The sequence below is a fragment of the Pseudomonas sp. SJZ079 genome (assembly GCF_007993865.1).
Taxonomy (GTDB): domain Bacteria; phylum Pseudomonadota; class Gammaproteobacteria; order Pseudomonadales; family Pseudomonadaceae; genus Aquipseudomonas.
The window spans coordinates 57,672-115,342 of sequence record NZ_VIUH01000014.1 but is presented as its reverse complement, the minus strand read 5'-3'; the positions used below and the strand labels follow the sequence as shown (position 1 = coordinate 115,342).

46 protein-coding genes and 1 tRNA gene (1 of these 47 only partly in view) are annotated in these 57,671 nt (G+C 60.9%); 20 read left to right on the top strand and 27 right to left on the bottom strand.

The window, feature by feature from the left end; all coding sequences use genetic code 11:
- Positions 1-227 precede the first annotated feature (227 nt).
- Positions 228-2,183 (bottom strand): acetate--CoA ligase, encoded by a 1,956-nt coding sequence (acs, locus tag FBY03_RS14180; protein ID WP_147173016.1) that lies wholly within the window; start codon positions 2,181-2,183, stop codon positions 228-230.
- Between the two features lie 799 nt (positions 2,184-2,982).
- On the opposite strand from acs, the gene FBY03_RS14175 reads away from it, so the two are divergent.
- Positions 2,983-4,641, top strand: coding sequence for a nitrite/sulfite reductase (locus tag FBY03_RS14175; protein ID WP_147173015.1), 1,659 nt, complete (start codon positions 2,983-2,985; stop codon positions 4,639-4,641).
- Positions 4,625-5,125, top strand: coding sequence for a DUF934 domain-containing protein (locus FBY03_RS14170; protein ID WP_147173014.1), 501 nt, complete (start codon positions 4,625-4,627; stop codon positions 5,123-5,125). The genes FBY03_RS14175 and FBY03_RS14170 overlap by 17 nt, the downstream gene beginning before the upstream one ends.
- 86 nt (positions 5,126-5,211) lie before the next feature.
- Here FBY03_RS14170 and FBY03_RS14165 read toward each other — a convergent pair whose 3' ends face one another.
- On the bottom strand, positions 5,212-6,204 hold the full coding sequence (locus FBY03_RS14165) for a YhdH/YhfP family quinone oxidoreductase (protein ID WP_147173013.1): 993 nt from the start codon (positions 6,202-6,204) through the stop codon (positions 5,212-5,214).
- 26 nt (positions 6,205-6,230) lie between these two features.
- Entirely contained in the window at positions 6,231-7,250 is a 1,020-nt protein-coding gene (sohB, locus tag FBY03_RS14160) for a protease SohB (RefSeq protein ID WP_147173012.1), read from the bottom strand.
- A 209-nt stretch (positions 7,251-7,459) separates the two neighbouring features.
- On the opposite strand from sohB, the gene FBY03_RS14155 reads away from it, so the two are divergent.
- The 4 genes from FBY03_RS14155 (at position 7,460) to FBY03_RS14140 (ending at position 10,812) form a co-directional block, all read left to right on the top strand.
- On the top strand, positions 7,460-8,170 hold the full coding sequence (locus FBY03_RS14155; RefSeq protein ID WP_147173011.1) for a histidine phosphatase family protein: 711 nt from the start codon (positions 7,460-7,462) through the stop codon (positions 8,168-8,170).
- 59 nt (positions 8,171-8,229) lie between these two features.
- Positions 8,230-8,541 (top strand): SCP2 sterol-binding domain-containing protein, encoded by a 312-nt coding sequence (locus tag FBY03_RS14150; RefSeq protein WP_147173010.1) that lies wholly within the window; start codon positions 8,230-8,232, stop codon positions 8,539-8,541.
- 354 nt (positions 8,542-8,895) lie between these two features.
- Entirely contained in the window at positions 8,896-9,963 is a 1,068-nt protein-coding gene (locus FBY03_RS14145) for a phosphotransferase family protein (protein WP_147173009.1), read from the top strand.
- A gap of 81 nt (positions 9,964-10,044) precedes the next feature.
- Entirely contained in the window at positions 10,045-10,812 is a 768-nt protein-coding gene (locus tag FBY03_RS14140; protein WP_147173008.1) for an SDR family oxidoreductase, read from the top strand.
- A gap of 260 nt (positions 10,813-11,072) precedes the next feature.
- Here the strand turns inward: FBY03_RS14140 and FBY03_RS14135 are convergent, their stop codons facing one another.
- The gene (locus FBY03_RS14135) at positions 11,073-11,720 is read right to left on the bottom strand and encodes a hypothetical protein (RefSeq protein WP_147173007.1); all 648 of its coding nucleotides are present in this window, start codon (positions 11,718-11,720) and stop codon (positions 11,073-11,075) included.
- Positions 11,721-11,819: 99 nt separating this feature from the next.
- Here FBY03_RS14135 and FBY03_RS14130 point away from each other — a divergent pair, with 99 nt between their 5' ends.
- Positions 11,820-12,605 (top strand): TSUP family transporter, encoded by a 786-nt coding sequence (locus FBY03_RS14130; protein ID WP_147173006.1) that lies wholly within the window; start codon positions 11,820-11,822, stop codon positions 12,603-12,605.
- A gap of 31 nt (positions 12,606-12,636) precedes the next feature.
- Here FBY03_RS14130 and nudC read toward each other — a convergent pair whose 3' ends face one another.
- The 4 genes from nudC to FBY03_RS14110 form a co-directional block, all read right to left on the bottom strand.
- The gene (gene nudC / locus FBY03_RS14125) at positions 12,637-13,467 is read right to left on the bottom strand and encodes an NAD(+) diphosphatase (RefSeq protein WP_147173005.1); all 831 of its coding nucleotides are present in this window, start codon (positions 13,465-13,467) and stop codon (positions 12,637-12,639) included.
- Positions 13,468-15,147 carry a ferrous iron transporter B gene (locus tag FBY03_RS14120; protein WP_147173004.1) on the bottom strand — a complete coding sequence of 560 codons (1,680 nt, stop codon included), beginning with the start codon at positions 15,145-15,147 and terminating at the stop codon, positions 13,468-13,470.
- A gap of 50 nt (positions 15,148-15,197) precedes the next feature.
- Positions 15,198-16,010 (bottom strand): crotonase/enoyl-CoA hydratase family protein, encoded by an 813-nt coding sequence (locus FBY03_RS14115; RefSeq protein ID WP_147173003.1) that lies wholly within the window; start codon positions 16,008-16,010, stop codon positions 15,198-15,200.
- Between the two features lie 180 nt (positions 16,011-16,190).
- A complete protein-coding gene (locus FBY03_RS14110) occupies positions 16,191-18,446 on the bottom strand; it encodes an Orn/Lys/Arg decarboxylase N-terminal domain-containing protein (RefSeq protein WP_147173002.1) in 2,256 nt (751 codons plus the stop codon).
- A gap of 252 nt (positions 18,447-18,698) precedes the next feature.
- On the opposite strand from FBY03_RS14110, the gene FBY03_RS14105 reads away from it, so the two are divergent.
- Together FBY03_RS14105 and FBY03_RS14100 are read left to right on the top strand one after the other, a co-directional pair.
- Positions 18,699-19,796: a saccharopine dehydrogenase family protein gene (locus FBY03_RS14105; protein ID WP_147173001.1), complete on the top strand. Its 1,098-nt coding sequence runs from the start codon at positions 18,699-18,701 to the stop codon at positions 19,794-19,796.
- A gap of 344 nt (positions 19,797-20,140) precedes the next feature.
- Positions 20,141-21,823 carry a thiamine pyrophosphate-binding protein gene (locus FBY03_RS14100; protein ID WP_147173000.1) on the top strand — a complete coding sequence of 561 codons (1,683 nt, stop codon included), beginning with the start codon at positions 20,141-20,143 and terminating at the stop codon, positions 21,821-21,823.
- Positions 21,824-21,922: 99 nt separating this feature from the next.
- On the opposite strand, the gene FBY03_RS14095 is transcribed toward FBY03_RS14100, so the two are convergent.
- From FBY03_RS14095 to FBY03_RS14070, 6 genes are all read right to left on the bottom strand, one after another.
- Positions 21,923-22,384 carry an Lrp/AsnC family transcriptional regulator gene (locus tag FBY03_RS14095; protein ID WP_147172999.1) on the bottom strand — a complete coding sequence of 154 codons (462 nt, stop codon included), beginning with the start codon at positions 22,382-22,384 and terminating at the stop codon, positions 21,923-21,925.
- A 236-nt stretch (positions 22,385-22,620) separates the two neighbouring features.
- A complete protein-coding gene (locus FBY03_RS14090; protein ID WP_147172998.1) occupies positions 22,621-23,310 on the bottom strand; it encodes an ABC transporter permease in 690 nt (229 codons plus the stop codon).
- Positions 23,307-24,002: an ABC transporter permease gene (locus tag FBY03_RS14085; RefSeq protein ID WP_147172997.1), complete on the bottom strand. Its 696-nt coding sequence runs from the start codon at positions 24,000-24,002 to the stop codon at positions 23,307-23,309. The genes FBY03_RS14090 and FBY03_RS14085 overlap by 4 nt, the downstream gene beginning before the upstream one ends.
- A gap of 102 nt (positions 24,003-24,104) precedes the next feature.
- The gene (locus FBY03_RS14080; RefSeq protein WP_147172996.1) at positions 24,105-24,857 is read right to left on the bottom strand and encodes an ABC transporter substrate-binding protein; all 753 of its coding nucleotides are present in this window, start codon (positions 24,855-24,857) and stop codon (positions 24,105-24,107) included.
- Positions 24,858-24,871: 14 nt separating this feature from the next.
- Positions 24,872-25,645 (bottom strand): ABC transporter ATP-binding protein, encoded by a 774-nt coding sequence (locus FBY03_RS14075; protein WP_147172995.1) that lies wholly within the window; start codon positions 25,643-25,645, stop codon positions 24,872-24,874.
- 434 nt (positions 25,646-26,079) lie between these two features.
- A complete protein-coding gene (locus tag FBY03_RS14070) occupies positions 26,080-26,505 on the bottom strand; it encodes a potassium channel family protein (protein WP_147172994.1) in 426 nt (141 codons plus the stop codon).
- 677 nt (positions 26,506-27,182) lie between these two features.
- Between FBY03_RS14070 and ccoG the strand changes: the two genes are divergently transcribed.
- Positions 27,183-28,598 (top strand): cytochrome c oxidase accessory protein CcoG, encoded by a 1,416-nt coding sequence (gene ccoG, locus FBY03_RS14065; protein ID WP_147172993.1) that lies wholly within the window; start codon positions 27,183-27,185, stop codon positions 28,596-28,598.
- A gap of 73 nt (positions 28,599-28,671) precedes the next feature.
- Positions 28,672-30,081, top strand: coding sequence for a GntR family transcriptional regulator MpaR (gene mapR, locus FBY03_RS14060; protein WP_147173031.1), 1,410 nt, complete (start codon positions 28,672-28,674; stop codon positions 30,079-30,081).
- A gap of 112 nt (positions 30,082-30,193) precedes the next feature.
- Here mapR and FBY03_RS14055 read toward each other — a convergent pair whose 3' ends face one another.
- The 5 genes from FBY03_RS14055 to FBY03_RS14035 all read right to left on the bottom strand — a co-directional run bounded on the left by FBY03_RS14055 (position 30,194) and on the right by FBY03_RS14035 (position 36,549).
- The gene (locus tag FBY03_RS14055; protein ID WP_147172992.1) at positions 30,194-30,811 is read right to left on the bottom strand and encodes a hemolysin III family protein; all 618 of its coding nucleotides are present in this window, start codon (positions 30,809-30,811) and stop codon (positions 30,194-30,196) included.
- A 223-nt stretch (positions 30,812-31,034) separates the two neighbouring features.
- Positions 31,035-32,456 carry a VOC family protein gene (locus FBY03_RS14050; RefSeq protein ID WP_147172991.1) on the bottom strand — a complete coding sequence of 474 codons (1,422 nt, stop codon included), beginning with the start codon at positions 32,454-32,456 and terminating at the stop codon, positions 31,035-31,037.
- Positions 32,457-32,673: 217 nt separating this feature from the next.
- Positions 32,674-33,906 carry a DUF3422 domain-containing protein gene (locus FBY03_RS14045; RefSeq protein WP_147172990.1) on the bottom strand — a complete coding sequence of 411 codons (1,233 nt, stop codon included), beginning with the start codon at positions 33,904-33,906 and terminating at the stop codon, positions 32,674-32,676.
- Positions 33,907-34,135: 229 nt separating this feature from the next.
- Positions 34,136-35,386 (bottom strand): aspartate aminotransferase family protein, encoded by a 1,251-nt coding sequence (locus FBY03_RS14040; protein WP_147172989.1) that lies wholly within the window; start codon positions 35,384-35,386, stop codon positions 34,136-34,138.
- 257 nt (positions 35,387-35,643) lie between these two features.
- Entirely contained in the window at positions 35,644-36,549 is a 906-nt protein-coding gene (locus tag FBY03_RS14035) for a LysR family transcriptional regulator (protein ID WP_147172988.1), read from the bottom strand.
- A 210-nt stretch (positions 36,550-36,759) separates the two neighbouring features.
- Between FBY03_RS14035 and FBY03_RS14030 the strand changes: the two genes are divergently transcribed.
- The gene (locus tag FBY03_RS14030; RefSeq protein WP_147172987.1) at positions 36,760-38,250 is read left to right on the top strand and encodes an aldehyde dehydrogenase family protein; all 1,491 of its coding nucleotides are present in this window, start codon (positions 36,760-36,762) and stop codon (positions 38,248-38,250) included.
- 157 nt (positions 38,251-38,407) lie between these two features.
- Here the strand turns inward: FBY03_RS14030 and dnaQ are convergent, their stop codons facing one another.
- The 3 genes from dnaQ to FBY03_RS14015 are packed head-to-tail and all read right to left on the bottom strand — an operon-like array spanning position 38,408 to position 40,393.
- Positions 38,408-39,148: a DNA polymerase III subunit epsilon gene (gene dnaQ, locus FBY03_RS14025; protein WP_147172986.1), complete on the bottom strand. Its 741-nt coding sequence runs from the start codon at positions 39,146-39,148 to the stop codon at positions 38,408-38,410.
- On the bottom strand, positions 39,141-39,593 hold the full coding sequence (rnhA, locus tag FBY03_RS14020; protein ID WP_147172985.1) for a ribonuclease HI: 453 nt from the start codon (positions 39,591-39,593) through the stop codon (positions 39,141-39,143). The genes dnaQ and rnhA overlap by 8 nt, the downstream gene beginning before the upstream one ends.
- Positions 39,594-39,634: 41 nt before the next feature.
- Complete coding sequence (locus FBY03_RS14015) at positions 39,635-40,393, bottom strand: class I SAM-dependent methyltransferase (RefSeq protein ID WP_147172984.1); 759 nt, start codon at positions 40,391-40,393, stop codon at positions 39,635-39,637.
- 75 nt (positions 40,394-40,468) lie between these two features.
- Between FBY03_RS14015 and gloB the strand changes: the two genes are divergently transcribed.
- Both gloB and FBY03_RS14005 read left to right on the top strand, forming a co-directional pair.
- Complete coding sequence (gene gloB, locus FBY03_RS14010) at positions 40,469-41,242, top strand: hydroxyacylglutathione hydrolase (RefSeq protein ID WP_147173030.1); 774 nt, start codon at positions 40,469-40,471, stop codon at positions 41,240-41,242.
- 100 nt (positions 41,243-41,342) lie between these two features.
- The gene (locus FBY03_RS14005) at positions 41,343-42,878 is read left to right on the top strand and encodes a lytic transglycosylase domain-containing protein (protein ID WP_147172983.1); all 1,536 of its coding nucleotides are present in this window, start codon (positions 41,343-41,345) and stop codon (positions 42,876-42,878) included.
- Here FBY03_RS14005 and FBY03_RS14000 read toward each other — a convergent pair whose 3' ends face one another.
- Entirely contained in the window at positions 42,879-44,330 is a 1,452-nt protein-coding gene (locus FBY03_RS14000) for an HDOD domain-containing protein (RefSeq protein ID WP_371920780.1), read from the bottom strand.
- A gap of 140 nt (positions 44,331-44,470) precedes the next feature.
- Between FBY03_RS14000 and FBY03_RS13995 the strand changes: the two genes are divergently transcribed.
- From FBY03_RS13995 to fabI, 6 genes are read left to right on the top strand one after another with little or no spacing between them, the layout of a single operon-like run.
- Entirely contained in the window at positions 44,471-46,300 is a 1,830-nt protein-coding gene (locus FBY03_RS13995) for an extracellular solute-binding protein (RefSeq protein ID WP_178090663.1), read from the top strand.
- On the top strand, positions 46,297-48,129 hold the full coding sequence (locus tag FBY03_RS13990; RefSeq protein WP_147172981.1) for an extracellular solute-binding protein: 1,833 nt from the start codon (positions 46,297-46,299) through the stop codon (positions 48,127-48,129). Before FBY03_RS13995 ends, FBY03_RS13990 begins: the two co-directional genes overlap by 4 nt.
- Position 48,130: 1 nt before the next feature.
- Complete coding sequence (locus FBY03_RS13985; protein ID WP_147172980.1) at positions 48,131-49,204, top strand: microcin C ABC transporter permease YejB; 1,074 nt, start codon at positions 48,131-48,133, stop codon at positions 49,202-49,204.
- Between the two features lies 1 nt (position 49,205).
- Entirely contained in the window at positions 49,206-50,225 is a 1,020-nt protein-coding gene (locus FBY03_RS13980) for an ABC transporter permease (RefSeq protein ID WP_147172979.1), read from the top strand.
- Position 50,226: 1 nt separating this feature from the next.
- Positions 50,227-51,840, top strand: coding sequence for an ABC transporter ATP-binding protein (locus tag FBY03_RS13975; RefSeq protein WP_147172978.1), 1,614 nt, complete (start codon positions 50,227-50,229; stop codon positions 51,838-51,840).
- A gap of 29 nt (positions 51,841-51,869) precedes the next feature.
- On the top strand, positions 51,870-52,667 hold the full coding sequence (gene fabI, locus FBY03_RS13970) for an enoyl-ACP reductase FabI (RefSeq protein WP_147172977.1): 798 nt from the start codon (positions 51,870-51,872) through the stop codon (positions 52,665-52,667).
- A gap of 596 nt (positions 52,668-53,263) precedes the next feature.
- Here the strand turns inward: fabI and FBY03_RS13965 are convergent.
- The 4 genes from FBY03_RS13965 to lon form a co-directional block, all read right to left on the bottom strand.
- The gene (locus FBY03_RS13965; RefSeq protein WP_147172976.1) at positions 53,264-55,138 is read right to left on the bottom strand and encodes a SurA N-terminal domain-containing protein; all 1,875 of its coding nucleotides are present in this window, start codon (positions 55,136-55,138) and stop codon (positions 53,264-53,266) included.
- Positions 55,139-55,236: 98 nt separating this feature from the next.
- A tRNA-Asp gene (locus FBY03_RS13960) sits at positions 55,237-55,313 on the bottom strand.
- Positions 55,314-55,364: 51 nt separating this feature from the next.
- The gene (gene hupB, locus FBY03_RS13955; protein WP_025165694.1) at positions 55,365-55,637 is read right to left on the bottom strand and encodes a nucleoid-associated protein HU-beta; all 273 of its coding nucleotides are present in this window, start codon (positions 55,635-55,637) and stop codon (positions 55,365-55,367) included.
- A 136-nt stretch (positions 55,638-55,773) separates the two neighbouring features.
- A protein-coding gene (gene lon, locus FBY03_RS13950; RefSeq protein ID WP_147172975.1) for an endopeptidase La crosses the window boundary here: on the bottom strand, positions 55,774-57,671 show its 3' portion. It continues 499 nt past the right edge of the window; the window shows 1,898 of its 2,397 coding nt (coding positions 500-2,397); the start codon falls outside the window, past its right edge — the gene reads right to left on this strand; the stop codon is at positions 55,774-55,776.

The window sequence follows — 57,671 nt, the reverse complement described above, 5'->3', positions numbered from 1 at the left end:
GGCTGTTACCTGCCTCGGTGACAACTCTTGCGGATGACCAAACACCATATTCATCGATAATTAGCCAATTCCAGGATATCTGCCGCCAACCCATCGCTTGAGCATGAGCGATCGCTACGCCAGCTCAGATGCCCGTCAGATGGTTTCGGCAAATTAACGCCCCGTAAAACACAACGCCCCGCCTCGGCTGTATACCGAAGCAGGGCGCTTATTAAGGGAGATGTAGCTTAGGCAGCCTGCATAGCCCGGTGTGCATCGATCAAGTGTTGCACTACACCCGGATCGGCCAGGGTGGAAATATCGCCCAAGGCATCGTATTCGGCGCTGGCAATCTTACGCAGTATCCGCCGCATGATCTTGCCCGAGCGGGTCTTAGGCAGTCCCGGCGCCCACTGAATCGCATCTGGCGAAGCGATCGGACCGATCTCCTTGCGCACCCAGTTCCTCAGCTCCTGGCGCAGTTGTTCGCTGGGCTCCTCACCACTGTTGAGGGTGATGTAGACATAAATACCCTGCCCCTTGATGTCATGGGGTACTCCCACCACCGCGGCTTCCGCGACTTTCGGGTGAGCCACCATGGCACTCTCGATCTCGGCGGTACCCATGCGGTGACCGGACACGTTGAGCACGTCGTCGACCCGACCGGTGATCCAGTAGTAACCATCCTCGTCGCGACGCGCACCGTCGCCGGTGAAGTACATGCCCTTGAAGGTCTTGAAGTAGGTGTCGACGAAGCGATCATGGTCGCGGTACAGGGTACGCGCCTGGCCCGGCCAGGTATCTATAATCACCAGATTGCCCTCGGTGGCCCCCTCGAGCAGGTTGCCCAGGTTATCCACCAATGCCGGCTGCACGCCAAAGAACGGACGGGTCGCCGAGCCTGGCTTGAGCGCAGTAGCGCCCGGCAGCGGACTGATCAGGATGCCGCCGGTTTCGGTCTGCCACCAGGTATCGACAATCGGACAACGCTCCTGGCCAATGGTCTTGTAGTACCAGTTCCAGGCTTCCGGGTTGATCGGCTCGCCGACCGAACCGAGCAAGCGCAGGCTCTTGCCGTCGGCCCCCTGCACCGCAGCATCGCCCTGGGCCATCATCGCGCGGATTGCGGTCGGCGCGGTGTAGAGGATATTCACCTGATGCTTGTCGATGATTTTCGACATCCGGGTGATGTCCGGATAATTCGGCACCCCCTCGAACAGCAGAGTGGTCGCCCCATTGGCCAGTGGCCCGTAGACAATGTAGCTATGACCGGTGACCCAGCCGACGTCGGCGGTGCACCAGTAGATATCGCCAGGCTTGTAGTCGAAGACTCGCTCATGGGTCAGTGCGGCATACAACAGGTAACCGCCGGTGGTGTGCTGCACGCCCTTCGGCTTGCCGGTGGAACCGGACGTATAGAGGATGAACAGCGGCTCTTCGGCGCCCATCTCCTTCGGCGCACACACGCTGCCGGCGACCTTCATCAGCTCCTCGTACCAAATATCGCGGTGCGGATTCCACTTGATCTCGCCAGCGGTGCGCTTGCACACGATGACCTTCTGCACGCTGGCCGTTTCCGGGTTGGTCAGGGCGTCATCGACGTTAGCCTTGAGTGGCGTCGCCTTGCCGGCCCGCAGGCCTTCGTCGGCGGTAATCACCACCTTGGACCTGCAGTCGATGATGCGCCCCGCCAACGCCTCGGGAGAAAAACCGCCAAACACCACCGAGTGAATGGCGCCGATGCGGGTACAGGCGAGCATGGCCACCACCGCCTCCGGGATCATCGGCATATAGATGGTCACTACATCGCCACGATGCACGTCCTGACCGCGTAGCGCGTTGGCGAACTTGCACACCTGTTCATGCAATTCACGGTAGGTGATGTTGCGTTGCTCTGACGGATCGTCGCCTTCCCAGATGATTGCCAGTTGGTCGCCGCGCTCTTCCAGGTGACGGTCCAGGCAGTTGTAGGAAACGTTGAGGGTGCCGTCGGCGAACCACTTGATGTCGACGTGATGATCGTCGAAGGAGGTCTGCTTGACCTTGCTGAACGGCTTGATCCAGTCGAGACGCTGGGCCTGCTCACGCCAGAAACCATCGGGATTGATCACCGACTGCTGGTACATGGCTTTGTAGGTAGCCTCATCGGTCAACGACTGAGCCGCCACCTCGGGGCGCACGGGATACAGGAACGCAGCACTCATCAGAAATACCTCGATGGATAGTTGTTTTTCTATGGGTGCATTTTGTAGCTGCAGCGCCCTATTTGAGCCATACGACCATCGTATTACCGCTCTACGACAAGAGTCTTGGGCAGCCTGACGGCAGGTTAGTGCGCTCTAAGCGAACACACGTCGGGCCAGATCCGGAACACCGTCAATGCTCCAGGGACGTTCGCAAGGATCGGGATAGGACTTATCGAAGAAGTGAAACCTGGAGTTGTTTCGAAATCATCGCAGCAGCTCCGGGCAAGCGGCGCGGGCCATCCACAACGACGCACATCGGCACACCGACAGGCAGCGAAGCGCATCAGCAGCAACAATAAAATAAGGTTCCAGGCAAAGGACCTGTGCGTCAGCCCCCCACTGCCCAACAGACAAATAAATAGCTGGCACCAGTCACCTCGCACCAGCTTGAAACGGCACACGCTAATTAATGCTGACTGACCCAAAATACCGCCGTGGCTACGGCAATCAGGATCAGCGCAAAGATCGCGCGGGCATCGACAACACTGTCGCGCTTGTCGGATTCGGAAAGATCGGTCATTGGCTGGCCCTTTATTTATGCTTATGGTTGGTTCGCCTGTGCAGTTAAGACCAGGTCGGCAACTAGCTCAAGCACTGCGGTTATGCCTTTAACCCCACTTAGAACTAAACGATCTGCACATATGCGAAAGCTTCACTTTTGCGCATAACACTGAGCTGGTATCGTGCCCACGCTCCGCGAGGAGTGCGCGGCCGTGCGCGCTGAGAGACAGTAAGCAGCCTGACTACAGGACAGTTCATGTACGTATATGACCAGTACGATCAACATATCATCGAGAGCCGCGTTAAGCAGTTCCGTGATCAAACCCGCCGCTACCTGGCTGGCGAGCTGAGTGGCGAAGAATTCCGCCCGCTGCGCCTGCAGAATGGCCTGTACATTCAGCGCTACGCGCCGATGCTGCGCATCGCCGTGCCCTATGGCCTGCTGTCGTCGACTCAGGTGCGCAAACTGGCGCAGATTGCCCGCGACTACGACAAGGGTTACGCGCATATCAGCACCCGGCAGAACGTCCAGTTCAACTGGCCGGAGCTGGAAGCCATTCCCGATATCCTCGGCGAACTGGCGACCGTGCAGATGCATGCGATCCAGACCAGCGGCAACTGTATCCGCAACACCACCACCGACCAGTTCGCCGGCGTCGCCGCCGATGAGTTGATCGATCCGCGCCCCTGGTGCGAGATCATCCGTCAGTGGTCGACCTTCCACCCGGAATTCGCCTACCTGCCGCGTAAATTCAAGATTGCCGTGAATGGCGCGGTCAGCGACCGTGCGGCCATCGAAGTGCATGACGTGGGCCTCGAGGCGGTACGCAACGACGCCGGCGAACTGGGCTTTCGCGTCTCCGTCGGTGGCGGCCTGGGTCGTACGCCGATCGTCGGCAGCTTCATCAACGAGTTCCTGCCGTGGCAGCACCTGCTGAGCTATCTCGACGCCATCCTGCGTGTGTACAACCGCTACGGTCGTCGCGATAACAAGTTCAAGGCGCGCATCAAGATCCTGGTCAAAGCCTTGACCCCTGAGGTCTTTGCGGAAAAAGTCGCGGCGGAATGGGCTCACCTGAAAGATGGCCCCACCACCCTCACCGACGCCGAAGTGCAGCGGGTTTCGCAGTTCTTCGTCGACCCCAGCTACAAGGCCCTGGAAGACCAGAGTGCAGCGCTCGCCGCACTGGACGCCGAACACCCGGGCTTCGCTCGCTGGCGTGCACGCAACACCGCGGCCCACAAGAAGCCGGGTTATGTCGCCGTGACCCTGTCGCTCAAGCCTACTGGCGTAGCGCCGGGCGACGTCACCGACAAGCAGCTGGACGCGATTGCCGATCTGGCCGATCGTTACTGCTTCGGTGAAGTACGCAACTCCCACGAACAGAACATCATTTTCGCCGACGTCGAGCAGAGCCAGCTGTTCCAGCTGTGGGGCGAGCTGCGCGACAACGGCTTCGCCACACCGAACATCGGTTTGCTGACCGACATCATCTGCTGCCCGGGCGGTGACTTCTGCTCCTTGGCCAACGCCAAGTCGATCCCGATTGCCGAAGCCATTCAACGCCGTTTCGAAGATCTCGACTATCTGTTCGATATCGGCGAGGTCGACCTGAACATCTCCGGCTGCATGAACGCCTGCGGCCATCACCATGTCGGCCATATCGGCATCCTCGGCGTGGACAAGAAAGGCGAGGAGTTCTACCAGGTCTCCCTCGGTGGCAGTGCCAGCCGTGATGCCAGCCTGGGCAAGATCCTCGGCCCCTCGTTCGCCCAGGACGACATGGCAGACGTGATCGAGAAAGTCATCAAGGTCTACGTTGAACAGCGCACCGAAGACGAGCGTTTTATCGACACCTACCGCCGTATCGGTATCGACCCCTTCAAGGAGCGCGTCTATGCAGCGAATCATTAAGAACCATCAAGTCATCGACGAAACCTGGCACCTGCTGGACAAGGACGCAACGCTGGACGGCCTGTCCAACTGCGACGACTTGATCGTCCCGCTGCAGCTGTGGCGCGATCACGGTCATGCCCTGAAAGCCCGTGACGGCGGGTTAGGTGTATGGCTGGACGCCGACGAGGAGGTCGAAGAAATTGCTGACGACCTCGCTCATTTCCAGGTTATCGCCCTGAACTTCCCCAACTTCGCCGACGGCCGCCACTTCTCCAGCGCTCGCCTGCTGCGTGAACGTTACGGCTATAAGGGCGAAGTGCGGGCCATCGGCGATGTGCTGCGCGACCAGCTGTTCTTCATGCAGCGCTGCGGCTTCGATGCCTATGCCATTCGCCCGGACCGTGATCCGTACGAGGCACTGGAAAGCCTGAATGACTTCGATGAGGTCTACCAGGCCGCCACCGACCAGCCACAGCCACTGTTCCGCCGTCGCCAACACTGAGTGACTGACTAGCCAACAACCAGCCCCGCGAATGCGGGGCTGGTTGTTTCCCGCGCCTGAAAACACGAACGGCCCGGGTAACCAGCTCAGTCCACGCGGACCAGCACCCGGCCCACCAACTTGCCGGCGAGGATCTGGCCGATCGCCTCGGGCAGTTGTTCCAGGCCAACTTCCGTAACCAGCGGGTCCAGACCATCGAGTTTCCATTGCAGCGATAGCTTGTCCCACATGGACGCCTTGACCACGAGCGGCAGCTCGACCGAGTCAACCCCGAGCAGGTTAACTCCCCGCAGGATAAACGGCAGGACGCTGGCCTTGAACCCGACCCCAGCAGTCAGCCCACAACAGGCCACGCTGCCGCCATAACGCAGTGACTTGACTACATTGAAGAGGATGTCGCCACCGACGGTATCCACCGCGCCAGCCCATTGCTCTTTCAACATGGGCCGTTCCACGCCTTCTTGCAGCTCACTACGCAGCACAATCTGCTGAGCACCCAGGCGCTTGAGAAACTCACCCTGCTCCGCCTTGCCAGTAGAAGCCGCCACGCTATAACCGAGCTTGGCCAGCAAGGCCACGGCGATACTGCCCACCCCACCCGTGGCCCCCGTCACCAGGATCGGCCCGGCATCTACTGCCACCCCAGCCTGCTCGAGCTTGTCGACGCATAAGGCTGCCGTCAGGCCGGCGGTACCCAGGACCATTGCCTCGCGCAACGACAGCCCCTGTGGGCGCTTGATCGCCCAACTGGCGGGTATGCGGATGTACTGGGAGAAACCACCAGCGGTGTTCATGCCCAGGTCGTAGCCGGTGACTATCACCTCATCGCCAGCACTGAACTCGCTCACACTGGACGCCTCCACCACACCTGCAGCGTCGATCCCCGGCGTATGCGGGAAGTGCTTGGTCACGCCACGGTTGCCGCTGGCCGAAAGCGCGTCCTTGTAGTTCAACGAGGAGTAGTGGACCCGAATCAGCAGCTCGCCGGCAGGCAGCTCTGTGGTGTCGCGCTGGACAATCGACTGTTCGAACTCCCCCGTTGCACCCTCACGGACTTGCAGTGCTGTGAACTTACCCATCTCGATCCCCCATGACTAAAGGCTGGTCACCAGAAACGCTGTTGATTCAGGCGACTCAGCCAGTTCAGTGCAAAACGATCCAGCGCCACACTGGCCGCCAAACCCACGCGCTCCTGTAAGGTTTTCTTCTCGGCATAGTGCAAGTGGAACAGCTCAGCTTCCCGGGAGCGCTCGGCGAGGTACTCGTCGCTGGTTTTCAGCTCATCGACCAGCTCCTTCTCCAGAGCCGACAGGCCCAGCCAGACTTCACCGGTGGCTATCTCATCGATATTCAGCTGCGGGCGATAACGGGCGACGAAGTTCTTGAACAGTGCGTGGGTGGTTTCCAGGTCTTCCTGGAATTTTTCCCGGCCCTTCTCGGTGTTCTCGCCAAAGATCGTCAGGGTGCGCTTGTACTCGCCAGCGGTGAGCACTTCGAAGTCGATGTCATGTTTTTTCAGCAGCCGGTGCAGATTAGGCAACTGGGCGACCACGCCAATCGAGCCGAGAATGGCGAACGGCGCGGAGATGATCTTCTGGCCAATGCAGGCCATCATGTAGCCGCCGCTGGCGGCGACCTTATCGATGCAGACAGTCAAAGGCACATTGGCTTGACGAATCCGCGCCAATTGCGAAGACGCCAGGCCATAGCTGTGCACCATACCGCCACCGCTTTCCAGGCGCAGCACCACTTCATCCTGTGGCTTTGCCAGGCTCAATACGGCAGTGATCTCATGGCGCAGGTTATCGGTGGCCGAAGCCTTGATATCGCCATCGAAGTCCAACACGAAGACCCGCGGCTTGTGCGAGCCGATTTTCTTCGCGAGCTTCTCCGCCTTGCTTTCCTCTTTGTGCCGCGCCTTCAACTGCTCCTTGTCCAGCACAGAGTGCTCCAGCTGATGGCGCAGCTGTTTGTAGAAGTCGTTAAGCTTGTGCACCTGCAACTGCCCGCTGCCTCGCCGACCTTTGCCGCGCACCGCAACAACCGCCACCAGCACGACCAGAATGGCGACCACCAAGGTCACCGTCTTGGCCAAAAAGCTCGCATATTCCGCAAAAAACTCCACGACTTCTCCTCGTTCAGATGCCCGCGCCCAGCCTTGAGCAGCGCTCGTAGCGACCAAGCATACCGGTGCCATGGATTGCCGACCAGTTGCCAGGTAAGCGGCAGTAGTCGCAACCAAGCGATTCAAACAAGCGTATGTTTTTCCGTTGACAGGCCCAGGCGATCCTCATACCCTCGCGAAACTTTCACTGTACCGGGGTATCGGCGGACGTGGGCAGCATTTACTTGATTCGACATGGCCAAGCCTCCTTTGGCGCCGACGATTACGATGTGCTCTCGCCCATCGGAATCCGCCAGGCCGAAGTGCTGGGCGCGCACCTGAGCCAGCTCGGCATCCGTATCGACCGCAGCCTGAGTGGCAATCTCCGCCGCCAGCAACACACTGCGAATGCCGCACTGAGCCAGTTGAAGAGCGCTGGCATGCAGGTGCCGTCACTTGAAGTCGATGCCGCCTTCAACGAGTTCGATGCCGATGCGGTGATCCGCGCCCTGCTCCCCGATTTGCTTCCCGAAGAGCCCGAGGCCCTGCACATCCTGCGCAATGCCGCGCAGAACCGAGCCGAGTTCCAGCGCCTGTTCGCCCGTTTGATCGGCCGCTGGATTTCCGGCGAATACGACAAGCCCGACCTACAAAGCTGGCAAGCATTTGTCGAGCAGGTACAAGGTGGCCTGACACGGCTGCTCGAGCAAGCCGAGCGCAAGCAGAATATTGCGGTATTCACGTCCGGCGGCACCATCACCGCACTGCTGCACCTGATCACCGGCGTGCCGGCGGACAAGGCCTTCGAGCTGAACTGGCAAATTGTTAACACCTCACTAAGCTGCCTGAAGTTTCGTGGTCGCGAAGTGAGCCTGGCTTCCTTCAACAGCCATGTGCATTTACAGCTGTCGAAGGCGCCGGAACTCATCACCTATCGCTGAGTACCGGCCCACTTAGCGCTCGCTAGGGCGCGAGAAACCTGAAAATAAAGGAAGAAACCATGAGCGTTGCAGACATCGTCAAAACCATGCACTCCAAGTTCAACGCCGGTGCCGCTGCGGGCCTGGACCTGGTATTTCAGTTCAACATCGAAGACGGCGAAAACCACTACCTGGTCGTCAAAGACGGCACCTGCGACGTACAGCAAGGTGATAATCCGGATGCCAACGTGACCCTGATCATGGACACCGAAACCCTGAAAGGCATCACCAGCGGCGAAACCGACGGCATGCAGGCCTTCATGGCTGGCAAGCTGCGCGCCGAAGGCGACATGATGCTGGCGATGAAGCTGGGCGAACTGTTCCCGGCCTAAGCGCCACGGCACATCAGCTGCTAGAAAAACCGGAGTCCTGCGCTCCGGTTTTTTTTCGCCTGTCGAAGTGGCCGGAGGGTTAACTCGAGACCGACGACTGAGGTTTCGCGACAGGACGCCACGCGGGTGATAACGAGCTATGGTGAGAAACGTCACCCTCGGCCAGGGATCTCCGACGCCTAAGTAGACACATTCAACCTGCCACAGGGGCGACGTACCTCCACGACGAATCAGGCAGCTTGATTGTGCAGCAACACGCCCGCCTATAACGGCGTGTATTGCTTGTGACCGCACAGGTGCAGCATTAGATTAGCCAATAATATTGGGCCCCCATCATAAGCAGAAGGGATAAGCATGGCGCTTACTGACCAGTCCACCCGCATCCGCGAAGGCGAAGAACTCGACGCCACGATCATCGACCAATACCTCAAGGCCCACATTCCGGGCCTGACTGGCGAACCACGGATCAGCCAGTTTCCCGGCGGTGCCTCGAACCTGACGTACTTGCTCGAATACCCCGACAAGGAGTTCGTCCTGCGGCGCCCGCCGTTCGGCCACAAGGCCAAATCCGCCCATGACATGGGCCGCGAGTACCGCATTCTCAACCAGCTGTACGAGGCCTTCCCCTACTGCCCGAAAGCCTATGTGCACTGCACGGACGAATCGGTGATCGGCGCCGAATTCTATGTAATGGAACGGGTCAACGGCATCATCCTGCGCTCCGAGATGCCGGCCGAGCTGAACCTCAATGCCGACAAGACCCGCCAGCTGTGCAAGAGCTTCATCGACAAGATGGTCGAGCTGCACAACGTCGACTACGCAGCCTGTGGTCTCGGCGACCTGGGTAAGCCGGAAGGCTATGTAGAGCGCCAGATCGGCGGCTGGAGCGCTCGTTACGAGAAGGCCCTGACTCCGGATGCGCCGCTGTGGGAGCCGGTCAAGGCCTGGCTGAAGGACAAGATGCCGGCCGACCATCACAAGCCGAGCATCGTGCATAACGACTACCGCTTCGACAACGTGATCCTCGACCCGCAGAACCCGATGCAGATCATCGGTGTACTGGACTGGGAGCTGACCACCCTCGGCGACCCGCTGATGGACCTGGGTAACACCCTTGCCTACTGGATCGAGGCTGATGACCCGGCGCCGGTGCAAATGATGCGTCGTCAGCCGAGCAATGCGCCTGGCATGCTCAGCCGTCAGGAGTTCGCCGACTACTACGCCGAACGCTCTGGCATCGAGATCAAGAGCATCGACTTCTACTACACCTACGGCCTGTTCCGCCTGGCCGGTATCGTGCAGCAGATTTACTACCGCTACTACCACGGCCAGACCCAGGACAAACGCTTCGCGCAGTTCATTCAAATGAACAAACTGCTGGAGCAGATGAGCCTGCAGGTCATCAACAAGTCGCAGCTGTAATTAAATGGCCCGTGGCAGGTTGAATAAATCGACTAGCCGCACCGGGCGCGAACTCAGCACCTTTTGAAGAAGGGGAACCGCATGTCCAAGACCCAATTGTTCGACCTCGACGGCAAGATCGCGTTCGTGTCCGGCGCCAGCCGCGGCATTGGCGAGGCCATCGCCAAACTGCTGGCCCAGCAAGGCGCCCATGTGATCGTCTCGAGCCGCAAGATCGACGGCTGCCAGGGTGTCGCCGACGCCATCATCGCCGACGGCGGCAAGGCCACCGCGATTGCCTGCCATATCGGCGAAATGGAGCAGATCAGCAACGTGTTCGCGCAGATCCGCGAGCAGTTCGGTCGTCTGGACATCCTGGTCAACAACGCCGCGACCAACCCGCAGTTCGGCAATGTCCTGGAGACCGACCTGTCGGCCTTCCAGAAGACCGTCGACGTGAACATTCGCGGCTATTACTTCATGTCCATCGAAGGCGGCAAGCTGATGAAGGAAAACGGCGGCGGCAGCATCGTCAACGTCGCCTCGATCAACGGCGTCAGTCCGGGTGAGATGCAAGGCATCTACTCGGTAACCAAAGCCGCGGTGATCAGCATGACCAAGGTCTTCGCCAAGGAGTGTGCGCAGTTCGGTATCCGCTGCAACGCCCTGCTGCCCGGCTTGACCGACACCAAGTTCGCCTCGGCGCTGACCAAGAACGACGCCATTCTCAACCTGGCTCTGCAGCGCATCCCGCTGAAGCGCGTAGCCGACCCGAGCGAAATGGCCGGAGCCGTGCTGTACCTGGCCAGCGACGCCTCCAGCTACACCACCGGCGTATCCCTGAATGTCGACGGTGGCTTCCTCTCCTGAGCATACTCAGGCAAGAAAAAGGGACTTCGGGCCAAGCCGTTCGCTTAGCGTGTTGATGGATTGAGCTGAAAGGTTTGCCCTGCCTGGGCCGGAAAAGAAAAACCCTCGGAAGATATTGTCTCCGAGGGTTTTCTGTTTCTAAAGTCCGCCCGAGACGGGTTTAGTCACTCGCGTTCAACTGATTAAGCGAACCGCTTGTCTTCGGGTTCCTTTTTCTTGGCGCTTATCGCAGCGCGGATAAGATCGCGAACTTGAGCGCGCTACTGCCAATCCTGCAGGGCTTGCTCGGCCGCCTGACTCATCGGTTGAGCCAACAGGCCGGTCGATGTCAGGCTGACGCTGTACACCGCCGCGTCGACGATCGGCAAATAGGTGATCCGTTGTGCCTGCGGCTCGAACATGAACAGGTCGTGTTGGCCCAGGCGCAACCAACGCCATAGATCGATGCCGTAGGGGCTCTTCGCCAACGCGACTGGGCCATGCTGGGCCTGAGACTGCTGCTCGATGGCGAGGAATCGACCCGAGAGCTTTTCCAGGCGATAGCCAGGCTGCAAGCCAATCAAGGCTGCCAGCCCCTTCCACTGCAACAAGCGCACATCCAGCTGCCAGAGATCGCCTTCTACAGTGACGCTACGTTCGTGACCATCCTCCACCAGGCTGACCTGATAGCGGGGGCCATCGGCCTTGAAACTCAGTGTCACCAGTGGCTTATCTTGCGGCAGCGGCGCATAGCTGTATAGATCGTAGGCAACCAGCCCCACCAGCCCTGCCAGCAGCAGAAAAACCAAGCCACAGGTGCCGCGCAACCAGCCGAGAAACCAGTGGCGATTGAACAGGATGCGCGCCGCCACCAACATTGCCAGTACTGCCAGCAATGCCGTTACCCAGGCCAGACCGTCATACTGCATCGACTCAATTCCTTCTGCGTGAAAATGCCGGCATTATGCGCAGCTACCCCGCCCACGAACAGCAAGACCGCCGCAGAATCTGACGCAGGACGTCTTTTTATGGTTTTCCCTTTCGAACTGGCCGTCGACCCGACGACATTGGCTATTCTCGCCCTGGTCGCCTTTGTCGCCGGCTTTATCGACGCCATCGCCGGCGGAGGTGGGCTGCTGACCATTCCGGCGCTGCTGACCGCCGGCCTCCCACCACACCTAGTGTTAGGCACCAACAAACTCTGCGCCACCTTCGGCTCGGCAACGGCCAGCTACACCTATTATCGGCGCAAGTTGTTTGCCCCGGCGCAGTGGCGTAATGCCTTGCTCGGCACCGCGCTCGGGGCAATGCTCGGCGCAGCGCTGGCCCAATGGCTGCCGGCCGCCTGGCTGAACCAGATGCTACCCGCGGTGGTATTCGCCTGTGGCCTCTATCTGCTGTTCGGCCGCACACCGGCGGCCCCGCTCGACAGCGATGTGCCTATTGCGCAGCGTCGGCAGTGGCCGCAAGGGCTCGGGCTCGGCTTTTATGATGGCGTTGCCGGGCCAGGCACCGGCGCATTCTGGACTGTCAGCAGCCTACTGCTCTACCCACTGGACCTGGTGCGCGCCAGTGGCGTCGCCCGCACGATGAACTTCGTCAGTAATGCCTGTGCCCTGGCGGTGTTTATTGCCAGCGGGCAAGTGGCGTGGCTACTGGGTATCTGCATGGGCATCACCCTGATGCTCGGGGCTTATCTCGGTGCGCACACGGCCATCAAAGGCGGTGCAAAGTTCATCCGCCCGGTGTTCATCATGGTGGTGCTGGCCCTGACCGCGCGGCTAGCCTGGCAACACTGGTTCGGCATGGCGTAGGGTGGATGGCCTATACCCATCCACCGAGCGACTATTCCGGCAGCGACGGCTCCGGCAGCCCTAGCCGCCGCGCCACATAGACGTCAATCAGGTAGCGGGCAATCGAGCGCGAGGCTGGCAAAGGTGGTAACTGATGCACGTCGAACCAACGTGCATCTTCGATTTCATCGGCCTGCATGACGATCTCGCCGGCCGCATATTCGGCATGAAAGCCGAGCATCAGCGAGTGCGGAAACGGCCAGCCCTGGCTGCCGAGGTACTGCAGATTCGTCACCTCGACACCCACCTCCTCACGTACCTCACGGGCGACGCACTGCTCGACCGACTCGCCCGCTTCGACGAAACCGGCCAGAGTGCTGTAGACACCGCTGACGAAGCGCGGCGAACGCGCCAAGAGGATCTCATCGCCACGGGTGACCAGGACGATCATGCTCGGCGACAGACGCGGGTAATGGTGCAGCTCGCAGCGCGGGCAATACATGGCCCGCTCACCGGCGAAATGCTGCAGCGGATCGCCACAACTGCCACAAAAGCGATGCTGACTCGCCCAGGTGCCGATCTGCGTGGCATAGCTGAGCAGCTGGAAAGTGTCGCCATCGCCTTGCAACATGAAGTGACGCAGACTTTGCCAGGAACAGCCGGGTATCTCGAGCGGCTGTGCCAACTCAAGCAGGTAAACCGCATCGCCATCGAAATGACCGATGCCGTGCTCGGCCAGAATCGGCAAATCCTGCTTCTTCAACCACTCACGGGGAAACAGCAGGCCATTGCTGTCTGCCAGAAAATGCTGCTTACAGTGCGCCAGCGCCCAGCCACCCGGCTGCTGACTGTCGAGCATGCCGGGCTGCCAACGCGCTGCCATTTACGCCGCCACCCGTATGCCGAGGGCGCGCACGCTTTCCGCGGCCAGATCGAGCACGCTCGGCTGGGTTTCCGGGCGGAGCACGGCACCGGCCTCCAGGTAATACTCGAGGCTGCTCAGTGCATCGGCCAGGGTTTCCAGCATCTGTTCGGAGGGCATTTGTGGCGCTTCGAGCATCTGCTTCTGGATGTACTCGGCGCAGGCGCCCACCAGCAAGGCCGCGCGTTCCTGACCAAGAAACCACAGTCCTCCGCGTACGGCCTGCAGACTGAACGGCACATTGGTCAGGTGCATCCGGTCGCCATTGGCTTCCAGATACCCGGTAATCGCCCGTTTAGCCAGTGCCAGGCCGGCCTGGGCCTCATCGACCACGACGATGCGCGCCTCATTGAGCTGATGTTGCGCGAAGGATTCCGCCTCATGCCCCGGCTGCGCCTGGGTTGGACGCTGCTCGCGGCGCTCGCCACTCTCCAGACTGGCGACCATGCCTTCGACATACAGCACCGCATCGGCCAGCTTGTGCAATTCCTGCTGTTGCGGCGCCATGTCTTCGCTCCAACCGGCAACGGTTGGCAATTGCGCGTTCAGCGAATTGCCCGCCGAGCTCAAACCGACCATACCCAGGGTTTTGCTCAGCTTGCCGAGCAGCGCATGCAGGTTGCCGAGGTTATCCGCCTGCAGCGTGCCGCGCTCGATCAGGTCGAGCATGTCTTTGACGCTCGCCAGTTCTTCGCGAATCGCCGAGCTCAGCGAGCGCATCACGCCCTGCCCCGGCCCCGTCAGGCGCTGATACTCATCTTCCAGCATATGGTCGGTGAACGGCAGCGCTGGCAGGCCAAAAATCTCTCGTACCGGCGTGACCAAAGGTCCACGGCTGTCGCTCAGGGCCACCAGGTAGAGCAACTCCTTGAGCAAACTACGCGGCGCTTCGTATTGATCGTTGCCGAGCATTTGCTTGAGTTCGCGGTCGATCCGCGAGAACAGCTGCTTACGCGACTTACGCGCCAACAGCTGGCCGTCGACCTGCGCCTGCATGGCCGCCGCGGCGATCCAGAACAGCCGACCACAGGGTGCATTGGCATAAAGACTGTCCAGCCGAGCCATCGCACGGCCCATCAGTTTCAAACTGGCTTGGGGGTTTTGTTCGCGGATAAAGCCGAGCAGGCCGACCTGATACATCTGTCGCAACCGCCGTCCTTCGATTGCCTTGGCCGCAGCATCCAGCGCGGCTGGCGTCGAGCGCGGCCGCGGCTGATCCAGGCGTACGCTGAAGAAGAAGCTTTCCGGCAGCAAGGCCTGACCACCGGCCTGGCGCAAGTTGTTGATCGCCGGCAGCAGCAACTCGGGCATTTCCTGGCGGTGGGCGTCGACGCTTTCCAGGTAACGGCGCAGCACATGCAACGCGTTGCTCAGCGCCGAGAGTTGCACATCGCGTTCCTCGCCAGCCCCGGTGGGAATATCCGTGGCCTGGTCGAATACTTCCTGGGCCAGCAACTCGGCGCCGGTCAGTTCGATCAAGTTGAGGGTACCGCGTACCTGCTGCAGACTTTCTACCGCCTGCTGCAGCAGACTGCCGTTATGCCGATCGGCAATGAACTGTTCGAGGCTCGACTCGGCCTCCTCCATGGTGGTGAACAGCTCGTTGCGCACCATACTTAGGGACTGGACACCGGAAACCATGAGCTAGTGCGCCTCCCGCGCGGCTAAAAAGGACAGGTGCAGGTACTGCATCAGTCGGCAAATTCTGGTTTTTGCTTGCTCATATGGGCGGCCATGGCCACTCGCAGGTCGGCCGATTGCAACATCGCCGCGTTCCAGGTGGCGATGTACTCGAGGCCATCGTCCACCCGGTGGTCGCGCATATAACGAATCATTTCCTTGGTGCCGCGTACGGCAATCGGCGATTTCGCCGCTATTTCACGGGCAATTTCCATCACCCCGTCGAGCAGCGCCGAGGCGTCGGCGTAGGTTCTATTGACCAGGCCAATGCTACGTGCCTCCTCTCCGTCGATCGTACGCCCGGTGAAAGCCAGCTCGCGCATCATGCCGTCGCCGATGATCCGCGGCAGACGCTGCAAGGTGCCGACATCGGCCGCCATGCCGATGTCGATTTCCTTGATCGAAAACTGCGCGTCAGCGGTCGAGTAGCGCATGTCACAAGCCGAGATCAGGTCGATGGCGCCGCCCAGGCAATAGCCCTGAATTGCCGCCAATACCGGTTTGCGGCAGTTGTCGACAGCATTGAAGGAGGCTTGCAGCTCGAGAATCTTACGCCGCAACGCTTCGGCGTTGCGTCCGACATCCTTACCCAGTTGACTGCCGACCTGGGCCAGCAGCATCAGGTCGATCCCGGAAGAAAAATGCTTGCCGGCCCCGGAGAGCACCACCACCCGCACCTCATCGGTGGCGTCGATCCAGCGGAAGATCTCGATGATCTCCGTCCAGAAATCGGCATTCATGGCGTTGACCTTTTCCGGGCGGTTGATCAGCACATGGGCGATCTTATCTGCCACTTCGACACGAAAGGCTTTGTAGTCGGACATGGCAGTCATCCTCAGCAAATGGCGCGAACGCGCAGGGAAATAGGCTTATGCATAAAACCGCGCAACTATAACAAGTGGGGAATAAATGTCGATGCTGGGCACTGTGACGTAGAACACGTCATCGGTCATGCGCGCCGATCCCGCCGGCGCGACGAGCAACCGCCACGCCGCGCCAGCGCTTTACGCCTTGATGCAATCGACGGTATAGCCGCCGCCCTCGGACGCCTCCTGGCACTGCAAACCATGCACGTCGGCGTCGAAGCCAGGGAAACGGCTATCGAAGGTGCGGGCAAACTTCAGGTAATCGATGATCGAACGAGTCGCCGGGGTAAACCGCTCGCCCGGCATGATCAGCGGAATACCAGGCGGATAAGGCACCAGCATCACCGCGGCGATGCGTCCCTCGAGCTGCTCGATCGGCACCGCCTCAACCTCACTGCGCACCAATTGGTTGTAGGCGTCGGCCGGTTTCATGGCGACCTCAGGCAAGGTGGTGTACATGCGCTTGAGCGCCTTGGCCGTGGCGTTATCGCGGTAGCAGGCATGCAGTTCGGCGCAGAGATCGCGCAAGCCCATGCCGTGGTAACGCGCGCCGTCGGCGTTGGCGATGCAAGGCAGGGCATCGACGAGCGGCACATTGGCGTCGTAATGCCGCTTGAACTCCAACAGTTCAGTCAGCAACGTGCTCCATTTTCCTTTGGTAATGCCCATGGAAAACAGCACCAGGAAGGAATACAGCCCGGTCTTCTCCACTACCAGGCCGCGCTCCCAGAGAAACTTGCCGACCACCGCAGCCGGAATGCCGTGCTGGTCCAGCGCACCGCCTGCGGTCAGGCCCGGAGTGACCAGGGTGACCTTGATCGGGTCGAGCAGCACGTAATCCTCGGCCACTTCGCCGAAACCGTGCCAGTCGGCTTGCGGTTGCAGCAGCCAGTCCTGGGTCGCCACGTCATCGGCGCCCTCGGCCTGCGGCGGTTGCCAGATGCTGAACCACCAGTCGTCGGCGTTGAGGTTTTTGCGCAGGTTGGCCAGGGCGCGGCGAAAACTCAGGGCCTCGTCGAAGGTTTCCTGGATCAGCGACCGCCCCGCCGGACCTTCCATCATCGCCGACGCCACGTCCAGCGAGGCGATGATGCCGTACTGCGGCGAGGTGGAGATGTGCATCATGAAGGCTTCGTTGAAGCGGTCGCGATCCAGCTGGCGGGCGCCACCATCCTGCACGTGAATCATCGAGGCCTGACTGAAAGCCGCGAGCAGTTTATGGGTGGAATGGGTGCTGAACACCAGCGGGCCATTGTCCTCACGCGAGGTGCCCATGCCATAGCGCCCGGCGTAGAACTCATGGAAGGCCGCGTAGGCGTACCAGGCCTCGTCGAAATGCAGGACTTCGACGCTGTCACCTAAAGTCTGTTTGATCAGCTCGGCGTTGTAGCACAGGCCGTCGTAGGTCGAGTTGGTCACCACGGCCAGCTTGACCTTGGCCGCGCGGCCCTTGGCCAGCGAGCTGGCATCGATCTTGGCCTGGATCGATTCGCGGCTGAACTCGCTGAGCGGAATCGGCCCGATGATGCCCAGCTCGTTGCGCGCAGGACACAGGTACAGCGGAATGGCGCCGGTGATGATGATTGAGTGGAGGATCGACTTGTGGCAGTTGCGGTCGACCAGCACTAGGTCGTCGCGAGCGACCATGCTGTGCCAGACGATCTTGTTGGCGGTCGAGGTGCCGTTGATCACGAAGAAGCTGTGATCGGCGCCGAAATTACGCGCGGCGCGCGCTTCAGCTTCGGCCAGCGGACCGGTGTGATCGAGCAACGAGCCCAGTTCCGGCACCGATACCGACAGGTCGGAACGCAGGGTGTTCTCGCCGAAGAACTGGTGAAACGCCTGCCCCACCGGACTCTTGCGATAGGCCACGCCGCCACCATGGCCGGGGGTGTGCCAAGAGTAGTTGGACTGCGCGGTGTGCTGCACCAGCGCTTTGAAAAACGGCGGCAGCAGGCCATCCAGGTAATTGCGCGCGGCCCGCGCCACCTGGCGGGCGAGGAACGGTACGGTGTCCTCGAACAGGTAAAGAATGCCGCGCAATTGGTTGAGATCGGCCATGGCATCGGCCGGCGCGTTCTCGATGGTCACCTGCTCGCCGAGGGCGAAGATCGGCAACTGCGGCGCCCGCACCCGGGCGATGCGAATCAGCTCGACCATGTCCTGCAACAAGTGCTTGTTCTCCCCCGCACCTTCGGCGGCCACCAGGATGCAAGCCAGGCCGTGGTGGGTCGAAGCAACGATGCGCCCTTCGGCGGAACTGGCACTGGAGAGGATAGTGAAGCCGTCCTGTTCCAGCTCCTGGGCGATGGCGCGCACCCGGTCACCGGCCACGCTGTCGGCCTTGATGTCACGGTGCACGATGAGGATCGGAAACTTGAGGTCTTTATACATTGTGGCGTCCTGAAGCTACGGAGTCTGCTGCGCTTACCCCTCAGGTTAGAAGCTCCCCAGCAGGCCGTTACAGGAAAAGAGTCAAACGCACCCTGACGCACTCAACACCGCGGGCAAGATATCGACTAAACGACTCGTCAGATCGTCATAACGACTTATTTTTTCATCTTATTGATGGTTTATGAGCCTTATTGTCAAACCAACTGCTCTTTAGACTGGCCCCAACTGAAACGCAACCCGGAGATAACAACAATGAACGTCCTCCTGCTCGGCGCGGGCCATATCGGCTACACCATCGCTCAACTGCTGCACAACACCGGTGACTACCAGGTACTGGTGGCGGATCGTGACCTGAATTCCCTGAAGGCGATTGCCGACCTGGGCATCGCCATCCGCGAGGTCGACTCGGCCGACGGCGCTGCTCTGGAAGCGGCCATGCACGGCCAGGATGCGGTGCTCAACGCCCTGCCGTACCACATGGCCATCGGCGTGGCCAAGGCCGCCAAGGCTACCGCCACCCACTACTTCGACCTGACCGAAGACGTGCACGCGACCAAGACCATCCGCGAGCTGGCTGAAGGCTCGGCCACCGCCTTTATGCCGCAGTGTGGCCTGGCTCCGGGCTTTATCGGCATCGCCGCGCATTCCCTGGCGCGCCATTTCGACAGCGTGCGCGAGGTGAAGATGCGCGTCGGCGCCCTGCCCGAGTTCCCCACCAACGCGCTGAAGTACAACCTGACCTGGAGCGTCGACGGCCTGGTCAACGAGTACTGCCACCCCTGCGAAGCCATCCGCAACGGCAAGCTACAGATGGTCCAGCCGCTCGAAGGTCTGGAGCACTTCTCCCTGGACGGCGTCGAGTACGAGGCGTTCAACACCTCAGGCGGCCTGGGCACCCTGTGCGAAACCCTGGAAGGCAAGGTCGAAGTGCTCGACTACAAGACCGTGCGCTACCCGGGCCACCGCGACCTGATGAAGTTCCTCCTGGAAGACCTGCGCCTGGCCGGCCACCAGGAAAAGCTCAAGGACATCCTGCGCGGCGCCGTGCCAAGCACCATGCAGGACGTGGTGCTGGTGTTCGTCACCGTCAACGGCATAAAGGACGGCAAGCTGGTACAGCAGGTGTTCAGCCGCAAGATCTTTGCCGCCGAGCAGAACGGCCGCCTGACCAGTGCAATCCAGATCACCACCGCTGCCGGCATCTGCGCCGCACTGGATCTGTTCCGCGCCCAACGTCTGCCGCAGTCCGGCTTCATCAGCCAGGAGCAGGTTTCCCTTGAAGACTTCCTCGCGAACCGCTTCGGCCGGGCCTACGAAGAACACCAAGCACTGACCCAGGAAGCGGCCTAAGCCCTCCTTCGTCGCTCCCGGCTATCAGCGGCTCGCCCGCTGCTGGTCGGGGGCCGACACCTTCCCGAATTCCGGCTGTCGCCGACTGTAGCGCCTCCTCCTACACTCAACAGGCTGTTGAAAAATGTAGCGAGCGAAGGCTAGGCAAGGCGAAATCGGCCGCAACGCAGCGAAGCGGAGTAACAGCCAAAGGCTGGCCCGCAGGGTGAGCGTAGCGAGTCAAAAGCGCAGTTTACTGGTGTAAATGAGCATTTTGAGGCCGATTTCAACGCCGCATAGCCGAGCGCAGTAGTTTTTCAACGACCTGTTAAGCGCCATGCCTTGCCTCGCTCTAGGAGTTAACCGTGGATAACCCCAAACGTACCCGCAGCGGCGGGCAGATTCTGGTCGATGCCCTGCGCATCAATGGCGTCGAACGCGCCTTCTGTGTGCCGGGTGAAAGTTACCTGGCGGTACTCGACGCGCTGCACGACAGCCGCGAGGAGATCGAACTGGTGGTCTGCCGTCAGGAAGGCGGCGCCGCCTATATGGCCGAAGCCTACGGCAAGCTGACCGGCAAGCCGGGCATCTGCTTCGTCACCCGCGGCCCCGGCGCGACCAACGCCTCGGTCGGCGTGCATACCGCCTACCAGGACTCCACGCCGATGATCCTGTTCATCGGCCAGGTCGCCCGCGACCAGATGGAGCGCGAAGCCTTTCAGGAAGTCGACTACCGGCAGATGTTCGGCGCGCTGGCCAAGTGGGTGGTGCAGGTGGACGACGCCCGGCGCCTGCCCGAACTGCTCAGCCAGGCCTTCCACCGCGCCATGAATGGCCGCCCGGGTCCCGTGGTGGTGGCCTTGCCCGAAGACATGCTGACCGATTGCATCGAGGTGGCCGACGCCGGCCCCAGCCGCCGTATCGAACCGAGCCCAGCGACCAGCGATCTGCAGGCCATGCACGACTTGCTGGCACAGGCCCAGCGGCCCTTGATGATCCTCGGTGGCGGTGGCTGGAACGCCGAGGCGGTGGCGAATATCCAGCGTTTCGCCGAGCAACAACAACTGCCCGTGGCGGCGTCTTTCCGCTGCCAGGACCTGTTCGACAACCAGCACCCGAATTACGCCGGCGACCTGGGTCTGGCGGCAGGCGCCAAACTGGCGCAGGCGATGCGCGATGCCGATCTGTTGCTGGTGGTCGGCGCCCGCCTGGGCGAGATCACCAGCGGCGGTTACAGCCTGCTGGATATCCCGGTGCCCAAGCAAAAGCTGCTGCACGTGCATACCGGTATCGAGGAACTCGGCCGGGTCTACCAGGCGACACTGGCGATCAACAGCGGCATGGCCGCCTTCGCCGCTCAGGCCGCCGCCTTAGAGGCAACCGACAAGCCGCCGTATGCCGAATGGACGCAGACCCTGCACGCGCATTACCTGAGCAACCTGGACTGCCCGCCCTGCCCCGGCCCGGTGCAATTGGCCGAGATCATGGCCTGGCTGCGCCAGCGTCTGCCGGCCGACGCCATTCTCAGCAACGGCGCCGGCAACTATGCGGTCTGGGTGCAGCGCTTCTACCAATACCGCAGCTTCCGTACGCAGTTGGGCCCGACCAATGGCTCCATGGGCTATGGTGTGCCGGCCGGGATCGCCGCCAAGCTGACCGCCCCGCAGCGCATGGTGGTGGCCTTCGCCGGCGATGGTTGCTTCCTGATGAATGGCCAGGAACTGGCGACCGCCATGCAGTATGACGCCCGGGTGATTTTCATCGTGGTCAACAACGGCATGTTCGGCACCATCCGCATGCATCAGGAGCGCCACTACCCGGGCCGGGTCTCTGGCACCACGCTGCACAACCCGGACTTCGCCGCCCTGGCCCGCGCTTATGGGCTGCACGGCGAGGTGGTAAACAGTACCGGCGAATTCGCCCCGGCCTTCGAGCGCGCCGCGCAGTGCGGTAAAGCGGCGTTGATCGAAGTGCGAATCGACCCGGAGGCCCTGACCCCACGGCAGAGCCTGAGTCAGATCCGCGAGCAGGCCTTGGCGCAACGCTGAGACTGGCTAACCACGGCGCCGCCTCGCCGCCAGCGGGTGTCGGCGCTTAGCGTTTTGCGCGACTGAGGTCGACGTTGGTCTGGAAGAATGCAATAAAACTTAGAGCTTCTGCCCACGGTCCAGCTTGCACGACAGGATGATCGAGGTGGTGGTCTTCTCCACCCCGTCGACTTCACCGATCTCGTCGAGCAATTGATCGAGGCGCTCCGGCGAGTCCGCGCGCAACCAGGCGACGAAATCGAACTCACCGCTCACGGTACACAGCTGCTGCACCTCGGCCATGCTGGTCAGGCGCCGCAGCACCTCCTTGCCGGAGCGCGGCTGCAGGGTGATGCCGACGTAAGCTTGAAGACCACCATCCAGCACGCGCTGCCCCAGGCGCAGGCCATAGCCATTGATGATTTTGTTCTTCTCCAGCCGGGCGATCCGCGAGATCACCGTGGTGCGTGCGATGCCGAGTTTGCGCGCCAACATGGCCACGCTCTCACGGGCATTGAGCTGCAGCGCGGCAATCAACTGCCGGTCGATATCGTCCAGGCGTGGGGCGTTCAAATCTGCCATTCGGGCCTACCTACAAGATCGGGATAAAGTTCATCGAGCGGCGCTGCCAACGCGCCAGTTCAGCCGCTCTGGCGCAGCGAATCGCTACTCAAACAAGACGCAGCCGGGCGAGAGCACCCTGCCGCCGCTCACCCAGCTAGGCGCAGGAGTCTGCGCAAGTCAGTGGGATTGGTAAAGGCATAGGCGCATTCCCTGCGCCAAGCGCTGGCCCTCGTGCAGGCCGAGGGCAAGCCGCTTCAGCGACCCTGGCAGGCATCCACCCGCAGGCGCCGCTCCAGCAGCCTGAAGCCTTGCACCAGGACATAGGCGGCCACCAGGTAGAACACCCCGGCGGCGAAGAAGATCTCCACCGGCTGATAGGTGCGGGCGATGATGGTGCGTGACATGCCGGTCAGTTCCAGCAGGGTGATGGTACTGGCCAGGGCGCTGGCCTTGAGCATCAGGATCACTTCGTTGCTGTAAGCCGGCAGGCCGATGCGCGCCGCCCGCGGCAGGATGATGTAAACCAGTGCCTGCCGGCGGGACATGCCCAGGGCACGCGCCGCTTCGATCTCGCCCGGTGGAATGGCCTGAATCGCGCCGCGCAGGATCTCGGCGATATAGGCGGCGGTGTGCAGGGTCAGAGTGACGATGGCGCACCAGTAGGCATCGCGCAGGAACGGCCACAGCGGGCCCTCGCGTACCGCCTCGAACTGCGCCAGACCGTAGTAGACCAGAAACAGCTGCACCAGCAGCGGCGTGCCGCGAAAGAAGAATATGTAGCCGTAGGGCAGCGCGCGCACGTACCAGTGCCTGGATGAGCGGGCAATGCCCAGGGGAATGGCCAGGATCAGCCCGGCGATCACCGCGATGCCGACCAGCTCCAGGGTCAGCCAGGCGCCTTCGGCGATGCGCGGCAGCCATTTGATAATCAACTCCCAGTTCATGCGACGGCCCTCACGAAACCACGGCCGGCGCGCTTCTCGAGGACGTACAGGCCACACATGGCGACGATGGTCAGGCTCAGATAGATGAACGCGGCCACCAGATAGAAGGTGAACGGCTCCTTGCTCGAGGTCACCGCGATCTGCGAACGGCGCATGATTTCCTCCAGGCCGATCACCGAGATCAGCGCGGTGTCCTTCATCAGGATCATGAACAGATTGCCCAGCCCCGGCAGGGCGATGCGCCACATCTGCGGCAGGATCAAGCGCCAGAGGATTCTCGGCCTGGACATCCCCAGCGCCTGACCGGCTTCGCGGTGGCCCTTGGGAATAGCCAGGATGGCGCCACGGAACACCTCGGTGGCGTAGGCACCGAAACACAGGCCGAGGGCGATGGTGCCGGCGGCGAAAGCGCTGAGCTCCAGTTCCGGATAGCCAATCCATTCGCCCAGGCTGCGCAGCAGGCTGACCGTGCCGAAGTAGATCAACAGCACCCAGAGCAACTCGGGCACGCCGCGCACCAGCGTGGAATAGCCGCCACCCAGCCATTGCAGCGGCTTGTAGGGCGAGGTTTTAGCCAGGGCGCCGAGCAGCCCGAGGATCAGGCCCAGGGACAGGGCCGACAGCGCCAGCTTGATGGTCATCAGGGCGCCGGCGGCCAACGCCGGGCCGAATCCGTAGAGATCGAGAGTCATAGTTCGAACCACCGCAAGGGCTGGCACGAGCCCGGCGGCCGCTGTGGTCAGTTCAATCAACTAACCGCACGGGCCACCAAAGCACCACGCCAGCGGGGACGATCAGTAGATGCTGAAGGGGAAGTACTTGTCGTTGATCTGCTTGTAGGTGCCGTCGGCAACCACTGCCTTGAGTGCGCTATTCAGCTTGTCGCGCAGCGGATCGTCCTTGCGCACGGCGATGCCGATCTTGTCGTTGTCGAACACCGGGTCGCCCTTGAACTCGAAGGGTTTGCCGGCGTCGCTCTTCAGCCACTCCCAATTGACGAAGGTATCGGCCAGCACACCATCGAGGCGCCCCGAAGTCAGGTCGAGGTAGGCGTTTTCCTGGGTGTCGTAGAGCTTGATATCGACCACGCCGTCCAGGTTGTCTTCCAGCCAGGTGCCGGCGATGGTCGCGCGCTGGGCGCCGATCACCTTGCCTTTCAGGCTGGCCTTGTCGGTCTTGAACTCGCCGCCCTTGGGCGCGATGAATTGCAATTTGTTGGTGTAGTACGGCGCGGTGAAGTCGACCGCCTGCTGACGCTCTTCGGTGATCGACATCGAGGCCACCAGGAAATCGAACTTCTTGGCATTCAGGGCCGGGATGATGCCGTCCCAGTCGGAGGTCACCACCTCGCACTCGGCCTGCATCTTGGCACACAGGGCCTGGGCGATTTCCACGTCGAAACCGCCGACCTGACCATCAGCGGCGATCAGGTTGAACGGCGGGTAAGCGCCTTCGGTGCCGATCTTCAATTTGTCGGCGGCGGCCACGCTGCTGGCGAAGACCAGGGTGGCGGCGGTGGTCAGCAAGATTTTCTTGTAGTTGTACATGCAATGACGCTCCGTTAATGGCTACTGGACATGAATTGCTTGCAACGCGCCGACAGCGGGTTATCGAACACCTGCTGCGGCGTGCCCTGTTCTTCCACCAGGCCCTGGTGGAGGAACACCACCTCGCTTGAGACCTGCCGGGCGAAACTCATTTCGTGGGTGACCAGCAGCATGGTGCGGCCCTCCTCGGCCAGGGCGCGGATCACGCTGAGCACCTCCTGGACCATTTCTGGGTCGAGCGCCGAGGTCGGCTCATCGAACAGGATCACCTTGGGCTCCATGCACAGGGTGCGGGCGATGGCCGCGCGCTGCTGCTGGCCGCCGGACAGTTGGTTGGGGTAGACGTGACGCTTGTCGGCGATGCCGACCTTGGCCAGCAGCGCCTCGGCCCGCTCGGTGGCCTCGGCCTTGCTCAGACCGAGCACCCGGCGTGGCGCCTCGGTGATGTTGTCGAGCACGCTCATGTGCGGCCACAGGTTGAAACTCTGGAAGACGAAGCCGATCTCGCTGCGCAGGCGGTTGATCTGTTTGTTGTTGGCCGCGTGCAACTCGCCGCTCTGACTCTGCTTCAGCTTGAGCGCTTCGCCATTGACGATGATCTGCCCCCGGTGCGGGTTCTCCAGCAGGTTGATGCAACGCAGGAAGGTCGACTTGCCGGAGCCGGAGGAGCCGAGGATGGAGATCACATCGCCGTCGCGAGCAGTCAGGGAAATGCCCTTGAGCACCTCATGCTCGCCATAGCGCTTGTGCAGGTCGCGGATTTCCAACGTGGGCGGTGAGCCTGTCATACGAGTACCTCTTATTATTCTTTTTTGCGTTGCAAATACTGGCTGCATGCAACGCTCTGCGCCTAACAGTGATGCGTCATTAGCGGTCTGGATTGCGTCAGCCTGACGGGCGCAACCCCAGCAAAAACAAGACCTTTAGCGAAGCCTGAAGCCGAATCCGAGTAGCGATGAAAGCAAGGAACAGGCCTTGCCTCAAACGAAAAGAAAGACTCGGATCATTCCAAAATCTACGAATCCCAGCAGCGCTCCCCCACTTGGAGCGAGCGCTTTCGAGCACGTGCCGTGTGAATATCGGAGCGGTCTATGGGGGGATCTGTGTAGGAACAGAGTGCTGCAGAACGACTTGCGGATCGACCTGCCGAGCGCCGCAACGCCGATGCTCAAGTTGCGCGCGGATGTGCCAGTCGCCTGGCAGGCGGCGTGGGCAGGATCGGCTATTTGGTATTCCAGTAGCGCTGCATCTCGACGAACAGAAAAGACGCAGTCCAGGTAATGAGCACCAAGCCAGTGAGTGCTTCGATTCCGGTCAAGTAACGCAGAGTGCCGACCGGTTGAATGTCCCCGAAGCCCAGGGTGGTAAAGGTGGTGAAGGAGAAATAGACGCAGTCGACCAGGCTGCCATCGAAACTGCCCTGCAACTCTCCCCAGCCGCCGACGCCATTCAAGAAGAAGTAGGCGAAGGCAAAGATCCATACCTCAAGCGCATGGGCCGTCAGCGCGCCACAGACACCCAGCACGATTCTGAAGCGGTGCCTGACTTTCATCTTCGGCAGCAGTAGCGTCAGCCGAAACAAAAATTCGTAGTGCACGATTACCGCAAGCACCACGACGAAGCTGTTAACCAGAACTGCCGCTATCACTGTCTAACCTGCTGGCGAGTAAGTTGATGGCGAGTATGACTACTTTTATGCGGATGAGGATTGAGCGGCGGGCGCCGGAATATACAGCCACGCCTTTCATCGAACCAAGCAACAGGCGCTGGGCATTCACCAGGCCTCAGCCAACTCGACAACGGCCACACCACGACGCACTCACCGCAACAGAGCGCGACCTTTACCGGGCGACTGTCACCCTGACGCCCGGGCGGGCGATGACATCGCGCAGCAGACCGGCATTGGCCGCTCCAACCCAACGCCCTGAACCTCCTCCAGACCCTGTAGAGCAATTGCGCGACCCGCTCGCGCACCAGGGCATGGTCATAGTCGTCGTAGTGGTACATGCGCTCTACCTCATCGAGCCGAATACCGACGTGTGCACGCTCGACGGCTGAGGACACGCTGGCATAAAGAGCGCCGACTTTGAGTCCGCAACGCCAGTCGAAACAGCCTCAGATATAGCTAAAAAAATCAGATCAACAGCGCCATCTTGGTGTTTCCCAAGTGGGACTGAGGGATAAGCCAAGCCGCTGAAAGCCCTGCTGGCTGCACCACTGAAAAACCACCTGATCCGCTTTTTATTTGAAAATCTGAGTCTGTTATCAGCACAAGGAAGTGCCGATCATGCGTCCCGCCGGATATAGCCAGATGGGGCGAATTGCATGACCGAACGTATTCCCGCCACGATCGTCGAGACGATCAACCCGCGTAGCCCTCTGCGCCTTACGCCCGCCCAGGCAGGCGGCGCCATCCATACCCGCAGCTTCACCGGTTTGTTCCGCAACCTGCGCCTGTACGGTGCAGGCTGTCTGTTTCTGCTGTTCTTCGGTACAGCCTGGCTGAACTGGGGCGAGCGCCAGGCGGTGCTCTGGGATCTGGCCGGGCGCAAGTTCTACATCTTCGGCGCGACCTTCTGGCCGCAGGACTTCATTCTGCTCTCGGCGCTATTGATCATCGCCGCCTTCGGTCTGTTCTTCATTACCGCCTTTGCCGGCCGCGTCTGGTGCGGCTACAGCTGCCCACAAAGCGTGTGGACCTGGGTATTCATGTGGGTGGAGAAACACACCGAGGGCGAACGCAACCAACGCATTAAGCTGGATGCGGCGCCCTGGTCAGCCAACAAGCTGCTGCGTCGCGGCGCCAAACATGGCCTGTGGCTGGCGGTGAGCCTGGTCACCGCGCTGGCCTTCGTTGGTTACTTCACCCCGGTGCGCGCACTGGTCAGCGACCTGCTGCACTTCGCGCTCGACCCGAGCACCACGTTCTGGCTGCTGTTCTTCACCGCCGCCACCTACCTGAATGCCGGCTGGTTGCGCGAGAGTGTCTGCCTGCACATGTGCCCCTACTCGCGCTTCCAGAGTGTGATGTTCGATCAGGACACCCTGCTGGTGTCCTACGACAGCGCCCGCGGCGAGGGCCGTGGCCCGCGCAAGAAAGACGCCGCCTACCAGGCCGAAGGGCTGGGCGACTGCGTCGACTGCACTCTGTGCGTGCAGGTCTGTCCCACCGGCATCGATATCCGCGATGGCCTGCAACTGGACTGCATCAGTTGCGGCGCCTGTATCGATGCCTGTGACAGCGTGATGGACAAGATGGGCTACGCACGCGGCCTGGTGCGCTACAGCTCCGAGCGCGCCATGGCCGGCGGCAAAACCCAGTGGTTACGGCCTACGCTGCTCGGCTACGCGGTCGCGCTAGTGGCGATGATCGGCGCCTTCGTCTGGGCGTTGGACACCCGCCCGCTGGTGTCGCTGGACGTAACCAAGGATCGCGGCCTGTACCGCGAGAACGACGCCGGGCAGATCGAGAACATCTACACCCTGAAGATCATCAACAAGACCCAGCAGCCGCGCCGCTATGCCCTGTCGCTGGGCGAGTCTGACTACTTCGAATTGCAGGGCAGCCGTGAACTGCAGTTGGCGCCCGGTGAGATCATCGACCTGCCGGTGAGTGTGGCCTTGACCGCCCCGCGCGCCGCCAGCTCGTCGCAGGTGCTGCGCTTCCAAGTGGCCGAGCGCGACAATCCGCAGATGCGCGTGAGCACCGAGAGCACCTTCGTCTCCCCGCTGAATCGCTGAGCGCGATCACATGAGCGCCACGCGCCCAGTAGAGTATCGTGCTCTGCCTTCAGCACGGGTGAGCCAGGACAAGATGAAGCGCTACGAGAAGTTTGCCGATGAGATCGCCCAGCTCATTCGCACCGGTGTGCTGGCGCCGGGGGAGAAGGTCCCGTCGGTGCGGCATGCCAGCCGCACCTATGGGATCAGCCCCTCGACGGTATTCCAGGCCTATTACCTGCTGGAGAGTCGCGGGCTGATCGTGGCCCGGGCACGTTCGGGCTACTTCGTTCGCGCCCATGCCCAGCGCCCGCTGCATGAACCGGAAATCAGCGCGCGCCAGGCGCAGACCAGCGACGTCGACGTCAGCGAACTGGTGTTCTCCGTACTCGGCTCACTCAAGGACCCGGACACCGTACCCTTCGGCTCGGCCTTCCCCAGTCCGGACCTGTTTCCCCTCGCCCGACTGGCCCGCAGCATGGCCCAGAGCGTGCGCGATATGCCGCCGCAGGCGGTGATCGCCGACATGACCGAAGGCAACCCCGACCTGCGCCGGCAGATCGCCCTGCGCTACATGATCAGCGGGGTGATGCTGCCGCAGGAGGAGCTGGTGATCACCAACGGCGCCATGGAGGCACTCAACCTCTGCCTGCAGAGTGTCACCGCGCCGGGCGATCTGGTCGCCATCGAGGCACCGGCGTTCTATGCCACCCTGCAGGTACTCGAGCGGCTGAAGCTCAAAGCAGTAGAAATCCCGATGCACCCGCGCGCAGGGATCGATCTGGACAGCCTCACGGCCAGCCTGGAGCAGTTACCGATCAAGGCTTGCTGGTTCATGAGCAGCCTGCAGAACCCGCTGGGCGCCAGCATGGGCGAGGACAAGAAGCGCGCCCTCTACGAGCTGCTGCAGCGCCATCAGGTGCCACTGATCGAGGACGATGTCTACGCCGAGCTGTACTTCGGCACGCAGCCACCGAAGTCGGTGAAAAGCTTCGATCGCGATGGCCTGGTGATGCACTGCGGCTCGTTCTCCAAGTGCCTGGCGCCGGGCTACCGGGTCGGCTGGGTAGCGGGCGGGCGCTTCGCAACCGCCATCCACCGGCTCAAGCTGATGACCACCATCTCGCCCTCGGTGCCGGCCCAGGCGGCCATCGCCAACTACCTCCAGCATGGCGGCTACGACCGCCATCTGCGCAAATTGCGCCATGCCCTGGAGGCGCAGCAAGGCTCGATGCTGGCCTCGGCAGCCCGGCACTTCCCGCTGGATACGCGGGTCACCCACCCCAGCGGCGGCTATTTCCTCTGGTTCGAATTTCCCCAGCAGGTCGATTCCCTGCAGTTGTTCCGGCTCGCCCTGGCCCAGGGCATCAGCCTGGCGCCGGGGCCGATTTTTTCCGCAACCCGGCGCTTCACCAACTGTGCCCGCCTCAACTATGGCCACCCCTGGGATGCCCAGAGCGAGCAGGCGATGGCGCTGCTCGGACGCATCCTGGATTCCTTCTGATCGGGGTAACCACGCAGAGGCTGTTACAGATAACGGCCGAGGCGCTTGTTGAGACGCATAGGGTTGGCTGCGGACCGCCCTGAAGTCGGTGACATTCGGTGCCAGGGTCGCCTCAGAGGACGTACCACAAGATCGCCACAAAGTGCAGCAGGCTGCCGGCGATCACGAACAGGTGCCAGATACCATGCCAGTGACGAAAGCGGCTGTCGTAGGCGAAGAAAATGATTCCAACCGTGTACAGGAAGCCGCCCGCCGCCAACCAGGCAAAACCCACAGCGCCCAGCGCGGCAATCAGCGGTTTAACCGCCACCAGGACAATCCAGCCCATCAGCGCATAGATCACGATGGACAGCACGCGAGCCTCCGAGCGCGGTTTGATCTCTTGCAGCATACCGATCAGGGCCAAGCCCCAGACCGTGCCGAACAGCGACCAACCCCAGGCGCCACGCAAACTCACCAGGCAAAACGGCGTGTAGCTGCCGGCAATCAACAGGTAAATCGACAAGTGATCGAGCTTGCGCATGATCACCTTCGCGCGCCCCCGTACGCTGTGGTAGACAGTCGAGATGCTGTAGAGCAGCAGCAAGGTGAAGCCATAGATCGCCACACTGACGATCTTCCACGGGTCGCCGGTCAAACTGGCCAACACGATCAACCAGAGTGCACCGACAAAGGCCAGCACGGCGCCGACCAAGTGCGTCCAGGCGTTGAGCTTTTCACCGTGATACATGCGTCCCCCCTTCCCGGCTAGATGCCCATGGGCAGGCTGACTGCCCGAGCCATGGCGATCCTGAACCTCGTGAAAGTGAGACTGCTCACCTCTGCTCACGCGCTGGATCGCCTTACCGGGCTGATTGTCCCCTATCAGTGTGTGAATCGTTGTCGACGCAGGCAATAAAAATCCCCGCCAGCAGGGCTGGCGGGGATTGGCCATTGCTGCAACAGGGCGAAATTCAGCTCAGCGTTGCCAGGCCCAGTTGCTCCGCACAGTGCGCCAACGAGCGTTGTTGACTGTCGGCGTAGAGCGCCAGCTCGTCGAGTACCGGCGCACCGAGGTCGCGTTCGAACGCCTCACGGTTGGACGATTGCGCATAGCGGGCTGACGACTGCTCGCCCAGGTTGGACTGGAAGATCCCCGCTGCGCTGACCGGCAGGAAGTCCTCATACACCAGCGGCTCGCAACGCAACTGACCGGCCGCAAGCAACGCCTCCAGACCGCTCGCCAGCTCGCCCCTGGCCTTGGCGGCCAGGCCCAGATCACTGACGAAGTAGCGGAAGTAGGCCAGGCCCTGGCGACGCAACTCGTCAGGCTGATCCGGAAAATCGGCGAAATGCTGGTCGAGCAGCCGCATATAGCTCGCGGCATTGTCCTCGCTCGGTGCGCCCTGGCTGGCCTCGCGACTGGCGTTGAGCAGCTGGTCATACAGCGCGCGACCTTTGCCGGTCAGGGCCACGCCACGCTGCTCGATCTCGCCGAAACGTGCGCTGTGGCTGCCGAGCGCCATGCTGCCATCCGCCTCGATAAAGGCCACCGGCTCGCGCAAGGCCTTGAAGCTGGTCTGCCGCAGCAGGATCGCACAGTGGCGTGGTGGCGGGCCTTCGACCACCGCTTTCGAGCTGATGCCACGCCCCGGCATGGCGGCCTGCACCGCGTCGATATCCAGGGTACGCGGGGTCAGGTGGTTGATATGCGGGCCCTTGAAGGCCACCACATCGGCGATCAGCCGGTGCTGATCGCTCAGCTGCTGGTACTGCGCCGCGCTGACGGTGGCCTCGCGGTGCCAGCGGAAGGTCTCCAGGGCCTGCGCGACGAACTCCGCCGCCTCGTCTGGGGCAAGACCGCCGTCCTGCTCGGCCTGCTCGATCAGTTGCAGCGCGCGCGGAGTGAAGATAGTGCGCCGGGCCAGAATCGCCGCGGCCAGCTCGCGCAATTCCTGGTTCTCTATCAGCTCGAGGCGCAGCAACGAGGTGAACACGCGGAACGGGCTGTGTTGCAGCGAGGCTTCGTGAATGGCGCGAAAGGCCGTGGAATGCACCGGCACCCCGGCGCACGCCAGGTCGTAGTAGCCCACCGGGGACATGCCCATGACTGCGAACAGCCGGCGCATGGTCGCCAGCTCGGCGGCGCTGCCCAGGCGGATGGCGCCGTGGCGTTCCATGTCGAGGCGCTCGAGCTCACCGGTCAGGCGCAGCCTTTCGGCGAGCGCCGGGTCCTGTTCCAGGGTGCGTCGATTGACCTCGCCGACCAGCTCCAGCAGCGTGCCGTAGAGCGGCACCTCGGCCTTGTACAGGGCGGACATGGCGCGGGAAAACTGCGCACGAATCTCATCGGGATGAACCAACGCATCCGGGTTGACGGCCGCTTGAACGCTCATGGGAACTCGACTCCTTGCATCGCCTGATCACAGTGACTGGAAGTCTCCACCGGGGTTGGCATTCCAGTCTTTCATGCGAAACATTCTGGCGAGCTGAAAAGTCGCTTTCAAACGACTAATCCTCTGCTGGTCATTCCCTAAACGAATCCACCGAGACCAGCACCGGGGTATCCGTCATCCCGTCAGCAGCCGACCCTAGTGGTCGACACTCATCCTGTTAGTGCTGCGCCGCCTGCTTCAGGCGCCGCGCCAGCCGGTACAGAGTGAACATGAACAGCGGCGCCAGCAGGACGAACAGCACCTTGCTGGAGAGCGGCGAACCGAGCGCCGTCAGCCCCTCGAGGGTCATCTTGAGCAAGCCGATCAGGTAGTAGCTGATGGCGATCAGCGAGAAGCCCTCGACCGCCTTCTGGATTTTCAGCTGGGTGCTGGTGCGTGCATTCAGGCTCTCGAGAATCTTCGAGTTCTGCTCCTCCACTTCCACCTGGGCCTTGGCCTGCAACAGCTCACCCAGGTTGGCGATGCCGGCGGCCAGGCGGTCCAGACGCTTCTCGGTGGCGGCGCAGTAACGCACGCTGGGTTTGAAACGCCGCTCGATGAACACGCCGAGGCGCTGATTGCCGCCGACGTGACTTTCGCGCAGCTCGCCGATGCGCTCGAAGACGATCTGCGCATAGGCCTCGGTGGCACTGAAGCGCGGCCGACAGGCGGCCGAACAACGCATCAGCCGCGCCGACAGCTCAGTCAGCGAATCCAGCAACACCTTGGCCTCGCTGTTACCCACACTGGCATTGCCCTCGGCGATGCCGATCAGCCCGCGATCCAGTTCCTGCAAAGTGGCGCTGAGTTCCTGGGCCGTGGGCAAACCCAGGGACGCCAGCATGCGGTAGGTCTCGATCTCCACCAGGCGGCGAATCATCCGGCCCAACCGGTAGGCATTCAGCCCGCGATTGACCAGCAGCATGCGATTGAAGCCCAGCGCCGACAGGCGAAAATCACTCCAGACAGTGGCATCGCCACCGCCGATATGCGAGCCCGCGGGGTCTTTGAAACCATAGTCGCCGGGGTCGAGCATCCCGTCTTGCGCCTCCTCGACCAGAATCACCAGGGCGTTGATGATCAAGGCCCGATTGGCGTCGAGCACACCGCGCAGCGGCTGCGGCAGGTCGAGCCAATGCGAACTGTCCGAGCTGCGCGGCACCACCCAGGTCAGGGACAGAAACTCGCTGTGGCGCTCCCACTTGCACGGGTGCCCGGCCAGGCGCAGCAGGCCATGCCGCGGCGCATCGTGCCCCTGGCTATGGGCCTGCTCGCCGAGCTGCTGGATGATGCCATCCAGGGATTTGCCGTCGTCCAGCAAGGCGAAATGGTAGACATGCGCAGGACCCTCGAAATAGATCGACGGCCGCGCATGCAGCTCATCGTGCAGGCTTTCTCTCAGGGGGTGCATAGGGTCTCCGCGAGGTACTGGTCGGTCGACAGCAGACTAGATAGTCGCCGTAAACTTCCTAGACAACCGGCACCGCCACGGCGACACATCCACCTGATCTGGTCTGGCTCGCGGTAACGATGAACGGCGCTCCTCAGCCGCCAGAGCGGCCCTAGAGACGCCAGCAGCACCCGTTCATCCCACACTTGAGCTGGCTGCGACAGGCGGATCGCTTCAGGCGAGCATGACCTCAGTCCAACTCGGCCAGGCAGCGCTCGAAGATGTCGAAGCCCTCCTCCAGCAGTTCGCGTTCGCAGGTCAGCGGCGCCAGCAGGCGGATGATGTGCCGGTGCTTGCCGCTGGGCATCAGCAACAGGCCCTGCTGGCGGGCGTTGCCTAGCAGGTTGGCGAGACGCTCGCTGCCCGGCCCACCCTCGGCGCTACGCAGTTCGATGCCGCGCATGGCGCCGACTCCGCTCAGGCGACCGATGGCACCCGCCCAGGACGCGCTCTGCCACGCCTGGTAACGCGCGCGAATGGCGCTCTCCTGCAACTCGCCCCAGGTCGCCAGGTTGGCGTCGCTCATCTCCTCCAGGCTGACCAGCGCGGCGGCGCAGGCGAGCGGGTTGCCCGAGTAGGTGCCGCCCAGCCCACCCTTGGGCAGCGCGTCCAGCAGCTCGCGACGACCGACCACCGCGGCCAACGGCAGGCCGCCGGCCATGCTCTTGCCCAGCAGCAGCAGGTCCGGCTCGATGCCCAGGCGACTGAAGGCGAAGCGCTGACCGGTACGGCCGAAGCCGGACTGGATCTCGTCGATGATCAGCAGGATGCCGTGTTGGTCGCAGAAGCGCCGCAGGTCCTGGGCAAAGCCGGCGTCCAGGGCCTGGAAACCGCCCTCGCCCTGCACCGCCTCGACGATAAAGCAGGCCACCTCGGCCTTGTCGATCTCCACGCTGAACAGCCGCTCCATGGCCGCCAACGCCTGCTCGCGGGTTACCTCGTTATCGGCGCTGGGATACGGCAGGTGATAGACCGGCCCCGGCAGGTTGCCGACCTTCTGCTTGTAGGGTGCGACTTTGCCGTTGAGGTTGAGGGTGGCCAGGGTACGGCCGTGGAAACCGCCATCGAAGGCGATCACCGCGGTACGTCCGGTCGCCGCACGGACGATTTTCAGGGCGTTCTCCGCCGCCTCCGCACCGCTGTTGGTGAGCATGCCGGACAGCGCATAGCTGACCGGAATAAACCGGCTCAGCGCCTCCATCAGCTGGGCATAGCCGGCGTGGGGCACGGCATTGAACGCCGAGTGGGTCAGTTTGCCGGCCTGCTCGCGCACCGCCTCGACGATCCTCGGGTGGCAATGGCCAAGGTTGAGTACGCCGATACCGCCGACGAAGTCGATATAGCGTTTGCCTGCGGTGTCCCAGACCTCGGCATTGCGCCCGTGACTCAGGGTAATCGGGTGGACGATGCCCAGGGCGTTGCTGATCGGCGCCTGGCTCATGCGCAGGCCCTCTGTGCGGGTAGCTGACGGAGCTTAGAGGAACGTCGGGATGCAATCTCGCGTGCGGGCATGGCGGAGCTCTCTGGGCCTGATTGACTGAGGCACTATGAAAGCGAGAGATGAAGCTGGGTGACAAACGAAAAAAAACGCGCCTTTTATTCCTTTTTTTCCGTCTTACTTGATTCGCCGACGCGGCCCATCTGAATAGACTGACGCGCACCGATCCTGACTCAATCGCCCGGACCGGTGTCATCCGCTCAGGCCGAGCCCCGTTCCAGCCTGACCTGGCCCTCGATCCACTTCACGAAATTACGAATCTTCGGCACCTCGGCGGCATGCTCGGCGTAGGCCAAAAAATGCGCACCGGCGCTGGGCATCGGGTGGTCCCAGGGAATCACCAACTTGCCTTCGGCCAGTTCGTCCTCCACCAGAAAGCGTGGCACCAGCGCCACCCCACAGCCGGACTGGGCGGCGCGGATGCACATATAGAAGGTTTCGAAGCGCGGACCGTGGTAGCTGCGTTCGGTCTGCAGCCCCAGCCCCTCGAACCACTCATGCCAGGCCGCAGGCCGTGAGGCGCACTGCAACAAGACCCTGTCGCTCAGTTGCAGGGCACTCTCCAGCGGCGTTGGCGGCAGAATGTCCGGGGCGCAGACCGGCACCATCTGCTCGCCGAACAGCTCGATGCACTCGGCCCCCGGCCAGGTGCCCTGGCCGAAGAAGAACACCACGTCGGCCCGCGCCTGGACCAGGTCGAAGGGCTCCAGTTCGTTGCGTATATCCAGATGGATATTTGGGTTAGCCGCGCCGAAGCCCTTGAGGTGCGGAATCAACCAGCGCGCGCCGAAGGTGGGCTGGGTGGCGACCTTGAGCACCTCGGTTTCGCCGCCGTAGGAGAGGATGTAGTGAGTGGACATCTCCACCTGCTTGAGGATCTTGTTCACCTCGGTCAGGTACAGCGAGCCGGCCGGGGTCAACTGCAGGCGCCGACGAATGCGGCGGAACAGCAGGTGCTGGAGCATTTCCTCCAGTTGCGCGACCTGTTTGCTCACCGCGCTCTGGGTCAGAAACAGCTCTTCGGCGGCACGGGTAAAGCTCAGATGACGGGCCACCGCCTCGAAGCATTGCAGGGCGGTCATCGAGGGCATCAGGCGTTTTGACATGAACAATCTCACAGAGGCTAAGAAGCGCTTAACTAGCTAATAGCCGGGTCACAGGTTGTAGAAATCGACCTCGACCACAGGCTCACTGGCCACGATTTGATGAATCGAAGGAATGACATGGCGAATAATGCTCGCTTGCTGCACGCCAGCCAGAGGATTAATACTGATCCGGATGATTATTTCAACCACCAGCAGAAACAGGAGAGGACCATGGTTGACGGACTTCTGAGTCGCCTCGGGGTTAACGCCCAGGCCGTAGAGAGTGGTAACTACCCGGTTCACACCCCCATCGACGGCAGTCAAATTGCTTCGGTCACCCTGGAAGATCGAGCGGCAGTGCAGGCGAAAATCCAACGCGCCGAGCAGGCCTTTCACGCCTGGCGCACGGTTCCGGCCCCGCGTCGCGGTGAGCTGATCCGCCTGTTCGGCGAAGTACTGCGCAAGCACAAGGCCGACCTCGGCGAGCTGGTGTCCTGGGAAGCCGGCAAGATTACTCAGGAAGGCCTGGGCGAAGTACAGGAAATGATCGACATCTGCGATTTCGCGGTCGGCCTGTCGCGCCAGCTCTATGGTCTGACCATCGCCTCCGAGCGTCCTGGCCACCATATGCGCGAGACCTGGCAGCCGCTGGGCGTGGTCGGGGTGATCAGTGCCTTCAACTTCCCGGTCGCGGTCTGGGCCTGGAACACCACCCTGGCACTGGTCTGCGGCGATGCAGTGATCTGGAAACCGTCGGAAAAGACACCATTGACCGCCCTCGCCTGCCAGGCCCTGTTCGAACAGGCGCTGCAAGCCTTCGGCGATGCCCCCGAGGGCCTCAGCCAGTTGATCATCGGCGACCGTGACGCCGGTGAAGCCCTGGTCGACGACCCGCGCGTCGCCCTGATCAGTGCCACCGGCAGTACCCGTATGGGCCGCGAAGTCGGTCCGCGAGTAGCCGCGCGCTTCGGCCGCAGCATCCTCGAACTGGGTGGCAACAACGCCATGATCCTCACCCCCAGCGCGGACCTGGACATGGCCGTGCGCGCCATCCTGTTCGGCGCGGTCGGTACCGCCGGACAACGCTGCACCACCCTGCGCCGGCTGATCGCTCACGAGTCGGTGAAGGACGAAATCATCGCCCGCCTCAAGGTGGCCTACGCCAAGGTGCGCATCGGCCATCCGCTGGAAGGCAACCTGGTTGGTCCGCTGATCGATCAGCACGCCTATGAAGCTATGCAGGGCGCCCTGAGCCAAGCACGCAAGGAAGGCGGCCAGGTGTTCGGCGGCGAGCGCCAACTGGCCGAGCAGTTCCCGAATGCCTATTACGTCGCCCCGGCCATCGTCGAGATGCCCGGCCAGAGCGAAGTGGTACGCCACGAAACCTTCGCGCCGATCCTCTACGTGATCAGCTACCAGGACTTCGATCAGGCGCTGCACCTGAACAACGAAGTACCCCAGGGGTTGTCGTCCTGCGTGTTCACCACCGACCTGCGCGAGGCCGAGCAGTTCCAGAGTGCCGCCGGTAGCGATTGCGGCATCGCCAACGTCAACATCGGCACCAACGGAGCGGAAATCGGTGGTGCCTTCGGCGGCGAGAAGGAAACTGGCGGCGGACGCGAGTCCGGCTCCGACGCCTGGAAGGCCTACATGCGTCGGCAGACCAACACAGTCAACTACTCCCGCGAGCTGCCGCTGGCGCAGGGCATCGTATTCGACTGAAGTCGTCGATGCATGAGTGAGCCAAGCCCCTCTGCCTGATTAATCAGACAGAGGGGCACATGGCCACTTCCAGGCATCACTTGAACAAACGCCCAGGCGCCTTGCAGCGTCTGGGCGTTTGTCTGTGCGGAGATGGAGGCGCCTATCGCCGCGCCCCTCAGATCTCGAGCTTGGCCTGCTCCAACTGCAGCCATAACGGCGGTGCACCGGCGGACTTTTCGATCACCGCCAAACGGGCGGCATGTTCGGCCAGCTCCGCGGCACTGGCGTGTATCACCCGGGTCCGCTGACGTTCGGCCGGCAAGCGGCGGATCGCACTGGGTTGCTGGGCATTGCCATCGCCTTCAGAACCATCGCCGGCCAGGGACAGATGGGTCTGACCACCGGTCATGGCCAGGTAGACGTCGGCGAGAATCTCGGCATCGAGCAAGGCGCCGTGCAGATCGCGCCCCGAGTTGTCGACGCCATAGCGCTTGCACAGTGCATCGAGGTTGTTGCGCTGGCCCGGATGACGTCCACGGGCCAGCAGCAAGGTGTCGAGAATCGAGCAGTGTTCGCTGAGGTCGGCGCGGTCCTGCTGACCCAGCAGAACGAATTCGTTGTTGATGAAGCCAACGTCGAACGCCGCGTTGTGAATGATCAGCTGCGCGCCCTTGATGAACTCGAAGAACTCATCGGCCGCCTCCTTGAAACGCGGCTTGTCCTGCAAATACTCGTTGGTGATGCCGTGAACCGCGATGGCCCCCTCGTCAATCTCGCGATCGGGCTGCAGGTAGACGTGATAGTGGCGCCCGGTCAGGCGTCGCCCCATCAGCTCGACACAGCCGATCTCGATGATCCGGTGGCCATCGGTAACCGGCATGCCGGTAGTTTCGGTGTCCAGTACCACGCTACGCATGCTTCATTGCCCTCACTTCATCGACACCGCGGTTGGCCAGTTGGTCGGCGTGCTCGTTGCCGGGATGCCCGGTATGCCCGCGCACCCACTTCCAGGTCACCGTGTGACGATTCACCTGTTCATCCAGCTGCTGCCAGAGATCGGCGTTCTTCACCGGCTGCTTGGCCGCAGTTTTCCAGCCACGCTTTTTCCAGTTGGGCATCCAGTCCTGGATACCCTGCATGACGTACTGCGAGTCGGTCACCAGCAGCACATCGCAGGCCCGCTTCAATTCGGCCAGAGCCCGGATCGCCGCGGTCAACTCCATGCGGTTGTTGGTGGTCTCGGCCTCGCCACCCCACAGTTCTTTTTTCACGCCTTTGAAAATCAGCAACGCGCCCCAGCCACCGACGCCGGGATTGCCCTTGCAGGCGCCATCGGTATAGATCTCGATTTGATCACTCATGCAGAGCCTGTCTCTCAATTAATTCTGCCGCTAGGCTCAATTTACCGCTCGGCGTTTCGTCGGCTGACCTTGGCGACCGGCATGGGCACCAGTTTGCCCGTGGGCTCGCGCCGGGCCTGACGCAGAGGGCGCAGGCCGATCACCAGTTTGCGCGCCACCAACAGGTAGAAGCCGCCACCTGGCGATTGCCAAGCACCGCCCCAGGCCTCCAGAGGGGCCAGACGCGCCTGCCAAGCAGTGGAAGCAAGCGGCGGACGATAGCATCCGAAGCGGCGTTTCTCCAGCGCGAAACCCAGCAGGTCGAGCCAGTCACAGACGCGGTTGGGCGCGATACAACGCGCCTGGCGCAAGGCATCGCGGGCGAACAGATGACGCACGCCCCAGGCACTCATCGGGTTGATGCCGACCACCAACAGATGCCCTCCCGGGCGCACGCTGCGCGCCGCTTCGCGCAGCAAGCCGTGCGGGGACAGGCTGAAATCGAGGCCGTGCTGCAGCAGCACGACATCGGCGGCGGACTCGGTCAGCGGCCAGGCCTGTTCCTCGCAGACAATCTCCACGCCGCTGAAGGGGGCGCCGACGCGCACGCTGCGCTGAATCTGCACGGCATCCGGCGCATCTTGGTTGGAGGGCCCGTAGTGCAGCAGATAGCCGCCGAAAAAACGTGCCAGTTCGCTCTCCAGCAGACGCTGTTCTTCGCCAAGCAACAAGCGCCCCTGCGGACCATTGAACCAACCGCGCGCGGCTGCAATCAAGTTGAGCCAGTCGCCATCGGCTTGGGCGAACGGATGATCATACATAAGAGTTACCTGCATAGCCGTCAGTGCCAATGAGGCCTAAGATGCACCTTTGTGACCCGCTTAGCGACCTGCATGATGATAAAGATCGACGCACTCCCCGCCTTCACCGACAACTATATATGGCTGCTGCAGGACCTCGAACGGCGCCGCTGCGCCGTGGTCGACCCAGGTGATGCGGCGCCCGTGCAGGCCTGGCTGGCGGCGCATCCCGATTGGCAATTGAGCGATATCCTCATCACTCACCACCACCACGATCATGTCGGTGGCGTAGAGCAGCTCAAGACTGCGACAGGCGCGCGAGTCCTGGGGCCGGCAAAGGAAAATATTCCCGCGCGTGATTTGGCGCTCGGCGAAGGCGATCGGGTCGAAGTCCTCGGTCATGCCTTTCGCGTCATCGAAGTCCCAGGGCATACCCTGGGGCATATTGCCTATTACCAGGCCGAACAGCACTGGCTGTTCTGTGGCGACACCTTGTTCGCGGCGGGCTGCGGGCGCCTATTCGAAGGCACTGCCGAGCAGATGCACGATTCGCTGAGCCGCCTGGCGGCCCTGCCAGGACAAACGCTGATCTACTGCACCCACGAATACACCTTGAGCAACCTGCGTTTTGCCCAAGCCGTCGAACCGCACAACCCACAGGTCGCCCAACGCCTGGCCGAGGTCAGCGCCTGGCGCGAGGCAGGACAAATCAGTCTGCCCTCCAACCTGGCCCTGGAACACGCAACCAACCCCTTCCTGCGCAGCGCCGAAACATCTATTAAAGAAAAAATAGACCAACGGGACGGCGCCAAGAATCGCTCGCCAAGCGGGGTATTTGCCGGCCTGCGGGCCTGGAAGGATAACTTCTGAAAGGTCGACAAGCGCCCAAAAGGACTGGTTAAAACTTGACCAACCTGGCCTCGGTTCCTAGAATCCCCCGACCTTTACGCCGGGAAGAACTCACCGACCAATGCCTTTATTAATACGCAAGATATTGAATTCAAAGGCATTGTCGCTCAGCAGCCGAACTCTTTCAGTGCTGTTTTGTGCGGCCCTGGTCGGTTGTCAAAGCACGGGAAACGACCGCTCTCAAGCCCCCCATCCGGTTGTGAAGCAGCAGCAAGAGCCCGAATGGCTGACCACTCGTGTCACACCCGAAACCCCCGATGACATCTGGGACGTGGTCCGCAACGGTTACCAACTGCAAGATGAAATCGGTATTCACCCGCGTATCGAGCAGCAGCGGTTGTGGTTCGTCAGCAACCCCTCGTTTGTCGAAAAGGTCGGCGAGCGCAGTAGCCCCTATATCCATTACATCGTCGAGCGCCTGCAAGAGCGTGGCATGCCGATGGAGTTGGCGCTGCTGCCCATGATCGAAAGTGCCTACAACCCTTTCGCCTACTCGTCAGCCAATGCCGTTGGTTTGTGGCAGTTCATTCCCTCTACCGGCCGCTACTTCAACCTGCGTCAGACCAGCTGGTATGACGGCCGCCGCGACGTCATGGCGTCGACCAATGCAGCCATGAACTACCTGTCGCGCCTGCATGAGATGTTCAACGGCGACTGGCTACTCGCTCTCGCCGCCTACAATGCCGGCGAAGGCCGGGTCAGCCGCGCCATCGAACGTAACCAAAAACTCGGCCTACCGACCGACTACTGGAACCTGTCGCTGCCGCAAGAGACGCAAAACTACGTGCCCAAGCTGCTGGCACTGTCGCAGGTGGTACTGACACCGCAAGCTTACGGCGTCAGCCTCAACCCCATCGCCAACGAACCCTATTTCGAGCAGATCGCCGTCAAGCGAGGCGTGGACCTGTCGCGGGTCGCCGCCCTCGCCGATCTCGATGAAGACGTGCTGTATCAGCTCAACCCAGCGTTCAAGAAACGCATTACCCTGGACGGTCCACAGCATCTGCTGGTGCCGACCGACAAAGCTGAAACACTGGTCGCCACCCTCACCGCAATGAAGCCTCAGGAGTTGCTGAACTGGCAGCAATACACCGTGCGCTCCGGCGATAGCCTGCATTTGATCGCTAACCGCTATCAGTTGACGGTCAATGCGCTCAAAGACCTCAACAAACTCTCGAGCAATCGCTTGCGCATCGGCCAAGTGCTGAGCATCCCCTCGCAAACCAATCAAGCGGCTGCACAGAACGTCGCCACTGGTGAATCCACGCCCCGCAGCTACCGGGTGAAAAACGGTGACAGCCTGTGGCAGATCGCCAAGGCCCATAAGGTCTCGGTCAAGGATGTGCGGCGCTGGAATAAGCTCTCGGGCAATCACCTGCGCGCGGGACAGACCCTGGCGCTACGCGGTGGCAGCACGCCGATCGCCGCTAACGGTGAACGCAGAAGCACCAGCTATTACAAAGTGCGCAAAGGCGATTCGCTATCGCTCATCGCCAAACGGCACAAGGTGCAGTTGAAAAACCTGCAACGCTGGAACCCGCAAACCAGCAGTGCCCTCAAGCCTGGACAGACCCTCACGCTCTATCTGCCGCGCTGATTAGCCACGGGTGGTCAGCGCTTGCAAGCAGCGCCCAGTGAGCTGAGTGAAGCGCTGAAAGGCGACGAACTGCTCGTGCTTCAGCGCACGACCGGATACCCGACTGTCGGCATACAGCACCCCGATCTCACGGGTTCCTGCCAACAGTGGGGCGACGAAGAACATGCCCTGCCCGAGGCGCTGGCGGATCGGCTGGGTTACCAGTTCATTCAAGCTATAACTGGCCGGCACGCCCATCCATAACGCCTCTTTGTTGCGCAGCACATAACTGAAGATATGCGGCTGCTCACGCTGCTGAACCGGCAGCACGAAGTCGTTCAGCCAGCCTTCGGTGCCTTCGCCAGCTACCCGTTTGGCGCGAAAACAGCTTTGCCCATCGGCCAGCACCACCAACATAACCCGCTCCAGGCCCGCGCCCTGGTGCAAGCCGTTAAGCAGCGTATCGAGAATCAGCCCGACATCCGCTCGCTGCGACGCCATCGAGCCGAGTTCTTGTAGGGCCTGTTGCAAAATCAGCAGGTTCGGTTGCAACAGCTTCGCCTTGCGCTGTTCCTGCTGCGCGCGGATCTGCTCAGGGTCGGTATTGGGGATCAACCGACACAACTTGCTGGCGCCGAAGGTGGCGGCCACTTTGACCGCCTCATCGGCACTGGCCAGCACCTGCTGCATGGCCTCTTCGGCAGACACGCCGATAAAGCCTGCCACTTGCTCGACCACGCGCTCCATGGCGGGAGAATCCCAGCCCTGCAAGGCTGCCTCGCCAATCTGCATACCCAGACTGACAGCCAGTACCGCCGGATCATTATGGCTGACACCGCTATGCGCCAGACTAACGATGGTTCCTAGGTTCCAGTCCTTCACCAAGCCCTGGGTCAACTGCCGAAAACTGGTGCCAAGCACAGCGCGCACGGCCTCATCGGCATCCGCACCCGGCTGTTCCAGGGCACTGGCCAACTCGTCGGTCTGCTCACCGCCACAGCCCCAAAAGGCCAGCTCACCCATGTGGTAGAGCAAGGCCGCGATAAACACTTCCTCCTCATGCCTGGAGAGAACATAGCCCGCCAGGTTGCGCGCCTGGACGGCGGCATGAAATGAGCGCGCCAACAGCTCTTGCAACTGTTCACGCGGAGCGCGGGTCAGTAAGCCATCGATCAGACTGACCGACAGGCCAATCAGGCGCACATTGTCGAAACCGATCAATACGATGGCCCGCGAAATAGTGCGGATGGTTTCCTGCGACGGGTTGTAATAGACACTGTTGGCCACACGCAGGACCTTGGAGGTCAATGACGCATCGCGCAACAAGACATCGGCCAACTGCTTGACCGAGGATTTTTCTTCCTGGGCCAACCGGTGTAAATCCTGCACCACAGCGGCCAGCGCGGGTAGTTCGGCTTCGTTTATGCGATCAATCCATGACTGCAATCCATGGCTACGTGTCCCCAAGTTCATGGCCTCGCTATCATTTATTCCAAGAGTGGCAAAACACCGCCTTGCCGCGCAATGAGGTCTGGTCTTTTTCCAGCGGATACAAGCTGTTACTGTACCGGACTAGAAGCCTAAAAGCCGCCACGGATCGGATCTTTCACTTGATACGTCCCCTCCTCTCGCTGTTCCTCAGCTTGGCCATCAGCTTTCCCGCATGGGCGATCGTTCGCGAAAGCCACGGTTATGCTCAATTCGGCTCGCTCAAGTATCCCGCCAGCTTTACCCACTTCGACTGGGTCAACCCCGCCGCGCCTAAGGGCGGGACTCTGCGGATGATGGGCGCGGGCAGTTTCGATACGCTCAACCCCTATACCTTCAAGGGCACCAGCCCGATCTCTACGGCCAACTTTCTGCAATACGGCGTCACCGGCCTGAACGAGACACTGATGGCTGGTACCGGCATCTACGACCCCTCAGGCGATGAGCCCGCGTCGAGTTACGGGCTGATCGCCCAGTCGGTCGAGTACAGCGACGACCGCAGCTGGGTGGTGTTCAACCTGCGCCCAGAGGCGCGCTTCCACGACGGCAAGCCCATCACCGCCTATGACGTGGCGTTTTCCTACCGCCTGTTGCTTAAGCAGGGCCACCCGCAGTACCGCACCAACCTGCAGGAAGTGAAGCGCGTCGATATCCTCAACCGCCACCGCATCCGCTTCGTGTTCAAGCGCTCGGGTAACCCGCTGTTGATTCTGCGCCTCGGTGAATTACCGGTACTGCCGCAACATTACTGGAAAGACCGCGACTTCAAGGCCACCACCTACGAGCCGCCGCTGGGCAGCGGGCCTTACCGCATCACCCAGGTCAGCCCGGGTCGCAGCCTGACCTTCGAGCGCGTAAAAGACTGGTGGGGCGAGCAGCTCCCGGTCAATCGCGGCAAGTACAACTTCGATCGTGTCGAGGTGGAGTTCTACCGCGACAGCCACGTCGCGTTCGAGGCGTTCAAGGCCGGCGAGTTCGACTTCTACATAGAGCAACAGGCCAAGAACTGGGCAAATGGCTACAACTTCCCGGCGGTCGCGCGTGGCGAGGTAATCCGTGCGGAAATACCGCACCAGATCCCCACGCAAACCCAGGCATTGTTCATCAATACCCGTCGCCCGGCTTTCGCCCAGCGCAAGGTGCGTGAAGCGTTGGGGCTGATGTTCGATTTCGAGTGGAGCAACCGCGCGTTATTCAACAACTCCTACACCCGGGCCAGTAGCTACTACCCCAACAGCGAGTTCTCCGCCACCGGCAAGCCTGAAGGCGCGGAGTGGTTGCTGCTTTCGCCTTACCGCAAACAACTACCGGCGCGCCTGTTCACCGAGCCCTTCGCAATGCCGCAAACCGATGGCCACGGCATCCCGCGGGAAACCTTGCGCCGCGCCCTCGGTCTATTGGCCGACGCCGGCTGGAAGCCTTCGGGGCAACGCCTGCTGAATCAGCAAGGCGAACCGTTGCACCTGGAAATCCTGCTGGTCAATCCAAACCTGGAGCGGATTCTCCAACCCTATACCGAGAACCTTGCACGCATCGGCATTGAAGCCAATCTGCGCACCGTCGACCGGGCTCAGTACAAACAGCGGCTAGATCAATTCGACTTCGACATGATTTTGCTGACCTTGCCGCAAACCCTCAGCCCTGGCCTGGAGCAGTCACTGTACTTCCACTCCAGCCAAGCCAACCTCAAGGGTGGCAAGAACTATGCCGGAGTCAGCCACCCGGTGGTCGATGCCTTGCTCGACAAGCTGCTCTCGGCCAAGACCCGTGATGAGCAGATTGCCGCGACTCGAGCACTCGACCGCGTGCTGCTCTGGCAGCACTACACCATTCCCAATTGGTACATCAGTTATCACCGCCTGGCGTACCGCAACCGCTTCGCCTTCGTCACCACGCCGCCTTACACCCTGGGCCTGCGCACGTGGTGGCTGCAATCCTCGGAGAATGCTCGATGACCCATTCGCTGCGCAGTTTCCTGCACGTCAGCAGCCTGCTACTGCTCGGCCTGGCCAGCCTGACCCAGGCTGCGCCCAAGCACGCGCTGACCCTGTATGGTGAGCCTGCCAAGTACCCCGCCGATTACCAGCACTTCGACTACGTCAATCCGCAGGCACCGAAAGGCGGTAACTTCCGCCAGACAGGCTTCGGTGGTTTCGACAGCCTCAACCCGTTTATTAATAAAGGTGTGTCTGCCGACGATATCGGCTTGATTTACGACACCCTCACCCGTCATGGTCTGGACGAGCCCTTCACCGAATACGGCCTGCTGGCCGAAAAAATCGAAAAAGCCCCGGACAATGCCTGGGTGCGCTTCTACCTGCGTCCCGAAGCGCGCTTTCATGACGGCCAACCAGTGACCGCAGAAGACGTCAAGTTCACCTTCGAGACCCTGATGACCCAGGGCTCGCCCACCTATCGCGGCTACTACGCCGATGTCGACAAGGTCGAAGTCGAGAGTCCGTTGAAAGTGCGTTTCATCTTCAAGCATGCGGGCAACCGTGAGCTGCCGCTGATACTTGGCCAACTGCCGGTACTGCCCAAACACTGGTGGGCCGAGCGCGACTTCAGCAAAAGCAACCTGGAAATCCCACTGGGCAGCGGCCCGTATAAAGTCGCAGAGGTCAAAGCCGGTCGCTCCATTCGTTACCAGCGGGTCGCTGACTGGTGGGGTAAGGATCTGCCGGTCAATCGTGGCTTCTACAACTTCGACAGCATGCGCATCGACTACTACCGCGACAATACCGTGGCGCTGGAGGCCTTGAAGGCCGGACAATTCGATTACTGGCTGGAGACCAGTGCGAAAAACTGGGCCACCGCCTACGACACGCCGGCGGTCACCAGTGGCCAACTAATCAAAGAAGAGATCGAGAACCATAACCCTACCGGCATGCAGGGCTTCATCTTCAATATTCGTCGCCCAGTGTTTCAGGACCCCAGGGTGCGTGAGGCGCTCGGCTTGCTGTTCGATTTCGAATGGGCCAATAAACAACTGTTCAACGGTGCTTACACCCGCACCCACAGCTATTTCGATAACTCTGAACTGGCCTCCAGTGGCCTGCCCGGCCCGGACGAACTGAAAATCCTCGAGCCATTGCGCGACCAGATCGCCCCACAGGTTTTTACCGAAGAGTTCCGGGTGCCCGTCACCGATGGCAGCGGCATCATTCGCAAACAGCAACGTCGGGCCTACCAGTTGCTGCAGGAAGCCGGCTGGCGCATCGACGGCGATCAGATGCTCGATGCCGAGGGCAAGCCAGTCAGCTTCGAGTTCCTCCTGGCGCAAACCGAGTTCGAGCGTGTGCTGCTGCCATTCAAACGCAACATGGCGGATCTCGGCATGGAACTGGTGATCCGCCGGGTCGACGTGTCGCAATACATCAACCGCCTGCGTTCGCGGGATTTCGACCTGATTGTCGGCGGTTTCGGCCAATCCAACTCGCCGGGTAACGAACAGCGCGAGTACTGGCACTCCAGCAGCGCGGACAATCCCGGCAGCCGTAACTTTATCGGCTTGAAGGACCCGGCCATCGATCAACTGGTCGATGGTCTGATCAACGCCGACTCGCGCCAGAGCCTGATTGCCCACACCCGTGCCTTGGACCGTGTGCTGCTCTGGGGCCATTACGTCATTCCTAACTGGCATATCAAGACCTGGCGCGTGGCCTATTGGAATCGCCTGCAGCACCCAAAAATCACGCCGCAATACGACATCGGTCTGAATACCTGGTGGGTTAACCCGCTGCCGACGGCGGAAGCCGCTGAGCCAGCGAGCACGGAGCAATAAGATGCTGGCGTATATTGTCCGTCGCCTGTTGCTGATTATTCCTACCCTATTCGGCATCCTGCTGATCAACTTCCTCATCATCCAGGCCGCTCCCGGTGGCCCTGTGGAGCAGATGATCGCCAAACTGGAGGGGTTTGAGGGGGCCACCAGCCGGATCGCCGGCGGGGGCGCCGAGGTGGCCGTGGCCGGTTCCAACTACCGCGGCGCGCAAGGCCTCGATCCCGACCTGATCGCCGAAATTGAGCGCTTGTATGGCTTCGACAAGCCGGCCCCCGAGCGTTTCTGGATCATGCTGAAGAACTATGCCCAACTCGACTTCGGCGAAAGCTTCTTTCGCGATGCCAAAGTCATCGACCTGATCATCGAGAAGATGCCGGTGTCGATCTCTCTCGGGCTGTGGAGCACCCTGATCATGTACCTGGTCTCGATCCCCATGGGCATCGCCAAGGCCACCCGGCATGGCAGTGCCTTCGACGTCTGGACCAGCTCGGCGATCATCGTCGGCTACGCGATTCCAGCCTTCCTCTTCGCCATCCTGTTGATCGTGGTATTCGCTGGCGGCAGCTACCTGGACTGGTTTCCGCTGCGCGGCCTGACCTCGAACAACTTCGATGAACTCAGCTTTGCCGGCAAGCTGCTCGATTACTTCTGGCACCTGGCCCTGCCGATCACTGCGCTGGTCATCGGGAACTTCGCCACCTTGACCCTGCTGACCAAAAACAGTTTCCTCGACGAAATCAACAAACAGTATGTGGTCACCGCGCGCGCCAAGGGCCTGACCAACAACCGCGTGCTGTATGGCCATGTGTTCCGCAACGCCATGCTGATCATCATCGCCGGGTTCCCGGCAGCCTTTATCGGCCTGTTCTTCACCGGCTCCTTGCTGATCGAGGTGATCTTCTCCCTCGATGGCCTCGGCCTAATGAGCTTCGAGGCGGCCATCAACCGCGATTACCCGGTGGTCTTCGGCACCCTGTTCATCTTCACCTTATTGGGTCTGGTCGTGAAATTGATCGGCGACATCACCTATACCCTGGTCGATCCGCGCATCGACTTTGAAAGTCGGGAGAACTGAAATGGCCCTCTCCCCGCTCAACCAACGGCGCTTCGAGCGCTTCAAGGCCCACAAACGCGGCTGGTGGTCGCTGTGGATCTTTCTCTCGCTGTTTTTCGTCACCCTCGGTGCCGAGCTGATCGCCAACGACAAACCGCTCGCCGTACGTTATGACGGCGAGTGGTTTTTCCCGGTGTTCAAGCGCTACCCGGAAACCGTGTTCGGCGGCGAGTTCCCGCTGCAAGCGAACTACAAAAGCCCGTACATTCAGGAGCTGATCGAAGCGAAAGACGGCTGGATGCTTTGGCCGCCCATCCCTTTCAGCTATTCCAGCATCAATTACGACCTGGAAGTCCCCGCCCCAGCGCCGCCCTCCAGCGCTAACTGGCTGGGCACCGACGACCAGGGCCGCGATGTATTGGCGCGGGTAATTTACGGCTTCCGCATCTCGGTGTTGTTCGCCTTGATCCTGACCGTGCTCAGTTCGATCGTCGGCGTGTTCGCCGGCGCCTTGCAGGGCTTTTACGGCGGCTGGGTCGACCTGGTCGGACAACGCTTCCTGGAAGTCTGGTCGGGTCTGCCGGTGCTATACCTGTTGATCATCCTCGCCAGTTTCGTGCAACCGAACTTCTGGTGGCTGCTGGGCATCATGCTGCTGTTCTCCTGGATGAGCCTGGTCGATGTGGTGCGCGCCGAATTTCTCCGCGGCCGCAATCTGGAATATGTGCGTGCCGCTCGCGCCCTGGGCATGCAGAACGGCGCCATCATGTTCAACCACATCTTGCCCAACGCCATGGTGTCGACCATGACCTTCATGCCATTCATCCTCACGGGCGCCATCGGCACCCTGACCGCACTGGACTTTCTCGGCTTCGGCCTGCCACCTGGCGCACCCTCGCTGGGCGAACTGGTCGCCCAGGGTAAGTCCAACCTGCAAGCACCATGGTTGGGCATCAGTGCCTTTGCCGTACTGGCGATCATGTTGAGCCTGCTGGTGTTTATCGGCGAAGCGGCGCGTGATGCCTTCGACCCGAGGAAATAAGATGACCGATTCCGCCCCCCTCATCGAAGTCCGCAACCTGGCTGTCGAGTTCGTCACCGGCGATTCCAAGCAACGGGTGGTCGAAGCCGTCAGCTTCGATATCCGCCGCGGCGAGACGCTGGCCCTGGTCGGCGAAAGCGGTTCCGGCAAATCGGTCACCGCACACTCGATCCTGCGACTGCTGCCCTACCCGCTGGCGCAGCACCCGACAGGCAGCATTCACTACGCCGGAGAAGACCTGCTCAAGCTTAGTGAGAACAGGCTGCGTGGCATCCGCGGCAATCGCATTGCCATGGTCTTCCAGGAGCCGATGACCTCGCTTAACCCCTTGCACTGCATCGAGAAGCAGATCAACGAAGTGCTGGCACTGCACAAGGGACTGACAGGTAAAGCCGCCACGGCACGCACGCTTGAGCTGCTGGACCTGGTCGGCATTCCCGAGCCACACAAACGCCTCAAGGCTTACCCACATGAGCTGTCTGGCGGCCAACGCCAGCGGGTGATGATCGCCATGGCCCTGGCCAACGAACCCGAGTTGTTGATCGCCGATGAGCCAACCACTGCTCTGGACGTCACCGTTCAGCTGAAGATTCTCGAATTACTCAAAGAGCTACAAGCGCGCCTGGGCATGGCCCTGCTGCTGATCAGCCATGACCTCAACCTGGTTCGACGAATTGCTCATCGGGTATGTGTCATGCAGCGCGGACAGATCGTCGAACAAGCGTCGTGTGAATCATTGTTCCATGCACCGCAGCATCCCTATACCCAGGAACTGCTCGGTGCCGAGCCCAGCGGCGAGCCGGTTGCCAACCCGCCCGGCGAGCCGATCCTGGAAGTCGACGATCTGCGCGTGTGGTTCCCGATCAAGAAAGGACTGCTGCGCAAAACCGTCGATTATGTGAAAGCGGTGGATGGAATCAACTTCAGCCTGCCTCAGGGCCAAACCCTGGGCATCGTCGGTGAAAGCGGTTCTGGCAAGTCCACCCTCGGTTTGGCCATTCTTCGGCTGCTCGGCAGCCAGGGTGCCATTCGCTTTCGAGGTCAGGCCATGGACGGTTTGTCACAGCAGGAGGTGCGCCCGCTGCGCAGGCAGATGCAGGTGGTATTTCAGGATCCATTCGGCAGCCTGAGCCCGCGGATGTCGGTGGGCATGATTGTTGGCGAGGGCCTGCGCATACACCGCATGGGGACAGATGCAGAGCAGGAACAAGCGATTATCGATGCGCTTTTGGAGGTAGGTCTGGATCCGGAAACCCGACATCGCTACCCTCACGAGTTTTCCGGTGGGCAACGGCAGCGAATTGCCATTGCCCGCGCACTGGTGCTGAAGCCGGCGCTGATACTGTTGGACGAGCCAACTTCTGCGCTCGACCGTACTGTTCAGCGCCAAGTAGTCGAGTTGTTGCGAACGTTGCAGGCCAAGTACAACCTGAGCTACCTGTTCATCAGCCATGATTTGGCGGTGGTTCGGGCGATCAGCCACCACCTGATAGTGGTCAAGGAGGGCCAGGTAGTCGAACAAGGCCGTGCAGACAGGATCTTCGCGGCACCTCAGCACATTTATACACGGCAGTTGCTGGAAGCCGCCTTCATGGCCCCAGCCACTGTCGACTAATCCTTAAAGCAGGAAGAGGAAGAACACACATGGGTTTTCTAACCGGTAAGCGCGTACTGATCGTTGGCGTTGCCAGCAAACTGTCCATCGCCTCGGGTATCGCCGCGGCCATGCACCGAGAAGGCGCCGAACTGGCCTTCACCTATCAGAACGAAAAGCTCAAAGGGCGGGTCGAAGAGTTCGCTGCAGGCTGGGGCTCCACCCCTGAAATGTGCTTCCCTTGTGATGTGGCCAGCGATGAAGAAATCGTCTCGGTTTTCGAGGCCCTGAGCAAGAAGTGGGACGGCCTGGACTGCATCGTCCACTCGGTCGGTTTTGCCCCAGGCGACCAACTGAACGGCGACTTCACCGAAGTCACCACCCGCGAAGGCTTTCGCATTGCCCATGACATCAGCGCCTACAGCCTGGTCGCCCTGGCCAAAGCCGGTCGCGAGATGATGAAAGGCCGCAATGGCAGCCTGCTCACCCTGTCTTACCTGGGCGCCGAGCGGACCATGCCGAACTACAACGTGATGGGCATGGCCAAAGCCAGCCTGGAAGCCGGTGTACGCTACCTGGCTGGCAGCCTTGGCCCAGAGGGCACCCGCGTTAACGCCATCTCCGCCGGACCTATCCGCACACTGGCAGCCTCAGGCATCAAGAGCTTCCGCAAGATGCTTGCCGCCAACGAGAAGCAGACGCCACTGCGTCGCAACGTGACCATCGAGGAAGTCGGCAACGCCGGTGCCTTTATCTGTTCCGATCTGGCGTCCGGCATCAGCGGTGAAATCCTTTACGTCGATGGCGGCTTCAACACCACCGCCATGGGTGCTATGGACGAAGAGTGATAGCTAAAACTCAAGCATAAAAAGGCCGCTTAACAGACTGTGTGAAAACCTAGCGGCCTGGGCGGCAGATATAGAAATACCCGTATCGAGAGATATGGGTATTTTTGTTTATGCACTGCATCCAAGACGAGGCGCGCAGCCAAGGCAGTTTGTTCCCGGTGGCGCTGGATGAGTTGGCTCCCGAGGAACATCTCGGTGCGGGTGATTGAAGCCTATGTCGCGCAGCTGGATTTGCTCGCGTTAGGCTTCAGCAAAGTTCAGCCACACAAGACCGGGCGAGCCTCCTACAATCCTACTGACTTTCTCAATCCGTATCTCTACGGCTACTTCCAGCGCATGTGCCGCCGAACCGCGCCATCAACACCCAGGGCGACGGGCAGCCATTCAAGTGCAGCAGGTCTATAACCTCAAACGAGCCATTGACATGCTGGGCCCGCGCCGGATGAGCGATCTGCTGGCCTAAACAGTCTGTACTGAGATTTTTTGATCGCAAAAGCAAACGCCCCGAACCAGTCGGGGCGTTTGCTTTTATATCGTGACCAGTAACAGACCGTTTTCACACAGTCTGTTAAAGCGACCTTCCTATTCCGGCGGAATCAGAAACGCTCGATATCCGCCTTATTTTTCAGATACTTACGAAACGCGGCAAAGTCTTGCTGGCCACTGCGCGAGGCCAGGAAGCGGCCGTACATGGCTCTATCTTCCGCACTCAGGGCCCCTTCAGGCTGACTCACGCCATCCAAGCGGACAATCACAAAATCGCCACTATTGAGACTGACACCGGAAAACGTTGGCTGTTCGCGATCCGCCGGCTTAGGCATACGGAACAACGCCTGGAGTACAACCGGCTCAACGCCCTCCTGGCTGCGCGTAGCGGCTTCGACTACGCTCCAGGTCTGACCTGCCAAGGCCTGATTAACCGGAGTCTGCCCACTCTGCAAGGCAGCCAAGAGCTCCTCGCCTTGCGTCTTAGCGGCTTCGCTGGCGCGCACCTCGGTTAACTGCGTGCGTATGCTGTCCGCCACTTGTTCAAGGGCCAACCGCTCAGGCTTTTTGTGCTCTTTGACGCGCACCACCACGGCAGTGTTCGGATCGAGCTCGATGACACTGCTGTTGCTGCCGTCTTCCAGCACTTCGGCACTGAACGCCGCCTGAATAACCTGGCGGTTAGCAGTCAAGCCCTGTCCACCTTCACGCCCGAAAGCTTCAGTGGTCTTGATCTCCAGCCCCAACTCCTGTGCAGGCTGAGTCAGGTCAGACGCCTCAAACGCCGAGTCTTCCAGCTCCTTGCTGACCTCGACAAAACGCTGCTCAACCTTTTGCGCCTTCAGCTCACGCTCCAACTTACTTTTCAAACTGGCAAAGCTTGGCACTTCTGGCGCCTGCACACCCAACAGCTTGATCAGATGCCAGCCGAATTCACTGCGTACCGGCATGGACACTTCGCTATCCTTCAAGGCATACAAGGCTTCCTCGAAGGCCGGGTCATAGACCCCGGGGCCGGCATAGCCCAGATCGCCACCATTGGCAGCCGAACCCGGATCGTCAGAAAGCTCTTTGGCCAGCGCAGCGAAGTCTTCGCCTTGCTGTAGACGCTTTTGCACGCCGTCAATTTTGGCCTTGGCCTGCTCTTCGCTGAGTGAATCATTCACCTCAATCAGGATATGCGCCGCCTGACGTTGCTCAGCCAGGTTGGCGATCTCATTCTCGTAGGCACTCCGTAGCGCCTCATCACTCACTTCGACTTGAGCAAAGAAGCCCTCCTTGCTCAGTTCGACATAGTCCAGAACTACTTGCTCCGGGCTCATGAACTGAGTGGTTTGCGCATCGTAGTAAGCCTTGATGTCATCATCACTCAGCTGAACCGCAGCGCTGTCGGCTTTCAGTGTCAAGGTAGCGAAGTCGCGCGTCTGTTTTTCCAAACGAGCAAATGCGGCTACTTCAGCGGTGGTGACAAAGCTGCTGTTGGACAAGCCGGCGCGTAGCTGACCAATCAACATTTCCTGCTCAAGCATCTGGCGAAATTGCAGCCGATTATAGCCCAGCTGACGGATCACCTGATCGAAGCGATCCGCACTGAACTTGCCGTCCACGAGAAACTCGGGGGTTTGCAGAATCACTTGATCCAGCGCTTGCTGGGAAAATGCGAAGTTGGCGCCAGTCGCGCCCTGCAGCAACAGCGTGCGGTCAATCAGACCGTTCAGCGCAGCTTCACGCAGCAGCTTCTCATCCAGCAAGGAAGCATCGAAATCACGACCAAGCTGCTGCAGCAACTGACGACGCTGCATCTCAACCGCCTGCCCGAGCTCATTCAGACTGACTTCTTTGCCGTTCACTTTTGCGGCATCTTGACTGTTGCTGGAACTGGTAAAAATAGCCTCGACACCAGTCAGCGCCAACAGCATGACGATGATGGCAATAATTGTTTTAGCAATCCAACCCTGTGAATTGTCCCTGATGTTCTGCAGCATGTGTCCCCCAGAACGACTGTACAAAAATAAGCAGCCGCGCAGTGTGGGTAAAATCCGGATAGAAGAAAGGCGCATCCGAGGATGCGCCTTCTCGTAACTGGCGGAGCGGACGGGACTCGAACCCGCGACCCCCGGCGTGACAGGCCGGTATTCTAACCGACTGAACTACCGCTCCGCTGCCAGATCAGGGATTAAGCTGACCTGGAGGGCAATGCCTGAAAGACGCTTAGTTTACGGCGTCCTTCAGGGCTTTACCGGCTTTGAAACCTGGGATCTTAGCGGCAGCGATGCTGATCGGCTTGCCAGTTTGCGGGTTGCGACCGGTGCGGGCAGCACGCTCTTTGACAGCAAAAGTACCGAAACCAACCAGTACTACGGAGTCACCAGCCTGCAGAGCGCCAGTGACAGATTCAATCACTGCGTCCAGCGCGCGGCCAGCAACAGCTTTTGGGATATCAGCAGATGCTGCGATAGCATCGATCAGTTCCGACTTGTTCACTCTAAGTCCCCTTAATTTCTGTTGAGTTTGTTTCTTGATTTTTAGTGTAAGCAAAACGGGTACTGGATGGCTTACCGACACAATAAGAGCCGCTTTATAACAAGGGCTCTAAAATTGTGTCAAGAAGCCCTCCCAGCTAATGCGTGCTAATTCGCTCCTTGGAATCAGACTCGCGCGTATCATCCTTTGCAACCAGCCCTGAAGCCGCATCGGGCAAGGGCTCCGGGGCGTATTGCAGCGCAATTTGTAGGACTTCGTCAATCCATTTAACCGGTTTAATCTCCAGGTCTTGCTTAATATTTTCCGGAATCTCTTTCAAATCGCGCACATTCTCTTCTGGAATGATCACGGTTTTGATTCCACCCCGATGTGCTGCAAGTAACTTTTCTTTCAGTCCACCAATGGCCAGCACTTGACCGCGCAGGGTAATTTCCCCGGTCATCGCCACGTCCGCACGAACGGGAATCAGAGTCAAAGCCGAGACCAGCGCCGTGCACATGCCTACGCCCGCGCTGGGACCATCTTTAGGGGTCGCCCCTTCCGGCATGTGGATATGAATGTCGCGCTTCTCATAGAAGTCCAGCGGGATTCCCAAGCTGTTCGCCCGGCTGCGTACGACGGTTTGCGCCGCAGTAATCGACTCAACCATCACATCGCCCAGCGAGCCGGTCTTGATCAACTGCCCCTTGCCCGGTACGACTGCCGCTTCTATGGTCAGCAGCTCACCGCCCACCTGGGTCCAGGCCAAGCCTGTGACCTGGCCGATCTGATCCTGCTGCTCTGCAAGCCCATAGCGGTGCTTACGCACACCAAGGAAATGCTCCAGCGAGTCGGCGGTGACCAATACTTGAAAGCGCTTATCGCGAGCGTATTCTTTCACCGCCTTGCGACAAATCTTGGCCAGTTGCCGCTCCAAGCCACGCACCCCAGCCTCGCGGGTGTAGTAACGAATAATGTCGCGAATGGCCGACTCTTCGAACTCCAACTCGCCCTTCTTCACGCCATTCGCCTGGATTTGCTTTTGCGCCAGGTATTTGGTGGCGATATTGATCTTCTCGTCTTCCGTGTAGCCAGGCAGACGAATGACCTCCATACGATCCAGCAGCGGCGCAGGAATATTCATGGAGTTGGCGGTGCACAGGAACATCACATCGGACAGGTCGTAATCGACCTCCAGGTAGTGATCGTTGAAGTTGTGGTTCTGCTCGGGATCGAGCACCTCTAGCAATGCAGAGGCCGGATCGCCGCGCATATCCTGGCCCATCTTGTCGATTTCATCGAGCAGGAACAGCGGATTGCGCACGCCAACCTTGGTCATCTTCTGAATCAAACGCCCAGGCATCGAGCCAATATAGGTCCGCCGATGGCCACGGATCTCAGCTTCATCGCGCACTCCGCCCAACGCCATACGAATGAACTTGCGATTGGTGGCATGCGCAATCGACTCCGCCAGGGAGGTTTTACCAACCCCCGGCGGACCAACGAGGCAGAGAACAGGCCCCTTGAGCTTTTTCACCCGTTTCTGCACAGCGAGAAACTCGAGAATCCGCTCTTTAACTTCCTCTAGTCCGTAATGATCGGCATCAAGGATGGCCTCAGCCCGTGCCAGATCGAGGCGCACCTTGCTCTGCGCCTTCCATGGCACGTTGACCAGCCAATCGATATACGAACGGACCACGGTCGCCTCGGCAGACATCGGCGACATCTGCTTGAGCTTATTCAGTTCAGCCTGGGCCTTGGTGTGAGCCTCTTTGCTCAAGCCGGCATTTTCTACACGCTTTTTGAGCTCATCCAGCTCATTGAGCCCTTCATCACCATCGCCGAGCTCCTTCTGAATGGCCTTCATCTGCTCATTCAGGTAGTACTCACGCTGGCTACGTTCCATCTGCTTTTTAACACGGCCGCGTATGCGTTTTTCGACCTGCAACAGATCGTTTTCCGCATCCAACAAGGCAAGCACATGCTCAACGCGGGCAGTTAAATCGGTAATTTCCAGAATTTCTTGCTTCTGCTCGATCTTCAGCGCCATATGCG

Excerpts from the sequence above, each read along its gene's own strand:
- acs (WP_147173016.1), bottom strand. The coding sequence starts at position 2,183 with ATGAGTGCTGCGTTCCTGTATCCCGTGCGCCCCGAGGTGGCGGCTCAG.
- FBY03_RS14175 (WP_147173015.1), top strand. The coding sequence starts at position 2,983 with ATGTACGTATATGACCAGTACGATCAACATATCATCGAGAGCCGCGTT.
- FBY03_RS14170 (WP_147173014.1), top strand. The coding sequence starts at position 4,625 with ATGCAGCGAATCATTAAGAACCATCAAGTCATCGACGAAACCTGGCAC.
- FBY03_RS14165 (WP_147173013.1), bottom strand. The coding sequence starts at position 6,204 with ATGGGTAAGTTCACAGCACTGCAAGTCCGTGAGGGTGCAACGGGGGAG.
- FBY03_RS14150 (WP_147173010.1), top strand. The coding sequence starts at position 8,230 with ATGAGCGTTGCAGACATCGTCAAAACCATGCACTCCAAGTTCAACGCC.
- FBY03_RS14145 (WP_147173009.1), top strand. The coding sequence starts at position 8,896 with ATGGCGCTTACTGACCAGTCCACCCGCATCCGCGAAGGCGAAGAACTC.
- FBY03_RS14140 (WP_147173008.1), top strand. The coding sequence starts at position 10,045 with ATGTCCAAGACCCAATTGTTCGACCTCGACGGCAAGATCGCGTTCGTG.
- FBY03_RS14135 (WP_147173007.1), bottom strand. The coding sequence starts at position 11,720 with ATGCAGTATGACGGTCTGGCCTGGGTAACGGCATTGCTGGCAGTACTG.
- FBY03_RS14130 (WP_147173006.1), top strand. The coding sequence starts at position 11,820 with ATGGTTTTCCCTTTCGAACTGGCCGTCGACCCGACGACATTGGCTATT.
- nudC (WP_147173005.1), bottom strand. The coding sequence starts at position 13,467 with ATGGCAGCGCGTTGGCAGCCCGGCATGCTCGACAGTCAGCAGCCGGGT.
- FBY03_RS14120 (WP_147173004.1), bottom strand. The coding sequence starts at position 15,147 with ATGGTTTCCGGTGTCCAGTCCCTAAGTATGGTGCGCAACGAGCTGTTC.
- FBY03_RS14115 (WP_147173003.1), bottom strand. The coding sequence starts at position 16,010 with ATGTCCGACTACAAAGCCTTTCGTGTCGAAGTGGCAGATAAGATCGCC.
- FBY03_RS14110 (WP_147173002.1), bottom strand. The coding sequence starts at position 18,446 with ATGTATAAAGACCTCAAGTTTCCGATCCTCATCGTGCACCGTGACATC.
- FBY03_RS14105 (WP_147173001.1), top strand. The coding sequence starts at position 18,699 with ATGAACGTCCTCCTGCTCGGCGCGGGCCATATCGGCTACACCATCGCT.
- FBY03_RS14095 (WP_147172999.1), bottom strand. The coding sequence starts at position 22,384 with ATGGCAGATTTGAACGCCCCACGCCTGGACGATATCGACCGGCAGTTG.
- FBY03_RS14090 (WP_147172998.1), bottom strand. The coding sequence starts at position 23,310 with ATGAACTGGGAGTTGATTATCAAATGGCTGCCGCGCATCGCCGAAGGC.
- FBY03_RS14085 (WP_147172997.1), bottom strand. The coding sequence starts at position 24,002 with ATGACTCTCGATCTCTACGGATTCGGCCCGGCGTTGGCCGCCGGCGCC.
- FBY03_RS14080 (WP_147172996.1), bottom strand. The coding sequence starts at position 24,857 with ATGTACAACTACAAGAAAATCTTGCTGACCACCGCCGCCACCCTGGTC.
- FBY03_RS14075 (WP_147172995.1), bottom strand. The coding sequence starts at position 25,645 with ATGACAGGCTCACCGCCCACGTTGGAAATCCGCGACCTGCACAAGCGC.
- ccoG (WP_147172993.1), top strand. The coding sequence starts at position 27,183 with ATGACCGAACGTATTCCCGCCACGATCGTCGAGACGATCAACCCGCGT.
- mapR (WP_147173031.1), top strand. The coding sequence starts at position 28,672 with ATGAAGCGCTACGAGAAGTTTGCCGATGAGATCGCCCAGCTCATTCGC.
- FBY03_RS14055 (WP_147172992.1), bottom strand. The coding sequence starts at position 30,811 with ATGTATCACGGTGAAAAGCTCAACGCCTGGACGCACTTGGTCGGCGCC.
- FBY03_RS14050 (WP_147172991.1), bottom strand. The coding sequence starts at position 32,456 with ATGAGCGTTCAAGCGGCCGTCAACCCGGATGCGTTGGTTCATCCCGAT.
- FBY03_RS14045 (WP_147172990.1), bottom strand. The coding sequence starts at position 33,906 with ATGCACCCCCTGAGAGAAAGCCTGCACGATGAGCTGCATGCGCGGCCG.
- FBY03_RS14040 (WP_147172989.1), bottom strand. The coding sequence starts at position 35,386 with ATGAGCCAGGCGCCGATCAGCAACGCCCTGGGCATCGTCCACCCGATT.
- FBY03_RS14035 (WP_147172988.1), bottom strand. The coding sequence starts at position 36,549 with ATGTCAAAACGCCTGATGCCCTCGATGACCGCCCTGCAATGCTTCGAG.
- FBY03_RS14030 (WP_147172987.1), top strand. The coding sequence starts at position 36,760 with ATGGTTGACGGACTTCTGAGTCGCCTCGGGGTTAACGCCCAGGCCGTA.
- dnaQ (WP_147172986.1), bottom strand. The coding sequence starts at position 39,148 with ATGCGTAGCGTGGTACTGGACACCGAAACTACCGGCATGCCGGTTACC.
- rnhA (WP_147172985.1), bottom strand. The coding sequence starts at position 39,593 with ATGAGTGATCAAATCGAGATCTATACCGATGGCGCCTGCAAGGGCAAT.
- FBY03_RS14015 (WP_147172984.1), bottom strand. The coding sequence starts at position 40,393 with ATGTATGATCATCCGTTCGCCCAAGCCGATGGCGACTGGCTCAACTTG.
- gloB (WP_147173030.1), top strand. The coding sequence starts at position 40,469 with ATGATAAAGATCGACGCACTCCCCGCCTTCACCGACAACTATATATGG.
- FBY03_RS14005 (WP_147172983.1), top strand. The coding sequence starts at position 41,343 with ATGCCTTTATTAATACGCAAGATATTGAATTCAAAGGCATTGTCGCTC.
- FBY03_RS14000 (WP_371920780.1), bottom strand. The coding sequence starts at position 44,330 with ATGAACTTGGGGACACGTAGCCATGGATTGCAGTCATGGATTGATCGC.
- FBY03_RS13990 (WP_147172981.1), top strand. The coding sequence starts at position 46,297 with ATGACCCATTCGCTGCGCAGTTTCCTGCACGTCAGCAGCCTGCTACTG.
- FBY03_RS13985 (WP_147172980.1), top strand. The coding sequence starts at position 48,131 with ATGCTGGCGTATATTGTCCGTCGCCTGTTGCTGATTATTCCTACCCTA.
- FBY03_RS13980 (WP_147172979.1), top strand. The coding sequence starts at position 49,206 with ATGGCCCTCTCCCCGCTCAACCAACGGCGCTTCGAGCGCTTCAAGGCC.
- FBY03_RS13975 (WP_147172978.1), top strand. The coding sequence starts at position 50,227 with ATGACCGATTCCGCCCCCCTCATCGAAGTCCGCAACCTGGCTGTCGAG.
- fabI (WP_147172977.1), top strand. The coding sequence starts at position 51,870 with ATGGGTTTTCTAACCGGTAAGCGCGTACTGATCGTTGGCGTTGCCAGC.
- FBY03_RS13965 (WP_147172976.1), bottom strand. The coding sequence starts at position 55,138 with ATGCTGCAGAACATCAGGGACAATTCACAGGGTTGGATTGCTAAAACA.